51 protein-coding genes (2 of these 51 cut by a window edge) are annotated in these 57,671 nt (G+C 63.5%); 15 read left to right on the top strand and 36 right to left on the bottom strand.

All coding sequences use genetic code 11. The features are described from left to right. Positions 1-40, top strand: the 3' portion of a protein-coding gene (locus HF916_RS30375) for a helix-turn-helix transcriptional regulator (RefSeq protein WP_168792592.1). Its footprint begins 701 nt before the window's first position; the window shows 40 of its 741 coding nt (coding positions 702-741); the start codon falls outside the window, past its left edge; its stop codon occupies positions 38-40. 115 nt (positions 41-155) lie between these two features. Here the strand turns inward: HF916_RS30375 and HF916_RS30370 are convergent, their stop codons facing one another. Genes HF916_RS30370 through HF916_RS30360 form a run of 3 tightly spaced genes read right to left on the bottom strand, consistent with a single transcriptional unit; the run spans position 156 to position 3,097 of the window. After that, entirely contained in the window at positions 156-1,610 is a 1,455-nt protein-coding gene (locus HF916_RS30370; RefSeq protein WP_168792591.1) for an NAD(P)(+) transhydrogenase (Re/Si-specific) subunit beta, read from the bottom strand. Continuing rightward, the gene (locus tag HF916_RS30365) at positions 1,610-1,942 is read right to left on the bottom strand and encodes an NAD(P) transhydrogenase subunit alpha (RefSeq protein WP_074763055.1); all 333 of its coding nucleotides are present in this window, start codon (positions 1,940-1,942) and stop codon (positions 1,610-1,612) included. The genes HF916_RS30370 and HF916_RS30365 overlap by 1 nt, the downstream gene beginning before the upstream one ends. 12 nt (positions 1,943-1,954) lie before the next feature. After that, on the bottom strand, positions 1,955-3,097 hold the full coding sequence (locus HF916_RS30360) for a Re/Si-specific NAD(P)(+) transhydrogenase subunit alpha (RefSeq protein WP_168792590.1): 1,143 nt from the start codon (positions 3,095-3,097) through the stop codon (positions 1,955-1,957). Positions 3,098-3,441: 344 nt separating this feature from the next. Here HF916_RS30360 and HF916_RS30355 point away from each other — a divergent pair, with 344 nt between their 5' ends. The 8 genes from HF916_RS30355 to HF916_RS30320 all read left to right on the top strand — a co-directional run bounded on the left by HF916_RS30355 (position 3,442) and on the right by HF916_RS30320 (position 12,605). Then, positions 3,442-3,921 carry an NUDIX hydrolase gene (locus HF916_RS30355; protein ID WP_168792589.1) on the top strand — a complete coding sequence of 160 codons (480 nt, stop codon included), beginning with the start codon at positions 3,442-3,444 and terminating at the stop codon, positions 3,919-3,921. Between the two features lie 58 nt (positions 3,922-3,979). Next, the gene (mnmA, locus tag HF916_RS30350) at positions 3,980-5,125 is read left to right on the top strand and encodes a tRNA 2-thiouridine(34) synthase MnmA (protein ID WP_168792588.1); all 1,146 of its coding nucleotides are present in this window, start codon (positions 3,980-3,982) and stop codon (positions 5,123-5,125) included. Between the two features lie 218 nt (positions 5,126-5,343). Next, entirely contained in the window at positions 5,344-6,954 is a 1,611-nt protein-coding gene (locus HF916_RS30345) for an FMN-binding glutamate synthase family protein (protein WP_168792587.1), read from the top strand. A gap of 217 nt (positions 6,955-7,171) precedes the next feature. After that, a complete protein-coding gene (glyQ, locus tag HF916_RS30340) occupies positions 7,172-8,179 on the top strand; it encodes a glycine--tRNA ligase subunit alpha (protein WP_168795697.1) in 1,008 nt (335 codons plus the stop codon). A 15-nt stretch (positions 8,180-8,194) separates the two neighbouring features. After that, on the top strand, positions 8,195-10,294 hold the full coding sequence (gene glyS, locus HF916_RS30335; RefSeq protein WP_168792586.1) for a glycine--tRNA ligase subunit beta: 2,100 nt from the start codon (positions 8,195-8,197) through the stop codon (positions 10,292-10,294). Positions 10,295-10,304: 10 nt separating this feature from the next. Continuing rightward, the gene (gene gmhB, locus HF916_RS30330) at positions 10,305-10,859 is read left to right on the top strand and encodes a D-glycero-beta-D-manno-heptose 1,7-bisphosphate 7-phosphatase (RefSeq protein WP_168792585.1); all 555 of its coding nucleotides are present in this window, start codon (positions 10,305-10,307) and stop codon (positions 10,857-10,859) included. Positions 10,860-10,899: 40 nt separating this feature from the next. Beyond that, positions 10,900-11,658 carry a lysophospholipid acyltransferase family protein gene (locus HF916_RS30325; RefSeq protein WP_168792584.1) on the top strand — a complete coding sequence of 253 codons (759 nt, stop codon included), beginning with the start codon at positions 10,900-10,902 and terminating at the stop codon, positions 11,656-11,658. A 44-nt stretch (positions 11,659-11,702) separates the two neighbouring features. Then, positions 11,703-12,605 carry a M48 family metallopeptidase gene (locus HF916_RS30320; protein ID WP_168792583.1) on the top strand — a complete coding sequence of 301 codons (903 nt, stop codon included), beginning with the start codon at positions 11,703-11,705 and terminating at the stop codon, positions 12,603-12,605. A gap of 70 nt (positions 12,606-12,675) precedes the next feature. On the opposite strand, the gene HF916_RS30315 is transcribed toward HF916_RS30320, so the two are convergent. From HF916_RS30315 to HF916_RS30305, 3 genes are all read right to left on the bottom strand, one after another. Continuing rightward, entirely contained in the window at positions 12,676-13,074 is a 399-nt protein-coding gene (locus HF916_RS30315) for a hypothetical protein (protein ID WP_168792582.1), read from the bottom strand. Between the two features lie 26 nt (positions 13,075-13,100). Further along, the gene (gene gloA, locus HF916_RS30310; protein WP_168792581.1) at positions 13,101-13,487 is read right to left on the bottom strand and encodes a lactoylglutathione lyase; all 387 of its coding nucleotides are present in this window, start codon (positions 13,485-13,487) and stop codon (positions 13,101-13,103) included. An 87-nt stretch (positions 13,488-13,574) separates the two neighbouring features. Beyond that, positions 13,575-14,696, bottom strand: coding sequence for a porin (locus HF916_RS30305; RefSeq protein WP_168792580.1), 1,122 nt, complete (start codon positions 14,694-14,696; stop codon positions 13,575-13,577). Positions 14,697-14,954: 258 nt separating this feature from the next. On the opposite strand from HF916_RS30305, the gene HF916_RS30300 reads away from it, so the two are divergent. Next, positions 14,955-15,890, top strand: a complete 936-nt coding sequence (locus HF916_RS30300) for a DMT family transporter (protein WP_168792579.1) — start codon at positions 14,955-14,957, stop codon at positions 15,888-15,890. A 34-nt stretch (positions 15,891-15,924) separates the two neighbouring features. Here HF916_RS30300 and rsmA read toward each other — a convergent pair whose 3' ends face one another. The 4 genes from rsmA to HF916_RS30280 all read right to left on the bottom strand — a co-directional run bounded on the left by rsmA (position 15,925) and on the right by HF916_RS30280 (position 21,705). Further along, positions 15,925-16,755 carry a 16S rRNA (adenine(1518)-N(6)/adenine(1519)-N(6))-dimethyltransferase RsmA gene (rsmA, locus tag HF916_RS30295; protein WP_168792578.1) on the bottom strand — a complete coding sequence of 277 codons (831 nt, stop codon included), beginning with the start codon at positions 16,753-16,755 and terminating at the stop codon, positions 15,925-15,927. 138 nt (positions 16,756-16,893) lie between these two features. Continuing rightward, complete coding sequence (pdxA, locus tag HF916_RS30290; RefSeq protein ID WP_168792577.1) at positions 16,894-17,904, bottom strand: 4-hydroxythreonine-4-phosphate dehydrogenase PdxA; 1,011 nt, start codon at positions 17,902-17,904, stop codon at positions 16,894-16,896. A gap of 5 nt (positions 17,905-17,909) precedes the next feature. After that, positions 17,910-19,271: a peptidylprolyl isomerase gene (locus HF916_RS30285; RefSeq protein WP_168792576.1), complete on the bottom strand. Its 1,362-nt coding sequence runs from the start codon at positions 19,269-19,271 to the stop codon at positions 17,910-17,912. 67 nt (positions 19,272-19,338) lie between these two features. Next, complete coding sequence (locus HF916_RS30280; RefSeq protein ID WP_168792575.1) at positions 19,339-21,705, bottom strand: LPS-assembly protein LptD; 2,367 nt, start codon at positions 21,703-21,705, stop codon at positions 19,339-19,341. Between the two features lie 223 nt (positions 21,706-21,928). Here HF916_RS30280 and HF916_RS30275 point away from each other — a divergent pair, with 223 nt between their 5' ends. Together HF916_RS30275 and murU are read left to right on the top strand one after the other, a co-directional pair. Continuing rightward, positions 21,929-23,008 (top strand): aminoglycoside phosphotransferase family protein, encoded by a 1,080-nt coding sequence (locus HF916_RS30275; RefSeq protein ID WP_168792574.1) that lies wholly within the window; start codon positions 21,929-21,931, stop codon positions 23,006-23,008. Between the two features lie 3 nt (positions 23,009-23,011). Next, the gene (gene murU / locus HF916_RS30270) at positions 23,012-23,740 is read left to right on the top strand and encodes an N-acetylmuramate alpha-1-phosphate uridylyltransferase MurU (RefSeq protein WP_168792573.1); all 729 of its coding nucleotides are present in this window, start codon (positions 23,012-23,014) and stop codon (positions 23,738-23,740) included. Positions 23,741-23,853: 113 nt separating this feature from the next. Here murU and HF916_RS30265 read toward each other — a convergent pair whose 3' ends face one another. Next, complete coding sequence (locus HF916_RS30265) at positions 23,854-25,743, bottom strand: ABCB family ABC transporter ATP-binding protein/permease (RefSeq protein WP_168792572.1); 1,890 nt, start codon at positions 25,741-25,743, stop codon at positions 23,854-23,856. 284 nt (positions 25,744-26,027) lie between these two features. On the opposite strand from HF916_RS30265, the gene HF916_RS30260 reads away from it, so the two are divergent. Then, a complete protein-coding gene (locus HF916_RS30260; RefSeq protein WP_116118972.1) occupies positions 26,028-26,423 on the top strand; it encodes an acyl-CoA thioesterase in 396 nt (131 codons plus the stop codon). Positions 26,424-26,492: 69 nt separating this feature from the next. Here HF916_RS30260 and HF916_RS30255 read toward each other — a convergent pair whose 3' ends face one another. Together HF916_RS30255 and HF916_RS30250 are read right to left on the bottom strand one after the other, a co-directional pair. After that, positions 26,493-26,828, bottom strand: coding sequence for a DUF4148 domain-containing protein (locus HF916_RS30255; protein ID WP_168792571.1), 336 nt, complete (start codon positions 26,826-26,828; stop codon positions 26,493-26,495). A 196-nt stretch (positions 26,829-27,024) separates the two neighbouring features. Continuing rightward, positions 27,025-27,957 carry a LysR substrate-binding domain-containing protein gene (locus tag HF916_RS30250; protein WP_168792570.1) on the bottom strand — a complete coding sequence of 311 codons (933 nt, stop codon included), beginning with the start codon at positions 27,955-27,957 and terminating at the stop codon, positions 27,025-27,027. A gap of 160 nt (positions 27,958-28,117) precedes the next feature. On the opposite strand from HF916_RS30250, the gene HF916_RS30245 reads away from it, so the two are divergent. Further along, positions 28,118-28,729, top strand: coding sequence for a glutathione S-transferase N-terminal domain-containing protein (locus HF916_RS30245; RefSeq protein ID WP_168792569.1), 612 nt, complete (start codon positions 28,118-28,120; stop codon positions 28,727-28,729). Between the two features lie 18 nt (positions 28,730-28,747). Here HF916_RS30245 and HF916_RS30240 read toward each other — a convergent pair whose 3' ends face one another. Further along, positions 28,748-31,864, bottom strand: coding sequence for a sensor domain-containing protein (locus tag HF916_RS30240; protein ID WP_168792568.1), 3,117 nt, complete (start codon positions 31,862-31,864; stop codon positions 28,748-28,750). Positions 31,865-32,050: 186 nt separating this feature from the next. Further along, the gene (locus HF916_RS30235) at positions 32,051-32,527 is read right to left on the bottom strand and encodes a nitrate reductase associated protein (RefSeq protein ID WP_168792567.1); all 477 of its coding nucleotides are present in this window, start codon (positions 32,525-32,527) and stop codon (positions 32,051-32,053) included. Between the two features lie 149 nt (positions 32,528-32,676). On the opposite strand from HF916_RS30235, the gene fdhD reads away from it, so the two are divergent. Then, positions 32,677-33,516 (top strand): formate dehydrogenase accessory sulfurtransferase FdhD, encoded by an 840-nt coding sequence (gene fdhD / locus HF916_RS30230; protein ID WP_168792566.1) that lies wholly within the window; start codon positions 32,677-32,679, stop codon positions 33,514-33,516. Between the two features lie 131 nt (positions 33,517-33,647). Here the strand turns inward: fdhD and HF916_RS30225 are convergent, their stop codons facing one another. From HF916_RS30225 to HF916_RS30135, 21 genes are all read right to left on the bottom strand, one after another. Next, entirely contained in the window at positions 33,648-34,418 is a 771-nt protein-coding gene (locus HF916_RS30225) for an enoyl-CoA hydratase (protein ID WP_168792565.1), read from the bottom strand. A 142-nt stretch (positions 34,419-34,560) separates the two neighbouring features. Next, complete coding sequence (locus tag HF916_RS30220) at positions 34,561-35,760, bottom strand: acetyl-CoA C-acyltransferase (RefSeq protein WP_168792564.1); 1,200 nt, start codon at positions 35,758-35,760, stop codon at positions 34,561-34,563. Between the two features lie 134 nt (positions 35,761-35,894). Then, on the bottom strand, positions 35,895-38,330 hold the full coding sequence (locus HF916_RS30215; RefSeq protein ID WP_168792563.1) for a 3-hydroxyacyl-CoA dehydrogenase/enoyl-CoA hydratase family protein: 2,436 nt from the start codon (positions 38,328-38,330) through the stop codon (positions 35,895-35,897). A gap of 124 nt (positions 38,331-38,454) precedes the next feature. Then, on the bottom strand, positions 38,455-40,242 hold the full coding sequence (locus HF916_RS30210) for an acyl-CoA dehydrogenase C-terminal domain-containing protein (RefSeq protein ID WP_168792562.1): 1,788 nt from the start codon (positions 40,240-40,242) through the stop codon (positions 38,455-38,457). A 99-nt stretch (positions 40,243-40,341) separates the two neighbouring features. Beyond that, positions 40,342-40,941 (bottom strand): TetR/AcrR family transcriptional regulator, encoded by a 600-nt coding sequence (locus HF916_RS30205; RefSeq protein WP_012431721.1) that lies wholly within the window; start codon positions 40,939-40,941, stop codon positions 40,342-40,344. Positions 40,942-41,331: 390 nt separating this feature from the next. Then, a complete protein-coding gene (locus tag HF916_RS51075) occupies positions 41,332-41,685 on the bottom strand; it encodes a hypothetical protein (protein WP_240975754.1) in 354 nt (117 codons plus the stop codon). Positions 41,686-41,741: 56 nt separating this feature from the next. Then, a complete protein-coding gene (locus HF916_RS51070; RefSeq protein WP_240975880.1) occupies positions 41,742-42,026 on the bottom strand; it encodes a tetratricopeptide repeat protein in 285 nt (94 codons plus the stop codon). Continuing rightward, positions 41,920-42,420: a hypothetical protein gene (locus HF916_RS51065; RefSeq protein WP_240975753.1), complete on the bottom strand. Its 501-nt coding sequence runs from the start codon at positions 42,418-42,420 to the stop codon at positions 41,920-41,922. The genes HF916_RS51070 and HF916_RS51065 overlap by 107 nt, the downstream gene beginning before the upstream one ends. A 286-nt stretch (positions 42,421-42,706) precedes the next feature. Continuing rightward, positions 42,707-43,966, bottom strand: a complete 1,260-nt coding sequence (clsB, locus tag HF916_RS30195; protein WP_168792561.1) for a cardiolipin synthase ClsB — start codon at positions 43,964-43,966, stop codon at positions 42,707-42,709. After that, on the bottom strand, positions 43,963-44,466 hold the full coding sequence (gene nudB / locus HF916_RS30190) for a dihydroneopterin triphosphate diphosphatase (protein WP_168795696.1): 504 nt from the start codon (positions 44,464-44,466) through the stop codon (positions 43,963-43,965). Before nudB ends, clsB begins: the two co-directional genes overlap by 4 nt. Positions 44,467-44,648: 182 nt before the next feature. Further along, the gene (aspS, locus tag HF916_RS30185; RefSeq protein WP_168792560.1) at positions 44,649-46,448 is read right to left on the bottom strand and encodes an aspartate--tRNA ligase; all 1,800 of its coding nucleotides are present in this window, start codon (positions 46,446-46,448) and stop codon (positions 44,649-44,651) included. 67 nt (positions 46,449-46,515) lie between these two features. Next, positions 46,516-47,169, bottom strand: coding sequence for a DUF502 domain-containing protein (locus HF916_RS30180; RefSeq protein ID WP_012431717.1), 654 nt, complete (start codon positions 47,167-47,169; stop codon positions 46,516-46,518). A gap of 75 nt (positions 47,170-47,244) precedes the next feature. Then, positions 47,245-47,610: an FmdB family zinc ribbon protein gene (locus tag HF916_RS30175; RefSeq protein WP_168792559.1), complete on the bottom strand. Its 366-nt coding sequence runs from the start codon at positions 47,608-47,610 to the stop codon at positions 47,245-47,247. Positions 47,611-47,791: 181 nt separating this feature from the next. Continuing rightward, on the bottom strand, positions 47,792-48,415 hold the full coding sequence (locus HF916_RS30170) for a methyltransferase domain-containing protein (protein WP_168792558.1): 624 nt from the start codon (positions 48,413-48,415) through the stop codon (positions 47,792-47,794). Positions 48,416-48,438: 23 nt separating this feature from the next. Continuing rightward, on the bottom strand, positions 48,439-50,016 hold the full coding sequence (ubiB, locus tag HF916_RS30165; protein ID WP_168792557.1) for a ubiquinone biosynthesis regulatory protein kinase UbiB: 1,578 nt from the start codon (positions 50,014-50,016) through the stop codon (positions 48,439-48,441). A gap of 15 nt (positions 50,017-50,031) precedes the next feature. Further along, entirely contained in the window at positions 50,032-50,676 is a 645-nt protein-coding gene (locus HF916_RS30160; protein ID WP_168792556.1) for a ubiquinone biosynthesis accessory factor UbiJ, read from the bottom strand. Positions 50,677-50,830: 154 nt separating this feature from the next. After that, positions 50,831-51,823, bottom strand: a complete 993-nt coding sequence (locus HF916_RS30155; protein WP_168792555.1) for a Tim44 domain-containing protein — start codon at positions 51,821-51,823, stop codon at positions 50,831-50,833. 38 nt (positions 51,824-51,861) lie between these two features. Continuing rightward, a complete protein-coding gene (ubiE, locus tag HF916_RS30150; protein WP_168792554.1) occupies positions 51,862-52,593 on the bottom strand; it encodes a bifunctional demethylmenaquinone methyltransferase/2-methoxy-6-polyprenyl-1,4-benzoquinol methylase UbiE in 732 nt (243 codons plus the stop codon). A gap of 67 nt (positions 52,594-52,660) precedes the next feature. Next, on the bottom strand, positions 52,661-53,074 hold the full coding sequence (locus tag HF916_RS30145) for a gamma-butyrobetaine hydroxylase-like domain-containing protein (RefSeq protein WP_168792553.1): 414 nt from the start codon (positions 53,072-53,074) through the stop codon (positions 52,661-52,663). Positions 53,075-53,153: 79 nt separating this feature from the next. Continuing rightward, complete coding sequence (locus HF916_RS30140; protein WP_168792552.1) at positions 53,154-53,582, bottom strand: HIT family protein; 429 nt, start codon at positions 53,580-53,582, stop codon at positions 53,154-53,156. Between the two features lie 34 nt (positions 53,583-53,616). Continuing rightward, on the bottom strand, positions 53,617-57,671 hold the 3' portion of the coding sequence (locus tag HF916_RS30135) for a DUF3683 domain-containing protein (protein ID WP_168792551.1). Its footprint extends 40 nt past the window's final position; only the last 4,055 of its 4,095 coding nucleotides appear in the window; the start codon falls outside the window, past its right edge; its stop codon occupies positions 53,617-53,619.

The following is a 57,671-nucleotide window of genomic DNA, read 5'->3' as shown; positions in this document are numbered from 1 at the left end:
CGCGGATTTGTTGCGGCATGTGAATGCGAAGCCGCGATAGAGCCACTACGCGAAAACGGCGGCGGCGGAAGACATCCTTTTCGCGCAGATTGATGGCAGACGACGGAGCCGTTCGCGGCCCGCTTCGAAGCGGGCCGCGAACGCCGGGCATGCGTCTATTCCACCGCCTTCACCATATCTTCGATCACCTTCTTCGCATCGCCGAACACCATCATCGTCTTGTCCATGTAGAACAGATCGTTGTCGAGCCCCGCGTAACCTGCGGCCATCGAGCGCTTGTTCACGATCACCGTGCGCGCCTTATAAGCCTCGATGATCGGCATGCCCGCGATCGGCGACTTCGGGTCGGTCTTCGCCGCCGGGTTCACCACGTCGTTCGCGCCGAGCACCAGCACCACGTCGACCTGACCGAACTCGCCATTGATGTCGTCCATTTCGTAGACCATTTCGTACGGCACCTCGGCTTCCGCGAGCAGCACGTTCATGTGCCCCGGCATCCGTCCAGCGACAGGGTGAATCGCGTACTTCACCTCGATGCCCTTCTCGACCAGCTTGTCGGTCAACTCCTTCAACGCATGCTGCGCACGCGCGACGGCCAGACCATAACCCGGCACGATCACCACGGTTTCAGCATTGCCGAGCATGAACGACGCATCATCGGCCGAACCCGATTTCACCGGACGCTGCTCCGCCGACCCGCCCGCCGCAGCCACGCCCGGCTCATTGCCAAAGCCGCCCAGAATCACGTTGAAGAACGAGCGGTTCATTGCCCGGCACATGATGTACGACAGGATCGCACCGGACGACCCGACCAGCGAGCCCGCGATGATCAGCATCGGATTGTTCAGCGAGAAGCCGATGCCCGCCGCCGCCCAGCCCGAGTACGAGTTCAGCATCGACACCACCACCGGCATGTCCGCGCCGCCGATCGGGATGATGATCAGCACGCCGAGCACGAACGCAATCAGCGTCATGATGATGAACGGCAGCCACGCCTGCGTGAGGAAGAAGATCACGCCGAAGCCGAGCATCGCGAGCGCAAGCAGCAGGTTGATCAGATGCTGCCCGGCATAGACGACCGGCGCGCCCTGGAAGAGCCGGAACTTGTACTTACCCGACAGCTTGCCGAACGCGATCACCGAACCCGAGAACGTGATTGCGCCAACGAACGTGCCGATGAACAGCTCGACGCGATTGCCATAAGGCAGGAAACCCGGTGCCGTGTTCTCGGGGTCGACGAGACCGAACGCAGCCGGCTCCGACACCACCGCATACGCGATACACACGGCGGCGAGACCGATCAGCGAGTGCATGGCCGCGACGAGTTCCGGCATCTTGGTCATCTCGACGCGCGCGGCGACGAACGCCCCAACGGCGCCGCCGATCACCAGCGCGACCAGCAGCAGACCGAGCCCCAACCCAAGATTCGAACCGAGCCCGTTAGCCTGCTTGACGATCAGCGCGAGGGTCGTGAGGATCGCAATCGCCATCCCGGCCATGCCGAAGGTATTGCCGATGCGCGCCGTCTTCGGATTCGACAGCCCTTTAAGCGCCTGGATGAAGCAGACCGACGCGACCAGATAAAGCAGCGTGACGACGTTCAGACTCATTACGCGTTCTCCTTGGCCGTCTTGTCAGCGATGAGCTTTTTCGGCTCTTTCTTGCGGAACATCTCCAGCATTCGTCGCGTGACGAGAAAGCCGCCGAACACGTTGACCGCCGCGAGTGCAACCGCGAGCGTGCCGAAGAACTTGCCCGGCGTGCCTAAAGTGAGACCCGCGGCGAGCATCGCGCCGACGATCACGATCGCTGAAATCGCGTTGGTCACCGCCATCAGCGGCGTGTGCAGCGCGGGCGTGACGTTCCAGACCACGTGGTAGCCGACGTAGATCGCCAGCACGAAGATGATCAGGTTGATGACGGTGTGGTTGATGACTTCCATCGCCGCTCTCCTTTATGACTTGCGCGTGACTTCACCATCACGGGCCAACAGCGTGGCCGCGACGATATCGTCCGTGAGATCGATGTTCAGGGTGGCTTCCTTCGTGATGATCAGCTTGAGGAAGTCGAGCAGGTTGCGTGCGTAAAGCGAGGACGCATCGGCGGGCACCATCGAGGCCAGATTCGTATAGCCGACGAGGGTCACGCCGTATTTGATGACCACCTTGTCCGCCTCGGTGAGCGGACAGTTGCCGCCGCGCTGGCCTTCATACTCCGCGCCCCGGCCGGCAGCGAGGTCGATCAGCACGGAGCCGGGTTTCATCGCCTGAACGGTTTCGACGGAGATCAGCGTTGGCGCCGCCCGGCCGGGAATCAACGCGGTGGAGATGACGATATCCGCCTGTTTCGCCCGCTCGTGGACCAGCCCGGACTGGCGCGTGAGCCACGAAGGCGGCATCGGCCGCGCGTAGCCGCCGACGCCCTGCGCGGCTTCGCGCTCCTCGTCGGTTTCGTAGGGCACGTCGAGAAACTTCGCGCCGAGTGATTCGATCTGCTCTTTTACCGCCGGCCGCACGTCGGACGCTTCGATCACCGCGCCCAGGCGCTTGGCGGTCGCAATCGCCTGCAAGCCGGCGACGCCCGCGCCGAGAATCAGCACGCGGGCCGCTTTGACGGTACCGGCGGCGGTCATCAGCATCGGCATGAAGCGCGGATAGAGCGTGGCGGCCAGCAGCACCGCTTTGTACCCGGCGATATTCGCCTGCGAGCTCAAAACGTCGAGACTCTGCGCGCGCGTGGTTCTTGGCGCCGCTTCGAGCGCGAACGCCGTCACGCCCGCAGTCGCCAGCTTTGATGAGTTTTCGGTATTAAAGGGATCGAGCATGCCGACGAGCGTCGCGCCGCGCTTCAGAAGCGGCAACTCGGCGTCGGTCGGCGACTGGACCTTCAGGACGAGATCGGCGCCGAACGCGGTCGCCGCGTCGACGATCTCCGCGCCGGCGGCCGTAAAGGCATCGTCAGGAAAGCTGGCGCCGGTCCCGGCGCCGCTCTGGATCGTGACCCGGTGGCCCTGGGTCACATACTTCTTGACCGTTTCGGGCGTCGCGGCGACGCGGGTTTCGTGCGCGCGCGTCTCGGCTGGCACTCCGATGTGCATCTTGTTCTCCTCCTCGACTTCCTGTTTTACGACAGATCGGCCGACGAGGCACGCCGGCTTGCAGTGCAACGGCTAACGCCTCACTTTAACCGAAACCGGGGGGTGCGCAAAAATCGGGGACAATCCGGGGGTGCCCAACGGGCGCGGTCGACTTGCCGGTCGTGCAGCGCGGGCCGCAACCCGGGCCGATTCAAAGGGCATCATTCCGCGGCCGCACGCTCGCCCCGGTCACTCCACTGCGGGCGGCGCGCCGCCGCCTGGCCGCAGCTCGCCGCCCGCCCGTCGCCCCGGCCCGCCGCCCGCTTCCCGGCAGGCGAGGCCCATAACCGGTAAAATGCGCACCCATGAAACCGGAAACCTGGCTGCCGCACGTCACCGTCGCGGCCATCGTCGAGCGTGACGGGCGCTTTCTCGTGGTCGAGGAACATACCGCCGACGGGCTGCGCCTGAACCAGCCCGCAGGCCATCTGGAGGCGGGCGAGACGCTGTTGGAAGCGGTGATCCGCGAAACGCTCGAGGAAACCGCCCATCCGTTCGCGCCCGAGGCGCTGGTGGGCATGTACATGACCCATTTCGAGCGGCCCGGCAGTGAGGGCGTCACCTACCTGCGCTTCACCTATTGCGGCGCGGGCGGCGAAGCCGATCCGCAGCGCGCCCTCGACCCCGACATCGTCCGCACGTTGTGGATGAGCGCCGACGAATTGCGCGCCTGTCCCGAACGGCACCGCACGCCGCTCGTCATGCAATGTCTCGACGATTACCTCGCGGGCCGGCGTTTCCCGCTCGACTTCGTGCACACGCATTCGGTCGGGCAAAAAAGATAGCCGCAACCAGCGGCCCACCCACGATCCATGAAGTCACGCAGCACCCAGTGAGCATCTTATGAGCAAGCAGAAAGTCGTAGTAGGCATGTCGGGCGGCGTCGATTCGTCGGTTACCGCATGGCTGCTGAAGGAACAGGGCTACGACGTGGTCGGCCTGTTCATGAAAAACTGGGAAGACGACGACGACAGCGAATACTGCTCGACGCGACAGGACTGGATCGACGTGGTTTCGGTGGCGGACCTGATCGGCATCGACGTCGAAGCGGTCAACTTCGCCTCGGAATACAAGGACCGCGTGTTCGCCGAATTCCTGCGCGAATACTCGGCCGGCCGCACGCCGAATCCGGACGTGCTCTGCAACGCCGAAATCAAGTTCAAGGCTTTCCTCGACCACGCCATGTCGCTCGGCGCGGAAACCATCGCGACCGGCCACTATGCGCGCGTGCGCGAGAACAACGGCCGCTTCGAACTGCTGAAGGCGTTCGACCATACGAAAGACCAGTCGTACTTTCTGCATCGGTTGAATCAGGCGCAATTGTCGAAGACACTGTTTCCGCTCGGCGAGATTCCGAAAACCAAGGTACGTGAAATCGCCGAGCAGATCGCGCTGCCCAATGCGAAGAAGAAAGACTCGACCGGCATCTGCTTTATCGGCGAACGGCCGTTCCGCGACTTCCTGAACCGCTATCTGCCGACCCAACCGGGCCCGATGAAAACCACCGACGGCAAAGTGGTCGGCGAACACATCGGCCTCGCGTTCTACACGTTCGGCCAGCGCAAGGGCATCGGCCTCGGCGGCAGCAAGGACGGCAGCGGCGAGCCGTGGTTCGTCGCCGGCAAGGACATTCCGTCGAACACGCTGTACGTCGCGCAGGGCCACGATCACGCATGGCTGCTCAGCCATACGCTGTCCGCCGGCAATACGAGCTGGGTGGCCGGCGAGCCGCCGGCGGACGGCTTTGCGTGCGGCGCGAAGACCCGTTACCGGCAAGCGGATGCGCCGTGCACGTTCAGTGCGGCGGGCGGCGGCGAAGGCCTTTTCGAACTGAATTTCGACGCGGCGCAATGGGCTGTCACACCGGGGCAATCTGCGGTGCTCTACGATGGCGACGTGTGCCTCGGCGGCGGCATCATCGAACACGCGGTCACCGGACAGCCGGTCGCGCGCGAGCCGCAAAAAGCGGCGCTGCTGAGCGCCCGTTGATCCACGCGTCTGATCGTGCGGCAACACGGCCTATCGCCGCACGCGCTTCACTTTCACGCTTCAACCTGCGCTGCGCGTGGCATCCATGCGCTCGCTCTTCAAGCCGCAGCTAGCTTCACCATAACAAGCAGCCGTTCGTTTTCCTTCGCGGCGGATTCCGTCTGTGCCGGCAGCGCTGGCGATCCCGCCGTGACGATCCTCACTGCACTGGAGTCCCCATGTTTTCTCGACGTTATCTGGCCATGTGGTGCGCAGCCGCGCTGTTCGCCGTCTGCGCGGCGTTGGCCGACACGCATCACATTGCCTGGTTCTGGATCATCGTGCCGCTCGCGCTGGTCGCGCTCGGCCTGTTCGACCTGACGCAGCAGCGCCACGCGATCCTGCGCAACTATCCACTGTGGGGCCATTTCCGTTTCCTGTTCGAATTCATCCGTCCGGAAATCCGCCAGTATTTCGTCGAAGGCGACACGGACGAAAAGCCGTTCTCGCGCGTCCAGCGCAGCATCGTCTATCAGCGCGCGAAGAACGACGTCGACAGCCGCCCGTACGGGACCGAACTCGACGTCAAAGCGGTGGCACATGAATGGATCAGCCACTCGCTCGCGCCGACCACGCTCGAGAATCACGACTTCCGCATCGTCGTCGGACCGGATCGCGCGCAGCCTTATTCGATGTCGATCTTCAACGTCTCGGCGATGAGCTTCGGCTCGCTCTCGGCGAACGCGATCATGGCGCTGAACCTCGGCGCGAAGAAAGGCAACTTCGCGCACGACACCGGCGAAGGCTCGATGTCGAAATATCACCGTGAGCATGGCGGCGACATCATCTGGGAAATCGCTTCGGGCTACTTCGGCTGCCGCAACGACGACGGCACGTTCAGCGCGGAGAAGTTTGCGAAGCAGGCCGCCGAGCCGCAAGTGAAGATGATCGAGGTGAAGCTCTCGCAAGGCGCGAAGCCGGGTCACGGCGGCGTGCTGCCGGCCGCCAAGATCACACCGGAAATCGCGGAGACACGCGGCGTGCCGATGGGCCGCGACTGCATCTCGCCGGCTACGCACTCCGAGTTCTCGACGCCGCGCGGCCTGCTCGAATTCGTCGACCGTCTGCGCACGCTGTCAGGTGGCAAGCCGACCGGCTTCAAGCTGTGCATTGGACATCCGTGGGAATTCTTCGGCATTGCCAAGGCGATGCTGGAAACCGGCATCCTGCCGGACTTCATCGTCGTGGACGGCGCGGAAGGCGGCACGGGCGCGGCGCCGCTCGAATTCACCGATCACGTCGGTGTGCCGTTGCAAGAGGGCCTGCTGCTGGTGCACAACACGCTGGTCGGCATCGGCTTGCGGCAACGTATTCGCATCGGCGCGAGCGGCAAGATGATCACCGCGTTCGACATCACCAAGACCCTCGCGATCGGCGCGGATTGGGTCAACGCTGCGCGCGGCTTCATGTTCGCGGTGGGCTGCATTCAGGCCCAGACCTGCCACACGGGGCGCTGCCCGACCGGCGTCGCGACGCAAGACCCCGTGCGCCAGCGCGCTTTGGTGGTTCCGGACAAGGCCGACCGCGTGTTCAATTTCCATCACAACACGCTGCATGCGCTGAAGGAAATCATTCAGGCCGCGGGGCTGAAGCATCCGGCGGAACTGCGCGCGCATCACATCGTGCGGCGCGTGTCGTCGCATGAGGTGCGGTTGATGTCGGAACTGCTGAAGTATCTCGAACCGAACGATCTGCTCAACGACAACTATCGCTACTCGCTGTTCGAGAAGTATTGGCCGGTGGCGCAGAGCGATTCGTTCTCGCCGAAGATGGAACTGGCGGCGACCTGAGCCAGTGGCCGACGTAGTCGGCACGACGCATGACCAACGACGCAGGGCCGCCACACGCGGCCCTTTGTCGTCTAAAGAACACTCAATCTCCCGTCCGACCCCGCAAAACGGACACCCCCCTCCCTTTCCGTTAAAATCTACGGTTTAGCACTTCGCTCCACGGCCACCCGGCGCGCTTCGGCGCTCACGGCGCGGCCTCATGCCCGAAAGGCACTTCATGCTCACGTTTCAGCAAATCATCCTGACCTTGCAGTCCTACTGGGACAAGCAGGGTTGCGCGTTGCTCCAGCCGATCGACATGGAAGTCGGCGCGGGCACGTCCCACGTCCATACCTTCCTGCGCGCGGTCGGCCCCGAGCCGTGGCGCGCGGCGTACGTGCAACCGTCGCGCCGCCCGAAAGACGGCCGCTACGGTGAGAACCCGAACCGTCTGCAGCACTACTACCAGTACCAGGTGGTGCTCAAGCCGGCGCCGGAAAATATCCTCGATCTGTACCTCGGCTCGCTCGAAGCCCTCGGCTTCGACCTGAAGCAGAACGACGTGCGCTTCGTCGAAGACGACTGGGAAAACCCCACGCTCGGCGCCTGGGGTCTGGGCTGGGAAGTGTGGCTGAACGGCATGGAAGTGACCCAGTTCACGTACTTCCAACAGGTGGGCGGCCTGGATTGCAAACCCGTGCTCGGCGAAATCACGTACGGGCTCGAACGCCTCGCCATGTATCTGCAGAAGGTCGAAAACGTCTACGACCTCGTCTGGACCGAGTGGGAAGAGCAAGGCCCGAACGGCCCGGAACTGCGTCGCCTGACTTATGGCGACGTGTACCACCAGAACGAAGTCGAACAGTCCACCTACAACTTCGAGCACGCAAACGTCGAGTTGCTGTTCTCGATCTTCAACAGCTACGAAGCCGAAGCCAGGCGCATGATCGAAGCGCAGCTCGCGCTGCCCTCCTATGAGCTGGTACTGAAGGCCGGCCACACGTTCAACCTGCTCGACGCACGCGGCGCCATTTCGGTCACGGAACGCGCGGCGTATATCGGCCGCATCCGTGCGCTGTCGAAGCTGGTCGCGCAGGCCTACTACGATTCGCGCGAAAAGCTCGGCTTCCCGATGCTCGGCAATCCGGTGCACGGCGTGCCCGGCCTCACGACCGACGAACAGGATGCCGCGATGCCCGCGTGGGCGCCGCCGCTGAAAGTCGAACGCAAGATCGACCAGGACTGACGAGAACATCAACACATGACTCAACCCCATCAAGCTACCCTGCTCGTCGAGCTGCTGACCGAAGAACTGCCGCCGAAAGCGCTCGCGCGTCTCGGCGACGCCTTCGCGGAAGGCATTGCGCAGCGCCTCGCGGCGCGCGATCTGGTCGAAGGCGAACTGTCGTTCGAACGTTATGCCACGCCGCGCCGCCTCGCCGTCATGATCAAGAACGTGCGCGCCGTTGCGCCGGAAAAACACGTGCGCGAAAAACTGCTGCCGGTTTCCGTCGCGCTGGATAAAGACGGCCAGCCCACCGCGCCGCTCACCAAGAAACTCGCCGCGCTCGGCTTCCCCGATTTTTCGGTGAACGACCTGGAGCGCGCGCAGGACGGCAAGGCCGAAGCCTTCTTCCTGCGCTATGCCGCGCCCGGCGCCACGCTCGCCGACGGCCTGCAAAGCGCGCTCGACGAAACGCTCGCCAAACTGCCGATCCCGAAAGTCATGACGTATCAGCGCCCGGACGGCACCAACGTGCAGTTCGTGCGTCCGGCGCATCGGCTGACCGCGCTGCATGGCGAACAGATCGTGCCGGTGAGCGCGCTCGGCATCGACGCCGACGACACCACGCTCGGCCATCGCTTCCTCTCCGAAGGTTTCGTGCAGATCCAGCACGCGGATACTTACGCCGAGACGCTGCTGCATAAAGGGCACGTGGTCGCGAGTTTCGTCGATCGCAAGGAAACCATCCGCACGCATCTGCTCGCGCAAGCCGACGGCGACCAGGTGGTGATGCCGGAATCGCTGCTGGACGAAGTCACGTCGCTGGTCGAATGGCCGGTGGTCTACGCGTGCCGTTTCGAGGACGAATTTCTGCAAGTGCCGCAGGAATGCCTGATCCTCACCATGCAGACCAACCAGAAATACTTCGCGCTAACCGATGCGAACGGCAAGCTGCGTTCGCGCTTCCTGATCGTGTCGAATATCGAGACGTCCACGCCGGGCGATATCGTCGAAGGCAATGAACGTGTGGTGCGTCCGCGTCTCGCTGACGCGAAGTTCTTCTTCGAGCAGGACAAGAAGAAGCCGCTCGCCGATCGCGTGCCGCTGCTCGCGAACGTCGTGTATCACAACAAGCTGGGCTCGGCGCTGCAACGCGTGGAGCGCGTCGAAGCGCTGGCCGGCGCGATCGCCGGATTGATCGGCGCGGACGTGACGCTCGCGAAGCGCGCCGCGCGTCTGGCCAAGGCCGACCTGATCACCGACATGGTGGGCGAATTCCCCGAGCTGCAAGGCACGATGGGCACCTACTACGCGCGCCACGACGGCGAGCCGGAAGAAGTCGCGCTCGCGTGCTCGGAACATTATCAGCCGCGTTTCTCCGGCGATGCATTGCCCACCACTGCAACCGGTACTGTCGTCGCGCTGGCCGACAAGCTCGAAACGCTGGTCGGCATCTGGGGCATCGGCCTGCAACCCACCGGCGAGAAAGACCCGTTCGCGTTGCGCCGTCACGCGCTCGGCGTGCTGCGCATTCTCGTCGAGAAGCAATTGCCGATCGACCTGGTCGAACTGCTGCGCACGGCTCACGCGCAATTCGCCGCCGTGCCGAACGTCGCCGATTCGACGCAAGCCATTTACGAATTCAGCATGGACCGTCTGCGCGGCCTGCTGCGCGAACGAGGCTACGCGCCGGGCGAAATCGACGCGGTGCTGGCGCTGAACCCCACGCGTCTCGACGACATCGTTGCGCGTCTGGATGCCGTGCGGGAATTCGCGGCGTTGCCAGAAGCGGCATCGCTCGCGGCGGCCAACAAGCGCATCTCGAACATTTTGAAGAAGTCGGAAGGCGCGGCGACCGGCGGCGTGCAGGTCACCCTGCTCATCGAAGCGGCGGAAAAAGCCTTGCATGCGCAACTCGAACAGGTCGCGCCGCGCGTGCAATCGCAACTGGCCGCACGCGACTACACGGGCGCGCTAACCGCGCTCGCCGCGTTGCGCGAACCGGTCGACACGTTCTTCAACGACGTGATGGTCAACGCCGAAGATCCGGCGTTGCGCGCCAACCGTTTGGCCTTGCTCGGCGCACTGCATCAGCAGATGAACTGCGTCGCCGACATTTCCCGACTCGCCGCCTGAGCCCCGCGCCATGCCGACCAAAAAAGTGGTGATTCTCGACCGCGACGGCGTGATCAACGTCGACTCCGACGCGTTCATCAAGTCGCCGGACGAGTGGGTGGCACTGCCCGGTTCGCTCGAAGCCATCGCGCGTCTGAATCAGGCCGGCTATCGCGTGGCGATCGCCACCAACCAGTCGGGCATCGGCCGCGGCCTGTTCGATATGAACGCGCTCAACGCGATGCATCTGAAGATGCATCGCATGGCGGCAACGGTGGGCGGGCGCATCGACGCGGTGTTCTTTTGCCCGCACACGGCGGAAGATCATTGCGAGTGCCGCAAGCCGAAGCCCGGCATGCTGAAGATGATCGCCGAGCGCTTCGAGGTCGACCCGGAACATACGCCGGTGGTCGGCGACTCTCTGCGTGATCTGCAAGCAGGTGCGTCGCTCGGCCATCCGGCTCATCTGGTGCTGACCGGCAAGGGCCGCAAAACGCTCGATGCCGGCGGCTTGCCCGAAGGCACGATCGTCCACGACGATCTGCGCGCCTTCGCACTCGACTTCCTCGCCGACGCTCAAGAGTGACGCGCGCCACGCGCGTCCCCAACCCTCACTGACCACGCCGATGCGCTTCATTCGTTCTTTGCTTCTGCTGATCTACTTCGTTCTGTTCACCGTGCCGTACGCGACTGCATGCTTCATTGCATTTCCGTTCATGCGCGCCGACAACCGCTACTGGATGGCTGCCGGCTGGTGCCGCGCGACGCTGCATACGGTGCGCTGGCTCAACGGTATCCGCTACAACATCGAAGGCTTCGAGAACCTGCCTGACGGTCCCGCGGTGCTGCTCTCCAAACATCAATCGGCATGGGAAACGCTGGCGTTTCCGGCGCTGATGCCGCGACCGCTGTGCTACGTGTTCAAGCGCGAACTGCTGTACGTGCCGTTCTTCGGCTGGGCGCTCGGCATGCTGAAGATGGTTCATATCGATCGCAAGGAAGGCAAGTACGCGTTCGAATCGGTCATCAAGCAAGGCAAGGCACGCATGGCGGAAGGCGCCTGGATCATCATGTTTCCAGAAGGCACACGCACGCCGACCGGCAGGCAAGGCAAGTACAAAACCGGTGGTGCGCGTTTCGCGGCGGCCACCGGCGCGCCGGTCGTGCCGATCGCGCACAACGCAGGACGTGTGTGGCCTCGCAACTCGTTTCTCAAATATGCGGGTATAGTCACAGTGTCGATCGGCAAGCCGATCGACACGACGGGGCTCACGCCCGATGAAGTTAACACGCGCGTCGAACAGTGGATCGAAGCTGAAATGCGTCGCATCGATCCTACCGCGTACCGCGCGGCGGAAAGCAGTTCCGCCGCCGCACCAATCTGACGCGCCCACGCCCTCGAAGGCGTATTTGCGCGAAGCCGAATCCGATGCAGAAGTCTCCTACGCCACAGCCCGCTGCGGCGCTCGATAACCGGCAACTCGATCTCCCGCTCTTCGCCGAGCCGGGGTCGACGTCGTCGTCCCCTTCACCTTCCGCACCAACGCCAGGCGCTTCGCAGAGCTCGCCAGGCGGCCAGCAGCCGGCCGTGCTGCTCGCGCCGGATGGCAGCAAGTTGCGCAGCCTCGCGATCGGCTCACGCACGCTCCACTACGTGCTCAAGCGTTCGGCGCGCCGCTCGATCGGCTTCGCGATCGACAGCACGGGTCTGACGATCACCGCGCCGCGCTGGGTCACGCTCGCCGATATCGAAACCGCGATCACCGAAAAGCAGCGCTGGATTTTCACGAAGCTGATCGAGTGGCAAACGCGTGTCGAGCAGCGCGCGTTGCCGAAGGTCGACTGGAAAGATGGCGCCGAAGTGCCGTATCTCGGTCAGCCCGTGCGCGTGAAACTCGGCGCGCCGCAAGGCATGCTCGCGTTCAGCGCGGAAGATGCGGCGCTGCAAGTGCCGCTGCCATTGCAAGCGGATCCGCAGCAGATCAAGGATCGCGTGCAAGGCTGGCTGCAGGGTGAAGCGAAGCGTCTGTTCGGCGAGCGCCTTGCGATCTACTCGGAGAAACTGGGCGTGAACTATCGCGCGTATGCGCTCTCTTCAGCGGCGACGCGTTGGGGCAGTTGTTCGAGTGACGGCAAGATTCGCCTGAACTGGCGGCTGATTCACTTCCCGCTTTCCATCATCGATTACGTCGTCGCGCACGAACTCGCGCATCTGCGTGAAATGAATCACAGCCCGCGTTTCTGGCAAACAGTCGAATCGATTTTTCCGGAATTCCGCGAGGCGCGGCAGACACTGAAGTCGCATCCGCCGGAATTGCTGCCGACGCTTTAGCGCCTTTTTCGTGCCTTGAAACCGGCGCTTCGATTTCAATCTGAAGCGCCGGTTTGTCACACACTGCCGCTCATTCCGAGCACAAGGTTTCCTGCAAATGACGCCACGTCACCTTGCCGTGCGCGTCGAGATCCATCACCGCCGTGGAGCGCCGCACGTTCGCGTTGCCGGCGTTGTCGCGCTGATACTCGCGATATTTCACCACCGCCCCTGACGGATAGTCGGCGACGATCTCCTTGTCGCGGATCGTGATTTGCGAGCCCGGACGCGCGCCGTGCAGCTTCGAGAAAATCTCGCGCACACCGGCGTGATCCAGTGCGATGCCCGATGTCATGACCAGCGTGAATTGCGGTGCGAAGCGCGCCATGATTCGCTGCAGCGCGCCCGCGTCAGCGGAACCGTCGAACAGGGCCGCGATTTCGACGTGGATCTCGTCGAGTTCTTTGAAGTAGGGATTGATGTTATTCATTGATTGACCTCGCCCTGCCGCCAGCCTTATTTCTTCTTCTGGATGAACTCGATCTTGTAGCCGTCCGGGTCCGTGACGAAAGCGATCACGGTCGTGCCGTGTTTCATCGGACCGGCTTCGCGCACCACCGTCCCGCCCTGTGCCTTGATCTTGTCACACGAGGCGTAGGCGTCTTCCACTTCGACGGCGAGGTGGCCGAAGCCGGTGCCGAGGTCGTACGAAGGCGTGTCCCAGTTGTGGGTCAGTTCGAGCACGGTGCCGTCGCGTTCATCTTCGTAACCGACGAATGCCAGCGTGAATTTGCCGTCCGGATAGTCGTCGCGGCGCAGCAGTTTCATGCCGAGCAGTTCAGTGTAGAAGGCGATCGAACGGTCCAGGTCGCCGACCCGGAGCATAGTGTGAAGCAGGCGCATGATGCACTCCCTGTTGCGTGGTAACGAGACCGCCAATGTACCCGGAATCGCGCGGCGCTGCAGAGCGTGCCACCTGTGAATCAGTACTCAGAACTGATGTCGCACGCCGGCCATCAAACCGATCTGCGAGCCCTTCTGCGCGAGCCCCACGCTGTTGACGCCCTGCAACTGCGCGCCGATCAGGTCGCCGCGATACAGCGAATAATCGCCTTCCAGATAGACGTCCGTGCGCCGGGACAGGTTGTAGTCGGCGACCAGTTGGTACTGCCACGCCGAGCCGTCCTGCGCGGCGGTCTTGCCGTCCTGCAACGTGCGCCAGACGTTCGCGGCGAAGTGCCACTTATTGCTGACCTGTTGCGTGATGCCGCCCATGATCATGCGACGCCGCGCGAAGTCCGTGTATTTGAGCGCTGCCAGCACGGGCGCGGTGAACGGCCCGTTGGCGAAATTCGAAAAGCCCGCGTCGTTCTGATTGACGATGTAGCCGGCGGAAAAACGCGTCAGATTCCACGTGTACGAGCCGCCGAACGTCCATGTCTTCGCGGCCGCGCCGTTGACCGAATCTTTCGACACTTCATACGCGCCGCCGACGCTCAACGGACCGCCTTCGGGTTTATAAGCCGCGGCCGCGCCGATCTGGCTGCCATAGGCATTGCCCGCATTGCCGCCGAATGCGTAGCCGGCCGCGAACGTGAAGCCGTTATATCTCGCCTGATATTGCACCTGGTTGCTGGTCCAGATGCCGCCCGTCATGGTGATTTCAGGTTGAAAACTGAAGTCGTACGGGATCCACGAATTGCTGCCGTAGCCGGCCACCGTCACACCTTCGATCACGACGTTGTACTGACGCCCGAGGATGATCTGGCCGTACGAATCCGATCGCACGCCGACCTGCGCTTCGTTGAAGAACGGCAGCGTGGGATCGCTTTGGCCGCTGTTGATGTAAATGCGGTTTTCGAGTTTGAAGAAGGTAGACCAGCCGCCGCCGAGATCCTCGACGCCCTTCAGCCCCCAGCGGCTTTGCGTCATGCCGCCTGTGCCGAGTCCGATCGACGAATCGCCTGCCTTGTTGACGTGAGTCAGGTAGCGCACGCTTTCGTCGACCACGCCGTACAGCGTCACGCTGGATTGCGCGTGCGCCATCTGACACCCCAACGACGCCAATGCCGCGGGAACCGCGGCCGCTGCCCACCTGCCTACGTTCTTCATATCTTCTCCTCGTACAGGCTCCGCGTCGCGCGGATGGAGTTCGTCTGCTTTGAATGTCCTGACAAAACCTTAGTGGCAGAACCTTAGCGCGAAACGGCACCCGCGCGAAATTAGTCTGAAGCAGGTGTTGTTAAGTCGGCAAAAACGCTTGCGGCGTTGCTTGCGGCCTATAAGAAGCACGCGTAGGCGGTGGGGTCATCGGCGGGCGGCTTGGGCAGGTTTGCTATCGTACGAGCTATTTCCGACTCGACACCGCCCATGAGCACCTCCGCCCTGCCCGTACGCCGCGCCCCGGATAGCTTCGCCATCCTGTTGATGATCGGCCTGTGCGCGATCTGGGGTCTCCAGCAAGTCGCGATCAAAAGCACCAATGCGGCGGTGCCGCCGGTCTTCCAGGCGGGCCTGCGTTCGGCGATTGCGTCGGTGTTGGTGTGGGGTTGGGCGCGCTCACGCGGCACGCCGCTCTTTCGCGACGACGGCACCCTGGGCGCCGGCCTGCTCGCGGGTGTGCTATTCGCGGGCGAGTTCGTGTGCATTTTTCTCGGCCTGACGCTGACCAGCGCGTCGCGCATGGCGGTCTTTCTGTACACCGCGCCGTGCTTCACGGCGCTCGGCCTGCACTGGTTCGTCGACGGCGAGCGCATGCGGCGGATTCAGTGGGTCGGTATCGTCGTGGCCTTCGCGGGCATATCGCTCGCCTTCGCGGACGGCTTCCTGCACGGCCACACCGCCGGCGGTTCGTTGCTCGCGGGTGTTGCGGGCGACGCGCTCGGTGTGCTGGGCGGCATCGCGTGGGCCGCTACAACCGTGGTGGTGCGCGCCACGCGACTCGCTCAATCGAGTGCCAGCAAGACGCTGTTTTATCAACTGATGGTGTCGGCGGTGGTGCTGCTCGCGCTTGCGCTCGGACTCGGCCAGGCGCACGTGGAAACCGTCACGCCGCTGGCCGTGGTGAGCCTCGCGTATCAGGCGGTGATCGTGGCGTTCGTCAGCTATCTGGTGTGGTTCTGGTTGCTGACGCGCTATATCGCGTCGCGCCTGTCGGTGTTCTCGTTCCTCACGCCGCTGTTTGGCGTGACCTTCGGCGTGCTGCTGCTCGGCGAGTCGTTCAGTCTGCGCTTTCTGATGGCCGCGGTGCTGGTGTTGACCGGCATCGCGCTGGTCAACGCACCGGCGAAGCGGGTGACGACCTAGAGCCTCGGGCCGTCAAGGCCAAAGGCCCAAAGGCTTAGGCTTTGCCCGCCACGATCTGCGCCACGCGCACGTATTCCGCCACCGACACGTCTTCAGCGCGGCGTTGCAGGTCGAAGCCGAGCGCCTCGAAATCCACCGAATCGCGATACGCAGCGAGCGTATTGCGCAACATCTTGCGACGCTGCGAGAACGCGGCCGTCACCACTTCGCCGAGCACGCGCTCGTCCACCGGCGCCAGTTCATGCAGTTCGTACGGGATCATCCGCACGATCGCCGAATCGACTTTCGGCGGCGGGTTGAACGATTCGGGCGGCACGTCGAGTTGCTTGTCGATCACGTAGCGGTATTGCAGCATCACCGAGAGACGGCTGAACGCCTTGGTGCCCGGCTCCGCCACCATCCGCTCGACCACTTCGTTCTGCAACATGAAGTGCTGATCGATCACGCGATGCGCAAACGACGTCAGATGAAACAGCAGCGGGCTCGAAATGTTGTACGGCAAATTGCCGACAATGCGCAGCGACGCTTTCTCGCCGGGCGCGGCCAGCGAACCGAAGTCGAACGCGAGCGCGTCGCCGGCGTGCAGTTCGAGCAGGCCGCCGAATTTCGTCTTCAGACGGCCGATCAGATCGCGATCCAGTTCCACGGCGTGCAAGGGCGCTTCCGGCGTCGCCAGACGCTCGATCAGCGGTTCGGTGAGCGCGCCCAAGCCCGGCCCGATCTCGACCATACGCTCGCCGCGTTGCGGCCGGATGACATCGACGATCGAATCGATCACGCCCATGTCGACCAGAAAGTTCTGACCGAAACGCTTGCGCGCGATATGACCTTGGTGCCGGCCCTGTTGCTGTCTGCTGGTGGACATCGAAGAAACGCTAAGAAAGAGAACTGCTTAAGAAAAGGAACTGGCTGATCGGCGCGTGTTTGCTCGGCGCGCTCGCCATGCTGCCTACGCTGCTGCTAGCGGCAGGATACACGCGAGACGCCGCGCGGCGGCGCCGAATCAGCCCGCGCGGCGGTGCTGCGCCATCGACACCGCCGTCTCGATCGCGGCGATCAGGCTGCCCGCATCGGCGCGGCCGGTGCCGGCCAGATCGAGCGCGGTGCCGTGATCGACCGAGGTGCGGATGATCGGCAAACCAAGCGTGACATTGATGCCTTCGCCGAACGTGGCGTACTTCAACACCGGCAGGCCCTGGTCGTGGAACATGGCCAGCACGCAGTCGGCCTCGTCCAGATAACGCGGCTGGAACAGCGTGTCGGCCGGATACGGACCGCGCGCGTCGATGCCTTGAGCGTCCGCGAGCTCCAGCGCCGGCGTGATGACCTCGATTTCCTCGCGGCCCAGATAACCGTTTTCGCCCGCGTGCGGGTTCAGCCCCGTCACGAGAATACGCGGCGCCGGCAAACCGAAATGGTGCCGCAAATCGTGATCGATGATGCGCAGCGTCTCGACAATGCCTTCGATGGACAGCGCAGCGGAGACATCCTTGAGCGGCAGATGCGTGGTCGCCAGTGCGACGCGCAACGGGCGCTTGCCAGTGCCGGCCAGCATCATCACCACGCGCGGCGTGTGCGTGCGCTCGGCCAGATATTCGGTGTGGCCGGTGAACGGCACGCCGGCATCGTTGATGGTGCTCTTTTGCAGCGGCGCGGTGACGATCGCGTCGAACGTGCCGGCTACCGCGCCGTCGATCGCGCTGTCGAGCAGGTCGAGCACGTAGCGGCCGTTGGCCGCGTTGAGCTTGCCCGCGACGGCAGGCGCTCCGAGCGGCCGGTGCTGCAGGCGCACGCGCTTGCCGTCCGCCACCAGCGCGCTCCAGTCGACACCCACGGCGCGCGCGCGTTCAGCGAGCAGGTCCGCGTCGCCCAGCACGGTGAACTGCGCGTGGGGCCAATGCGCCGCCGCGCCCGCCAGTGCCTGCACCGTCAATTCGGGACCGACGCCGGCGGGCTCGCCGGTCGTGATCGCGATCTGCAACGGTGGGCGGGCAGACTGGGCGGTGCTTGTCATGACGGTTATTGCGTGCTCGACAGAGTGGGCTTCACTTCCACATACGCGGTATCGCGCAGTTCGCGCAACCAGTCGGCGTAAGCCTGTTCCGCCTTGCGCTGACCGATGGCCTGGCGCGCCAGATCCATTTGCTGCGAGACCGAACCTTCGGATTCGCGGCGGCCCAGCACCTGAATCAGGTGGTAGCCGTATTCGCTGCGAACCGGATCGCTGATCTGGCCGTCCTGCAGGTTGTTCATGGCGCGCTCGAATTCCGGCACCGTCTCGCCCGGACTAATCCAGCCGAGGTCGCCGCCTTGCGACGACGAACCGTCTTGCGAATAAGTATGCGCGAATTTCGAGAAGTCGCCGCCCGTGGCGATTTCGTTCTTGATTTCGAGCAGTTTCTGACGCGCTTGCGGTTCCGACATGCCGTCGCCGACGCGCAGCAGAATGTGGCGCACGTGCGTTTGCACGAGCTTCGGCGCATCCGAGCTGGCGCCCTGACCCGCACGGCGATCGACCAGACGTACGATTTCGAAACCGTCGGTGGTGCGGATCAGATCCGGATTGACTTCGCCGGGACGCATCGTCGAGACAGCCTTGACGACTTCAGGCGGCAGCTTGGACGGCGAAACGAAGCCGATATCGCCGCCTTTCGATGCATCCGGCGCCTGCGAACTGGACTTCGCCAGCTTGTCGAAATTGGCGCCGCCCTTGGCTTCGGCGAGCAACGCCTGGGCCTTCTGCTGCGCCGCTTCGATATCCGTCTCCGACGCGTTCAGCGGCGCCTTCAGGAAAATGTGCTGCAGATGCAGGTCGCTCGTCGCGCCGGCGTTCGGGCCACGCTGACTGGCGATGTAGTTCGCGACTTCGGCGTCCGACACCGTGACCTTGCTGTCCACTTCCTTCTCGCGCAGACGCGAGAGCGTCAGTTCGGTACGCGCGTCGCCGGTGAACGTGCTCCAGGGCACGCCTTGCGCCTCGATGCGCGAGCGGTACACGTCGAGCGACAGGTTGTTCGCCGCGGCCAGCCGTTCGAGCGTTTTCTGCACGGTGGCGTCGTCGATGTTGATGTTGTCTTCTTTTGCCTTCTGCAACTGGATGCGTTCCAGCACCATCTGGTTGAGCACCTGCTGACGCAACTGGTCCATCGGCGGGACCGGCGCGTTCTGCTGGTTCAGGCGGCGGGTGATCAGGCCCATGCGTTCGTCGAGCTCGCGCCGCGTGATGACACCGTTGTTGACCACTGCGGCAATGGTGTCGACCGTCTGGCCGCTATTGCCGCCCAGCGCCTGCGCCTGCACCGGCGCGACCGACAGGAAAGACGCCGCGGCGGCCAGACCGGCCGCAAGCGTTGCCAAGCGAAGCTTTTTCATGATTGCCACAGATACTCCAATGATGTCGGGCGCGCCTGGCCCGTCTTTTCGCACTTTATAAATGATCGGGCGAGCGTCATTCGTAATTGGTGAAACGCGATTCCGGCGGCGGCGGTGGCGGTAACGGCGTATAGCCCGCCACGCTGGCGCGGAATGCGCTCATCAGCCCGTTGTCGACGCTCGACAAGCCCTTGAACGTCAACTGCGCGAGAAACCGCGTGCTCGACTGATTCTGCCCCGAGGTGTTCAGACCGTTCGCGTAGCGCTGGATCCCCGCGCCGAGCGTCCAGCAATCGGCGTCGTACTGCAGGCCGACCAGACCGTCGACGATCCGATGGCCGCCCAGGTCGTAATTAAAACGGCCCACGCCAAACACCCGATGCGTGAGCGGCCATTGCCCCGAAATCAGCACCTGATTGATCGGCTGGTTGTCCAGCGTGGTGTTCGCGCGGGTGTAACGGTACCCGACGTTGATCACCTTGCCGGTGGCCGGGCTGAACCCGAAGCCGACGCTCGTCTTCACCAACTGGTTGTTGTCGGCATTATATTGGAACGCCGTTTCCGAAGCGAAACCGGCGCCGAGCTTGAACGACGCACCCGCGATCAGGTCCGAATGGGTGGCCTGCGCGCTGGTCTGGGTCGGCTGCAGCGTGACGCGCTGGTCCTGGAAGTAATACTGCTGCGCGATCACGAAACGCGCCCGTTCGTCACCCGTGGCCGCGTCGATGAAGCGCGTGGTGAGGGCGGCCGTGAGGCGGTTCGCGTCGGCGATCCGGTCGTTGCCGACGAAGGTGTTCGGCGTGAAGATTTCCGCCAGCCCGAAGTCGGAGTCGGCGGTGTCGAACAGCGGCGCGGATTCCTGATTGCGATACGGCGTGTACACGTAGTACAGGCGCGGCTCGAGCGTCTGGATGTAATCCTGGCCGAAGATTCGTACCGAACGGTCGAAGATCAAACCCGTATCGAAGGTGAACGTCGGGATCGATTCGGTGAAGTTCTTCGGCGTGCCGACCGGCACGTCGCCGCTGATATTGCGCAGGTTGTACGACGCAAAGTGCCATTGCACCTTCGGCGTGACGAAGTAACCCGGCCCGACCACCGAATACGCAAGGTACGGATTGAACATCACCCGCTGACCTTCGGTCTGGTCCGCGGTGGTGATGCTGAAATTCGTGTAATCGGCTTCCGCGCCGTAGTCGAAGCCGCCGACGTTGTACTTCGCGTACTTCACGTTCAACTGCGGCTCGCGGCCATACGGCGCCGTTGAAGGCGCCAGCGTCTGCCAGTGCTGTTCACGCGCGAGCACCGACCACGGTCCGTTGCTGTAGGTCAACCCGGCTTCCTGTTGATACAGGAGCTGGGTACCGTTCATGAACTGACTGACCGACGACGACAGGTCTTCCGGATACGTGTTGTCCGAAACCTTGTTGTAGTAAATGTAGCCGCCGAACCCGTTGCCGAAGTTCTGGTTGTGCTGGATGTACAGCGCGTAGCGGTTGGTCTTGGTCAGGTGATCGTCCGGCAGGAACTCGCCGGTGATCGAACCGGAATACGTGGGCGACAGATAACGGAACGTGGACTGCAACTGCACACCGCGCTTGGAGATCAGACGCGGTGTGACCGTCAGATCGCGATTCGGCGCGATGTTGAAGTAATACGGCACCGACAGTTCGAAGCCGTTCGACGAACTCAGCGAGAACGTGGGCGGCAGAACCCCGCTGCGCCGCTCGCCTGAAAGCGGAAACGACAGCCAGGGCGAGGCGAATATCGGCACGCCCTGGAAGAACAGCACGCCGTTGTGGGCGACGCCTTCGTCCGCGCCGGTGTCGAAATCGAACTCGCTGCCCCTGATGTACCAGGCCGGATCGTCCGCGCACGCACAGGCCGTGTAGGTGCCCTTCGTGAAGACCGAGCGCTCGTTGTCGAGCAGGTCGACGCGCTCCGCGCTGCCCGAGCCGCCCGTCACGTTGAAGTGGTACTTCGGCGCGGTCATGAAACCTTCGCTCGAATCCACGCGCATGTGCGCTTCCGGGCCGACGAACGAATTGCCGCTGTTGACCACGTGGACCTGGCCGTACGCGTCGGCCATGTCCGTGTCCTGGTCGTAATGCAGCGCGTCGGCCTTGATCACGACCGTATTGCGCCGCACCTCGGCCGAGCCCTTGGCGGCCATGTCCTGGTCGCTGGTGCCGGTGGTCGTGTCGCCGAGCACGAACGTGGCCGGCTTCTGGCCCGTCTGCAGCGGACGGTCTTCGAGCTGCGGGGCGAGCTGCATGCCCCAGGGCGCGTCGATAGGTTGCGGCTGCGCGGCTTCCCCCACCAGCTGGGCGTGCGCAAGCGCGGGCATCAGGCCCGGAACGGCGATCAACGCCGCGACGAGCCGCCTTTTGCGCGGCACAACAGCACAAGAGGGAGTCGTTTGGGAAAGCTGTCTAGGCGGCATGTATCGTTTGGCGAATCGGCTCGTCCGTCAGCATCTGCAGTCACGGTCCACCGCCTGCACACCCCGACCGTGACAGTCGGCTGCACATCAATATTTACAATCTGTTGAACGATGAGGCGGGCGGTAAAGCGGAATACGCGAAAAGCTGGCGTGAGCCGCGTCAAAAAAGTCGTGGGGTATTATATGGCAAGACGTTGCCCCTCTGAATTTGCCGCCGGTTTTCATGACGCTGCCCTCATCCCAAGACTCCACCGATACCCGTCTCGACCTGCTCAAAGTCTGGCTGAAAGGCCACGCGGCGCGCTATGCGCTCGAGCTCGACACACTTGCCCCGGCTTCGTCCGACGCCAGTTTTCGCCGCTATTTCCGGCTCGCCGGTAAGGCGGCGGAAGGCAAAAGCAACGGCACGCTGATCGCGGTCGATGCCCCGCCGCCCGAAAAGTGCCGCGAATTCGCGCAGGTCGCGCAGTTGCTCGAGGCCGCCGAGGTGCACGTGCCGCGTGTGCTGGAGGTCGATTTCGAGGCCGGCTTCATGCTCGTCACCGATCTGGGCACGGCTTCGTACCTCGGCGCGCTGAGCGAAGCGCAAAACGCGGACGACCCGCGCCGCGCCCGTGCGCTGATGCGCGACGCGCTCGACGCGCTGATCCGCTGGCAACTCACGTCGCGTGAAGACGTGCTGCCGCCGTTCGACGAAGCCTTCCTGCGCCGCGAGATGGAGTTGATGCCGGAGTGGTTCCTCGGCCGGCATCTTGACCGCGAGGCGGACGAAAAAATCCGTGGCGTGCTCGATCGCACGTTCGCTCTGCTGATCGCGAGCGCCCGCGCGCAGCCGCAGGTGTTCATGCTGCGTGACTTCATGCCGCGCAATCTGATGATCGCCGCCGAACCGAATCCCGTGAACCCCGGCGTGCTGGACTTCCAGGACGCGGTGTACGGCCCGATCACCTACGACGTCGCCTCGCTGTTGCGCGACGCGTTCCTGAGCTGGGACGAAGAGTTCGAGCTGGATTGCTTCGTGTACTACTGGGAGCGGGCGAAAAAAGCCGGCCTGCCGGTCGATCCCGATTTCGGCGAGTTCTACCGCCAGATCGAGTGGATGGGCCTGCAACGGCACATCAAGGTGCTGGGCCTCTTTTGCCGGATCAATTATCGCGACGGCAAGCCGCACTACATGAAGGACCTGCCGCGTTTCATCGGCTACGCGCGCAAGGTCGCCGAGCGCTATGCCCCGCTGCGTCCGTTCGCGAAGCTCCTCGACGATCTCGAAGGCCGCGCGAATGAAGTCGGCTACACCTTCTGACCGATGACGATGTCCCTGAAGAAAGCGATGATTTTCGCCGCCGGACGCGGCGAGCGCATGCGTCCGTTGACCGACACATGCCCGAAGCCTTTGCTCGACGTGGGCGGCAAGCCGCTGATCGTGTGGCAGATCGAACGGCTCGCGCAAGCGGGCTTTCGAACCATTGTGATCAACCACGCGTGGCTCGGCGAGCAGATCGAAGCCACGCTCGGCGACGGTTCGCGCTGGCAAGTCCAGTTGCGCTATTCGGCCGAGCGCGAGGCGTTGGAGACCGCAGGCGGCATCGTGCAGGCGTTGCCGCTGCTCGAGGATGACGGCGCGAGCGAAGTGTTCGTCGCGGTCAGCGGCGACGTGTACGCCGACTTCGATTACGCGACGCTGAATGCGCACGCCGAAAAATTGCAGGCCTTGCCCGAGCCGGGCATGCATCTGGTGATGGTGCCGAACCCGGCGTTTCATCCGAACGGCGACTTTGGTTTGGTGGACGGCGGCGCGCTCTCGCTCGACGCCCAGTCGCGCTTCACGTTCGGCAATATCGGTCTTTACGACACGCGCATGTTCCGCGATCTGCCGAGCGGCACGCGACGCGCGCTCACGCCGTACTATCGCGACACGATTGCTCGCGGTCTCGCGAGCGGCGAGTTGTACGAGGGTTTGTGGGAGAACGTCGGCACGCCGGCTCAGTTGGGCGAACTGGATCAGCGTTTGCGCGTGCCAGACGGCAGGCGCTAGGCGTTCGGCGTTCGGCGTTCGGCGTTCGGCGTTCGGCGTTCGGCGTTCGGCGTTCGGCGCTAGAGTTTCGTGTCGCATTGCAGGGCGACAACGCGAAAAATCGCCGCGCAAATTTATCGCCCGCCGTCTCCTGCGCTCACCGTTTCCACCGACTCTGGCGCTTCTGCCGCGCGCTGCTGCTGCAACGCCCACATCTGCGCGAACAGGCCGTTCGCGCGCAGCAGTTCCGCATGCGTGCCGCGCTCGACGATCCGTCCTTTGTCCATCACGATGATCTGCTGCGCGTGCACCACGGTCGAAAGCCTATGCGCGATGATCAGCGTGGTGCGCTCGCGGGCGATCTGATCGAGCTCGTGCTGAATGGCGCGCTCGGAACGTGAATCGAGCGCCGAGGTCGCTTCGTCGAACAACAGGATCGGCGGATTCTTGAGGATGGTCCGCGCGATCGCCACGCGCTGCTTTTCGCCGCCGGACAACTTCAGGCCACGTTCGCCGACCGGCGTGTCATAGCCCTTCGGCAAGCCTTCGATGAACTCGTGAATATGCGCCGCGCGCGCCGCCGCGACCACTTCCTCGCGTGTCGCCGACGGCCGGCCGTACGCGATGTTGTAGTAGATCGAATCGTTGAACAACACCGTATCCTGCGGCACGATGCCGATCGACGCGCGCAGCGAATCCTGCGTGACGTCGCGAATATCCTGACCGTCGATGGTGATCGCGCCGCCCGTCGCGCGGTCCAGATCGTAGAAGCGGAACATCAGCCGCGCGAGAGTCGATTTACCCGAGCCGCTATGGCCGACCACCGCGGTCGTGGTGCCCGCCGGAATCGTGAAGCTCACGTCGTGCAGAATCTGGCGCGCCGGTTCGTACGCGAAGTTCACCCGCTCGAAGCGCACTTGCGCACCGCTCACGCGCAACGCGAGCGCACTCTCCAGGTCGGGCACTTCCTGCGCGGCGCCGAGCAGCGTGAACATCCGGTCCATATCGGTGAGGCTTTGCTTCAATTCGCGATACACCACACCGAGAAAATTCAGCGGAATATAAAGCTGCAGCATGAAGGTGTTGATCAGCACCAGATCGCCGAGCGTGAGGCGCCCGGCCATCACGCCTTGCGTCGCGCGCCACAGAATGAACACGAGCCCCGTACCGATGATCGCCTGCTGCCCAAAGTTCAGCGCCGACAGCGAGCGCTGCGACTTGATCGCCGCCGTGCGATAGCGCTTGAGGTTTTCGTCGTAACGGCTCGCTTCCCACTCTTCGTTGCCGAAGTACTTGACCGTCTCGTAGTTCAGCAACGAATCGATCGCGCGTGAATTCGCCTTCGAATCGAGATCGTTCATGGTGCGGCGAAAATGCGTGCGCCACTCCGTGACCTTCACCGTGAAGACGATGTACACGGTAAGCGCGATGAACGTGACCACCGCGTAATACGCCTCGTATTTGACGACGAAAAAGCCGAGCACGAGCCCGACTTCGACGAGCGTCGGCAGAATGCTGTACAGCGAATACGAGATCAGTTGCGTGATGCCGCGCGTACCGCGCTCGATATCGCGCGACATGCCGCCCGTCTGCCGTTCGAGGTGAAAGCGCAGCGACAGCGCATGCAGATGGCGGAACACTTTCAGCGCGAGCTGGCGCACCGCGCTTTCGGTCACCTTCGAAAACAGAATCTCGCGCAGTTCGGTGAACAGCGACGTGGACAGCCGCACCACCGCATACGCGACCACCAGCAGGCCGACGCCGCCCAGCAGCACGATGCCCGGCGAATCGTGCGCGCGGCCGAGCGCGGTGAGATGCTGCACCGAGACGAGGCCGTCGACGATCCGCTTCATCACGATCGGCACGCCGAGATTGGCGACCTTCGCGCCGATCAGGCAGCTCAGCGCGAAGCCGACCCGCCATTTATAGGTGGCGAGATACGGCAGCAGCGACAGGATCGTCTGCCAGTCGTTGCGCGGCTGGGTGGAGATCGGGGAGGGTTCGGACGAGGGCGTGCGGCGCATGGGGATCGGCTGGGGAGAGTGTGGAAATGCCGGAGTTCGCAGCGGCGCGCCGACCGCGGCATGCCTGCCCGGCACACTGCTTTTTGTCGCGCGACCTCGCTGGGCGCTTTCCCGTACAATTCCTGATCTTTCTATTGTCGCAGAAGCCGGCTGGCGCCGCTTTTCATGGGTCGGCCCGCCGTAGGTGGCACGTTGGCCGCGCGGTGCGTGCCGTACCGTTGTCGTGAAATCCCCCGCCTGCCGGTCGAGCCGACCGAGCCAACACGTTTCTCAAGGGTGCCCCGATGACCGATATTCTTCAACTTCCGCAAAAGCACTGCGCGCTGCGCGTCGTGCCGCAGCCCTCGGACGCGAACGTCCACGGCGACGTGTTCGGCGGCTGGATCATGGCGCAAGTGGACATTGCCGGCTCGATTCCGGCGAGCCGCCGCGCCAACGGGCGAGTGGCGACCATCGCGGTCAACTCGTTCGTGTTCAAGCAGCCGGTGTTCGTCGGCGATCTGCTGAGTTTCTACGCGGACATCGTCAAGACGGGGAACACGTCGGTTACCGTGGCGGTCGAGGTCTACGCGCAGCGCATGAGCCTGACCGAAGATCTCGTGAAAGTTACCGAAGCCACGTTGACGTACGTCGCCACCGATAGCGACCGGCGCCCGCGCGCGCTGCCGGTGCTGGATTGAGCGCCTTTACGACGCACAATAAAAAACGAGGCGCCGCGGCGCCTCGTTTTATTTAGGCTTCGTACCGGCTCACTGGCTCGCTGCCGCGCCAATTCCCGCCTTCTTCTGCGCCTTCTGAATGTCGTTCGGATAGTTCGGATCGGTGCTCGACGGCTGATAGCCGTTGGCCTCCAACTTCTTCAACTCGGCGTTTTTCTTCGCCCGCGCCTGCTTGCGCGCGGCCTTGCGCTGAGCTTTGGTAGACGGCGCCGCTTTTGATGCGGCCGACGGGACGGCCGCGTCAGAATCGTTCCCCGCCGGACCACCACCGCCGCCGCTTTGCGCGAACGCCGGCGCGGCGCAAGCCACGCTCAGTACAACCGATGCCAGCAACACAGACAGTTTCTTTGCAGGTGAAGACGTCATTGTTCTCTCCAGTCGGATCAGTCGGATTGGCGGATAGTCGACGGCGAAACGCCCATCACCCAGTGCAAGCAGCGAAAAATCGGGCGCAACGCCACGTGAATCGGTGCTTCGTGGTTCCCAGCGCAGTCTGAGATGGGAATCACGAATATATCCGACCGAAACGCCTGCGGAAACCGAATACGCCCACAACTACGGGCTAACCCGCACGAATCGCCGCCGCTGGCGCGCCACTGCTGCGCAGATAGGTGTCGACCTGCCCTTCGATCCACTGCGCGAAATGCGCCTGCGAGGCATTGAGCATTTCGCGTTGCTGCCAGACCAGCCAATAGGGATAACGGTACGGCACGCGGATGTCGGTGATCTGCACCAACTCGCCCCGCGCCAGCGCATACGCGACCAGGCTGCGCCGTTCGAGGGCGACGCCCTGGCCTTGCAGCACGGCGCCGATCACGATATTCGAGTCGTTCGCCGACAGCACCACCGCGCCCTCGGCCGGTTCCGCGACCTGCGCTGCCTGACACCAGTCGTGCCACGGCGTATCGGGGCTCGAGATCAGCGGACAGGCCATCACGTCCTCAGCGGTGACGGGCAAGCGGCCATGCGGTGCGAGCGCGAAATGCGGTGCGGCGACCACCACCATGTCGTCATCGAACAGCTTCTGTTGCGCGACGTCGGGCCAATGCCCCTGTCCCATGCGGATGCCGATGTCGCTCGCGCCCTGGCGGAAATCCTCGACCTGCAAACTCGTCTGCAAGCGAATCCGGTAGTACGGATGCGCGTCGCGAAAGCTGGCGAGGCGCGGCACGAGCCAATGCTGCGCGAACGACGGCAAGGTCGTGATCACCAATTCGCTTTCGTGCGGGCGCGCCTGCGCGCGGCGCGTCGCATGGGTGATGTCGCGCAGCGCCATGCGGATGTCGAGCGCGTAAAGCCGTCCTTCCTCGGTCAGCCGCAACCCGCGCGCCTCGCGCATGAAGAGCGCGAGGCCCATCGAATCTTCCAGCACCTTGATCTGCTGGCTCACCGCCGAGTGCGTGACATGCAATTCACGCGCGGCCTGAGTCACGCCGCCCAAACGGGCAACAGCCTCGAAGCAGCGCAGCGCGGTCAAAGGCGGAATCGGTTTCATGTAAGAAATTCTGACGTAAATCGTCGTTAATTGTCGCTTTTTTTGCGGTGCGGAGATGCTTAATCTATCGGTTCGATGCGCCTCGACGTAGGCCGGAAGCGGAACCGCGCGGCCACGAAGAGCTCGGGCGCGCCATGATAGATGTTCTAACGGGAATGAGATGAAACTGATCGGAATGCTGGATTCGCCCTACGTACGCCGGGTCGCTATCTGCCTCAAATTGCTGAAGCTCGAATTCGAGCACGAGCCGATCTCGGTGTTCAGCACCTACGACCAGTTCGCGCGAATCAACCCTGTCGTCAAGGCGCCCACACTGATCGCCGACAACGGCCAGACCGTGATGGACTCGACGGTGATTCTGCAGTACCTCGCCATGCTGGCCGGCCCGAACCAGCGGCTTTTCCCGACGCGTCCCGACGCTGCCTTGCGCGCCGCCCGCCTCACGGGACTCGCGCTCGCCGCGTGCGAGAAGACTGTGCAGATCGTCTACGAACGCAATCTGCGTCCGGTGGAAAAGCAGCACGAGCCGTGGGTCGATCGCGTGAGCACGCAGTTGTTCGCCGCTTACGCCGAACTCGAGCGCGAGCTCGCGGCGGCGCTGCCGATCGAAACCGACCAGTTCGACGCGGCCGACGTCACCGTGGCGGTCGCCTGGCACTTCACGCAGATGATGCTGCCGGGGACGGTCAGCAAGACGGCGCATCCGTTCCTGCAGTCGTTTTCCGAACTGGCGGAAGACCTGCCGGTTTTCCTGAGCACGCCGGCGGAGTGAGCGCTGCGGCGCGAGCGCTCAGACCGTCGCCAGCTCGCGCCCTATGCCACCTTGCAGCAGTTCGGAAATCGCGTCCATCGACATCGGCTTCGCGAAGTAGAACCCCTGCATCTCGTCGCACGCGCGCTCTCTCAGGAACTCGAGTTGCGCGGACGTCTCCACGCCTTCGGCGATCACCTGCAACTTCAGCGAATGCGCGAGCGCGATGATCGCCGAGGTGATCGTCTCGTCGTCGCCCGACACGCCGATGTCGGAGACGAACGAGCGGTCGATCTTCAGGCGATCCACCGGGAAGCGCTTCAGATAGCTGAGACTCGAATAGCCGGTGCCGAAGTCGTCGATGGCGAGACCGATGCCGAGCGCGTGCAGTTCGTTGAGCATCGACACCGCTTCTTCGGCATTGCGCATGATGGTGCTTTCGGTCAGTTCGAGTTCGAGGTATTGCGGCTCGAGACCGGTCTCGGCCAGCACCTGCATGACCAGCTTGGCGATGTCGCGCTGCTGGAACACCCGCGCCGACAGATTCACCGACACTCGCGCCGGCGGCAAGCCTTCGTCCTGCCAGGCCTTGTTCTGGCGGCACGCTTCGCGCAGCACCCATTCCGACAGCGGCCCGATCAACCCGCTTTCCTCCGCCACCGGAATGAACGACGACGGCGGTATCAGCCCGACTTCGGGATCGCGCCAGCGCACCAGCGCCTCGGTGCCGACGATCTGTCCGCTCTCGATATCCACCTGCGGCTGGTAGTGCAGCAGGAATTCGTTGTCGCGTAACGCGCGGCGCAGACGCCGTTCGAGATTCAGGCGCGCGCCCGCGCTCGCGTTCATCTCCGGCTGATAGAACTGGAACGTATTGCGGCCCATGTCCTTCGCTCGGTACATCGCGAGGTCGGCCTTCTTCATCAGCGTTTCGGCGTCCTCGCCGTCTTGTGGGAACAGGCTCGCGCCCATGCTGCAGCCCACGTACAACTCGGTGCCGTCGAGCCAGACCGGCTCGGAGATGGCCGCGCGCACGCGCTCCATCCACGCGATCAGCGACTGTTCGTCGACGGTATCGGTCATCACGATCACGAACTCGTCGCCGCCGTGGCGCGCCACCGTGTCGCTCGTGCGCGTGCAGCGCGCGAGGCGCTCGGCTACCACGCTGAGCAGCCGGTCGCCGACGCTGTGGCCGAGGCTGTCGTTGACGTTCTTGAAGCCATCCAGATCCATGAACACGACCGCGACGCCCTTGTGATGCCGTTGCGCGACGATCAGCGCATGCTGCAAGCGGTCGCGCAGCAGATTTCGGTTCGGCAGGCGCGTCAGGCTGTCGTAGTTGGCCTGGTATTCGAGCTGTTCCTGATAGCGCATCAGATCGGTCACGTCGTTGATCACGCCGATGTGATGCGTGATCATGCCGTCCTGATTCGGCACCGGTGCGATGAAGAGTTGATTCCAGAACAGCGCGCCGTCCTTGCGATAGTTGCGCACCACCGCGCTGACTTCGCGGTTCGCCGCGAGCGCCTGGCGGATCAACGCGACACCTTCCTGGTCGCGGTCGTCGCGCTGCAATACACGGCAATCGTGGCCGATCACCTCGGCGGGATCATAGCCAGTGATGCGCATGAACGCCGGGTTCACGTATTCGATCAGATTGCCGGTCGGCGACGGCGCGGTAATCAGAATCGCGTTGACACTGGCATCGAGCGCGCGGCTTTGCAGGCGCAACGCAAGGTCGGCGCGCTTGCGCTCGGTGATGTCCGTGTAGGAACCGAGCACGCCGATCACGCGGCCGTCGCCGTCGGTGAACGGCAGCTTGCTCGTGACCGTGGTGCGATGCACGCCGTCGATCACCAGATCGACTTCGAAGTTCATCTTCGGCACGCCGGTGCTCACCACTTCCTTGTCGTGGTCGTTCAGCAGCGTCGAGAAGTCGCGCCACGGCATGTCGGCGTCGCTCTTGCCCACCACCTGCTCCGGATACGCGAGTCCGGCATCGCGCGCGAACGCCATGTTGCAGCCGAGATAGCGCGACTCCATGTCCTTCCAGAAAATGCGCTGCGGAATATTGTCGATCACCGCTTCGAGCATCTGGTTCGAACGGTGCGCTTCGGCTTCGGCGTTGATCTGGTCGGTAACGTCGTCGGCGAGCACGAAGAACGCGGCGCGGCCCATGAAGTTCAGCGCGTGATATGAAATGTCAGCGCTGATCGTCGAGCCGTCCTTGCGCCGGTGATGCCAGATACCCGCCATGGTCCGGCCGTGCTGGCCCGCGTCGCTGCGCTGCATATGCGATTCGAGACGCGAGATTTCGCCGTTCGGCCGGATCGCGCGAATCGTCATGCCGAGAAATTCGCTTTCGGTGTAGCCGTATTGCTGGATCGCAGCCGCGTTGACGGCGAGAAAGCGCAGCGTCTCGCGATCGAAGATGTACATCGGCACGGGATGCTCGTCGAACAGGCCGCGAAAGCGTTCGTCGTGGCGGCCGAGCGCGCGCACGCTGCGCAGCTTCTCGCGCGCGCTGTTTTCGCGCGCGCCGAACGTGAAGATCAGCAGCACGCTGCCGCCCAGCATGGTCACGATCAGCAGGAACATCGCCCGCTGCGTTTCGCTCGCCGACGCCGCGAGCGACGCCTGCAAGGCGCGGTTCTCCGCACCGCGCAGTGCCGCGAGGCCGGCTTCGACGCGATCGAGGCCGAGCCCGAGATGGGTGTAGGTCGAGGCCGCCCATGCGCGCGAGGCGTCCGGCCCGGCAATGGCGCTCCTGAGCAGCGCATCGTCGATGTCGTGTTGCAATGCGTGGCTGTCCGCGCTCAGCTTCGCGAGCGCGCCGAGCATGGCGGGTTCGCCGGCCAGTTCATTGCGCAGGTCGTGCTCCAGACCGGCGAGCGTCGTGGCCATGGCCATGGCGGTGGCCGCGCTGGCCGGCGCCGACTCGCCCGACGCCTCGAAGCGGCCGAGCGCGGCCAGGCCGCCGTCGAGCGCCGTATGGTAGGCGTCGAGGTTCTGGCGCACGCTCGTCGAACGCAGCATGCGCGCGTCAGCGTCGCGTTGGCCGCAGATCTGCGCATAGGCGACGAACGCGTTCGCGCCGATCGCCGCGGCAACGACCGCCAGGTTGATCAGCAGCCGCTTCGATAAAAAAGGAGTCATGGGTTCCGAACGTCGATCGTTCTGCGGGCGGGAGCGCGCGGTCGCTGTCGATGCGTCGGGCCGCATCGACACGAGTCTCTTTACGCGCCAACCCATGGATAACGGCAGGGTTCGGAACAGATTGAGGGTAGTGAGTGAAAAAAACTGGGCGGGTGCGCCTGGCGGGCGCCGCCTAACCGACCGCACCTAGCCGGCCGCACCGAATTCCTTCATGGCCGGGACGAAGTCGTGATTGGCCTCCGGTTTGCGCGACAGCTTGGCGAGCACGTAGCGCTTGAACGGCTCCAGTTCGGCCCACTGGGCGACGCCCGGCGCGGCGAGACCGGCCAGTTGCGCCTGATGCGAGATGCCGTCCGGCACGCTGTCCGTGCGGCGCCAGGCCGGCGCGTCCTCGGGCGTGAACCACTCCGGCTCGATATTCGCGTGGGTGCGCAGCATTTCGAACAGGGCATGATCGAAATTGGGCTCGATTTCCGCGTCTTCCTCGACCGGGAAACGCGCCAGCAGCTTGCGGTCTTCGACCGGCAGCAATTGCCATTGATCGAGCGTGATGCGCAGCCCGAACCGGTCGAGATTGAAGCGCACCGACATCGGGATGTAGGTGAAATTCTCCGAAGACTCGACCTCGAAGTTGAACAGAAGCGGTGCTTCGTTGAGTCCCATGACAATATCCCTCTTGGATGGCGGGCAACACGCAAGCCCAGCTTGGGGTATTTTAGAACCTTATTCGCGCGACGGCGGCATGGCTGGCGGCAACCTGCCGGGCCGCCAACCGCTCACGCGCGCGCAGTATGGCAAAGGAGTGAACTAGCTTGAACGAACTGGAAACAGCCGGGCAGCCGGGCGCGGTGGAGCGCCAGGTGCGCCGGCATCGCGGCGCGGCGGTCGAAACCGTCATCGACCATGTCGGTCAGGAATGGCCGGTCGCGCTCGTCTTCAACGGCATTTCGCATGCGGTAATGATGTGCACGCCGCGCGATCTGGAAGCGTTCGCGGTCGGATTCGCGATTTCGGAAGGGATCGTGGCGCGTGGCAGCGACATTCAGGACATCGAGGTCGAGCTGCATGACGACGGCGAATTGCCGCATGCCGAAGTGCAGTTACACGTGGTGCAGCAGGCGTTCGTCGCGCTGAAGGAGAAGCGCCGCGCGCTCGCCGGACGCACCGGCTGCGGCGTTTGCGGCATCGAAAGCATCGATCTGCTGGATCTGCAGCCGGAGCGTGTGCCGGACACCGGCTTTCTGCAGCGGCTCGCGCCCGACGCGATCGCGCGCGCCGCCCGCGATTTGCCCGAGCATCAGGCGTTGACGCGGCTGACCGGCGGCCTTCACGCCGCCGCGTGGTGCGACGCCGCGGGCGCGATCCGCCACGCGTTCGAGGACGTCGGCCGCCATAATGCGCTCGATAAGCTGATCGGCCAGCTGGTGCTCGATCGCGCGGATACCAAAGAGGGTTTTGTGTTTCTGTCGAGCCGCGCCAGCTACGAGCTGGTGCGCAAGGCCGCACGTGTCGACGTGCCGATGGTCGCCACGATCTCGGCGCCGTCGTCGCTGGCGATTACGATTGCGCGCAAGGCGGGCGTGCGGCTGGTGAGCTTCTGCCGCGAGAAAAGCTACGTCGACTACGATACCTTGCAGCCGGCGCAGCCTTGAGCAGCTAACGCGCCTGAACATTCAGACGGGCGAACGTCCTAACGCGCCAAAGCTTGAAGTCGCGAGCGGAACTCCCTTCAACGCCAAAGCGCTGGCACGCCTGAAGTGCCTGGAGCACGCAGACACACCGCTTAATCGAACTGCCGGAAGTCCGGCTTGCGCTTCTCGAAGAACGCTTTGAACGCCTCGCGTGCTTCGGGCGCGAGCAGCATTTTGCCGAAATGCACGGCTTCTTCAGACATCTGCGTTTGCAGTTCCTGGTGGCTCGCGCGCTTCATCAAGCTCTTCGTCACGCGCAGCGACGAAGCCGGCAGCGCGGCCAGCTTCGCGACTTGCGAAGCGGCAAACGCATCGACTTCGGCGGCGGGCAGCAGGCGATTCACGAAGCCCATGCGTTGCGCCTCGGCGGCGTCGAACGCTTCGCCGAGCAGCAGTTTCTCCGCCGCCGCCTGATAGCCGGCCACGCGCTGCAACAGCAGGCTCGACGCCGCTTCCGGACACAAACCGAGTTGCGTGAACGGCAGCGAGAAGCTCGCGGTATCGGCCGCGTACACCAGGTCGCAATGCAGCAGCAGGGTCGTGCCGATGCCGACCGCCGGACCCGCCACCGACGCCACCACCGGCTTCTCCGCCGAACTGATCGCGCGCAGGAACTGGAACACCGGCGCGTGTTCGCCCATTGGCGGCGTCTTCATGAAATCGTCGAGATCGTTGCCGGCGCTGAAAATGCCCGCGCTGCCGCGAATCAGGATCGCGCGCACGGCGGCATCGCCTTGCGCTTCGACCAGCGCATCGGCCATCGTCTGATACATGGCGGCCGTAATCGCGTTTTTCTTGTCGGGCCGGTTGAAGGCAATCGTCAGCACGCCGTCGGCGCGCTCGACCAGAATATCCATCGTCATCTCCTCGTACTCCTGCTGAGAATGTAAAAACGGTTCGCAAGCCGGATGGCCTGCGAACCGTTCTGTGGTCCTTAGAGGGTCACCCTTGGGCTTCCCTCTGGAACCGAAGCGAACACCGGAGCGGACGCCAGGGTGAACATGCTTACAGGCGCTCGATGATGCCCGCCGCGCCCATGCCCGTGCCGACGCACATCGTCACCATGCCGTACTTGTAGTTACGGCGGCGCAAGCCATGCACCACGGTCGACGCGCGAATCGCGCCCGTCGCGCCCAGCGGGTGGCCGAGGGCGATCGCGCCGCCGAGCGGGTTGATCTTCGCCGGATCGAGACCGAGGTCCTGAATCACCGCTAGCGATTGCGCGGCGAACGCTTCGTTCAGCTCGATCCAGTCGAGGTCGTCGATCTTCAGGCCGGCGGCCTTCAGCGCGGCCGGAATGGCTTCCTTCGGACCGATGCCCATGATTTCCGGCGGCACGCCGCGCACGGCGAAGCTGACGAAACGCGCGAGCGGCGTGAGGTTGAATTCCTTCAGCATCTTTTCCGACACTACGATCAACGCGCCCGCGCCGTCCGAGGTTTGCGAGCTGTTGCCCGCCGTCACCGAACCCTTGTTCGCGAACACCGCGCGCAGCTTGGCCAGACCTTCGAGCGACGTTTCTGCGCGCGGACCTTCGTCGAGCGAGATTTCGCGGGTCTTCACGCGGACTTCGCCGGTGGCGAGATCGGGGAAGCGCTCTGTGATCGTGTACGCGGCGATTTCGTCGTTGAACTCGCCGGCTTGCTGCGCGGCGATGGCACGGCGGTGCGATTCGACCGAGAACGCGTCTTGCGCTTCGCGGCTGATCTTCCAGCGCTCGGCGACTTTCTCCGCAGTCAGGCCCATGCCGTAGGCGATGCCGATGTCTTCATTGCGATCGAAGATATGCGGCGACATGGACGGCTTGTTGCCCATCATCGGCACCATACTCATCGACTCGCAGCCGCCCGCGATCATCGCGTCCGACTCGCCGACGCGGATGCGGTCGGCGGCCATCGCGAGCGCCGTCAGGCCCGACGCGCAGAAACGATTCACCGTCACACCGCCGACGCTATTCGGCAGGCCGGCCAGCAGCGCGCCCATGCGCGCGACGTTCAGCCCTTGTTCCGCTTCCGGAATCGCGCAGCCGATGATCGCGTCTTCGATCACCTTGGTGTCGAGGCCGGGCACTTGCGCCACGGCCGACTTGATCGCGTGCACCAGCAGTTCGTCCGGGCGCGTGTTCTTGAACATCCCGCGCGGCGCCTTGCCGATCGGCGTGCGGCTCGCGGCGACGATGTATGCGTCTTGCAATTGCTTTGCCATTTAAAGCTCCTTTGTCGACGGCAGTTAGCGCTTTAGCGCTTACTGCCGTCCCATGCAGTCTCATCGCGGTCGATCGGAGTTAGCGCTTTGGCGCTTACTCCGATCCCATGCACGTAGTGCGGTTCGCTCGTCGCTTAGTTGCGCACCGGCTTGCCGGTTTGCAGCATGCCCATGATCCGTTCCTGCGTCTTTTGCGTGCCGAGCAGATCGACGAACGCACGACGCTCGAGTTGCAGCAGCCATTCTTCATCGACGAGACTGCCTGCTTCCACGTCGCCGCCGCACACCGCTTCCGCGATACGGCTCGCGATCAGGAAATCGTGCTCGCTGATGAAACGGCCATCGCGCATGTTGACGAGCGACGCCTTGATAGTCGCAATCGCCGAACGCCCGGCCACCGGCACTTGCGTCACACGCAGCGGCGGACGATAACCCGCCGCCGACAACGCGCGCGCTTCCTTCTTCGCGACGTCGAGCAGTTCGAACACGTTGAAGACGATCGTGTCGGACGGCTTCAGGTAGCCCATGGCGCGAGCGTCGAGCGCGGAGGCCGAGACCTTCGCCATCGCCGCGTTTTCGAACGACTTCTGCACGAACTTCAGCAGGTCGTTGGTCGCGCCTACTTGCGTCGCCGCTTCCGCCGCGCGCAACGCCGCTTCCTTCAGGCCGCCGCCAGCCGGCACGAGACCCACGCCGACTTCCACCAGACCGAAATAGCTTTCGATGTGCGCAACCCGCTTCGCGCTATGCAGCGCCAGCTCGCAGCCACCGCCAAGCGCAATGCCCGACACGGCCGAGATGACCGGCACGCTCGCGTACTTAACGCGCAGCATGCCTTGCTGGAATTTCTTCACGAACGGCTCAATACCCTTCGCGCCGCCCATCATGAACGCCGGCATCGCTTCTTCGAGGTTGGCGCCCGCGGAGAACGGGCCGCCCGGCGTGCCGAGTTTCAGCGACGTCGGCTGCCACACCACCAAACCCTTGTAGTCCTTTTCGGCCAGGTCGATCGCCTGCGTCAGACCGTCGATCACCGACGGTCCGATCGTGTTCATCTTGCTCTTGAACGACACGATCAGCACGTCGCTCTCGCCGGCACGGTCGTCGACCCATGCGCGCACGGCATCCGTTTCGAACAGCGTCTTGCCATAGGTCTTCGGATCAGTCTTGGTTTCGCCGACCAGCGGTGCACGGAACACCTGCTTGTCGTAGACCGACAGCGTCGAGCGCGGCACGAACGTCTTCGAAGCCGGCGACCACGAACCTTCGTTCGTATGCACGCCGCCCTGCTCGGCCACCGGACCTTCCAGCACCCACGACGGCAGCGGCACGTTCGAGAGCGCCTTGCCGGCGGCGATATCTTCCTGCACCCATTCGGCGACCTGTTTCCAGCCGGCCGTCTGCCAGCCTTCGAACGGGCCTTCGTTCCAGCCGAAGCCCCAGCGGATCGCCAGATCGACGTCGCGCGCGTTGTCGGCGATCGATTCGAGATGCACGCCGATGTAGTGATACACGTCGCGGAAGATCGCCCACAGGAACTGAGCCTGCGGATGCTGCGATTCGCGCAGCAGCTTCAGACGCTCCGCCGGTGGCCGCTTCAGAATGCGGCCGACCAGTTCGTCCGCCTTCGCGCCGCCCTCGACGTACTCGCCCGTCTTCGGGTCGAGCACCTTGATCGCCTTGCCTTCCTTCTTGTAGAAGCCGCCGCCGGTCTTCTGACCCAGCGCGCCCTTCTTCACGAGTTCGGCCAGCACAGCCGGCGTTTCGTAGACCGGGAAGAACGGATCGTCCTTCAGCGTGTCCTGCATCGTCTTGATGACGTGCGCCATCGTGTCCAGACCGACCACGTCGGCGGTACGGAACGTGGCCGACTTCGCGCGACCAAGACGCGCGCCGGTCAGGTCGTCCACTTCGTCGAAACGCAGGCCGAATTTCGCGGCTTCGGTCACGACGGCCAAGATCGAGAAAATCCCGACGCGATTGGCGATGAAGTTCGGCGTGTCTTTCGCGCGCACGACGCCCTTGCCGACCACGCTCGTCAGGAACGACTCGAGTTGATCGAGGATTTCCGGGCGCGTGGTCACGGTCGGGATCAGCTCGACCAGGTGCATGTAGCGCGGCGGATTGAAGAAGTGCACGCCGCAGAAGCGCGCCTTCAGTTCATCCGAGAAACCTTCCGACAGCGCGGTGATCGACAGACCCGACGTGTTGGTCGCGAAAATCGCGTTCGGTGCGAGATGCGGCGCGACCTTCTTGTACAGGTCGTGCTTCCAGTCCATGCGTTCGGCAATGGCTTCGATCACCAGATCGCATTCGGCGAGCTTTTCGATGTCGTCGTCGTAGTTGGCCGGCTGGATGTATTGCGCGTCGTCCTTCACGCCGAACGGCGCGGGCGACAGCTTCTTCAGGTTCTCGATCGCCTTCAGCGCGATCGCGTTCTTCGGGCCTTCCTTGGCGGGCAGGTCGAACAGCAGCACGGGCACCTTGGCATTGATCAGGTGCGCGGCGATCTGCGCGCCCATCACGCCGGCGCCGAGCACGGCTACCTTGCGAATGATCAGATTGCTCACGTCGTTCCTCCGGGGAATTATGCGATGTCGCGAAGCTTCATGGGACGCTTCGCGATGTGTGGCTGACGGCAGGCGCCGCGGGTTCGACACGCGCGGCACCTGCCTTGATGTGTTTGCGTGAGGCTTAGAACAGCGCTTCTTCGAGGTCCATCATCGACTTCGAACCGGCGCGTGCCTGACGGATCGTCATCGCCGTTTCTGGCAGCAGCTTGGCAAAGTAGAAGCGAGCGGTGGCGAGCTTCGCCTTGTAGAACGGATCGCCCGAGGCTTCCTTGTCGAGCGCGACGCGTGCCATGCGGGCCCAGAAGTACGAGAACACCAGGTGGCCGACGGTGCGCAGATACGGCACGGCGGCGGCGCCGACTTCGTCCGGGTTCTGCATGGCCTTCATGCCGATTTCCATCGTGAGCTTCTGCACCTTTTCGCCGATGTCGGCGAGCGGGTTGATGAACTCCTGCATTTCCGGCTTCACGCCTTCGGCTTCGACGAAATCGGACACCAGCTTGCCGAACTTCTTCATCTTCGCGCCCATGTCGCCGAGGATCTTGCGGCCGAGCAGGTCGAGCGCCTGAATCGCGTTGGTGCCTTCGTAGATCATGTTGATGCGTGCATCACGCACGTACTGCTCCATGCCCCACTCGGCGATGAAGCCGTGGCCGCCGTAGATCTGCATGGCGTGGTTGGTGCTCTCGAACGCGTTGTCCGACAGGAACGCCTTCAGGATCGGCGTGAGCAGCGCGACGAGATCAGCGGCTTCCTTGCGCACCGATTCATCGGCGTGCGACAGTTCCTTGTCGATATGCAGCGCGGACCAGTACGAGAACGCGCGCGCCGCTTCGGCGTAGGCCTTCTGCGTGAGCAGCATGCGGCGCACGTCCGGATGCACGATGATCGGGTCGGCCGCCTTTTCCGGCGCCTTCGGGCCGGTCAGCGAACGCATCTGCAGACGCTCTTTCGCGTACGTCAGCGAGTTCTGGTAACCGATTTCGGTCAGGCCCAGGCTCTGCATGCCGACGCCCAAACGCGCTGCGTTCATCATCACGAACATCGCATTCAAGCCCTTGTTCGGCTCGCCGACGAGCCAGCCACGGGCGTTGTCGAGATTGATCACGCAGGTCGCGTTGCCGTGAATGCCCATCTTGTGTTCGATGGAGCCGCACTTCACGCCGTTGCGCTCGCCCGGTTCGCCTGCTTCGTTCGGTACGAACTTCGGCACGATGAAGACCGAAATGCCCTTGGTGCCGTTCGGTGCGCCCGGCAGACGCGCGAGCACCAGGTGAACGATATTCTCCGCGAGATCGTGTTCGCCGCTGGAGATGAAAATTTTCGTGCCGCTGATCGCGTACGAGCCGTCGCTGTTCGGCTCGGCCTTGGTGCGCAGAATGCCGAGGTCGGTGCCGCAATGCGGTTCAGTCAGACACATCGTGCCGGTCCAGACGCCGGCCACCAGCTTCGGCAGATAGCGCTGCTGCAACTCCGGCGTGCCATGCGCGTGCAGACATTCGTACGCGCCGTGCGAGAGGCCGGGGTACATGGTCCACGCCTGATTCGCCGAGTTCAGCATTTCATACAGCGCGTTGTTGACGAACGCGGGCAGGCCCTGGCCGCCGTATTCCGGATCGCAGCCCAAAGCGGGCCAGCCGGCTTCGACGTATTGCGCGTAGGCTTCCTTGAAGCCCTTCGGCGTGGTCACGACGCCGTCGCCGGCGTACGTGCAGCCTTCCTGATCGCCGCTGTGGTTGAGCGGGAACAATACTTCCGAGCAGAACTTGCCGGCTTCCTCGAGCACCGCATTGATCGTGTCGGCATCGAGATCCGCGTGCTTCGGCATCTGCTTGATTTCGGCTTCGACGTTAAGCAGTTCGTGCAATACGAATTGCATGTCGCGCAGCGGCGCGGCGTACTGTCCCATGACTCTCTCCCAAGTTTGACAAGAAGCCAGGCCGTCAGCTGAGTCCGTGGATCGGAACTTTCTGCGCCGCTGAATCCGCCAAATTAGGCGGCGACGCTGCTAACGGCTTTCGCTTTGATACGAAACAATCAATTTTTCCAGCGCGGCCCACGTGAGACGCACCGCATCCGGCAAGTGCAGGAAGCGCGCGTCGTGATGCAGACCGAGTGTGAAGCTGTACAGTTCGAACAGCATCAGTTGCGGATCGGTGTCGGCACGCAGATGCCCTTCTTCCATTGCCTGCGAAATCGCGCGCGTGAGCGCCGCGCGCCAGACCGTCACGCTCGACACCAGTTGCTCACGCACCGGGTTATCCGCGCGGTCGTCGTATTCGACGGCGCCGCTGATGTAGATGCAGCCGGTGGTGACTTCCTGAATGCGTTTCTCGATCCAGCGGGAAATCATCGCGCGCAAGCGCGGCAATCCACGAGGCTCGCGCAAACTCGGGAAAAACACCTCGTCTTCGAAACGACGGTGATATTCGCGCACGACTTCGACCTGCAAATCCTCGCGCGACCCGAAATGCGCGAACACCCCGCTTTTGCTCATCTGCATGCGCTCGGCCAGCAGCCCGATCGTCAGACCTTCCAGTCCGTCGCGGCTTGCCAGGTCAAGTGCTGCTTCGAGAATTGCGGCTCGCGTCTGTTCGCCTTTTCGCATAGCTTTTTACCGTTCTAATGTGACCGAAAGAAAATCGAACGGCCGTACTATTATTGAGTGCTGCCGTCCGCGAAACAAGGACTTTATTAGAAACCGGTTTCTAACCTGGTTTCAATTCTGCGGCATCCGTCAATCGGAGGAATGAGATTTTTTAGAGGCGTTTGCCTTCAGTTTGCCTTGAGACAGGGGTTGCCCGCTCAAGTGCACGCTTTCTCTGATTGGCGCAGCGCGCCGACATGATGCAGCAAGTCGGTGCGAATGCAGAAGCGTTTGGCGTATCGCGAGTATTGGAAAGCGCCCGCGACGGTGTGGATTGCTGGTTGGAACGGGCGCCGATCGTTCCTTGAGACGCAGGCCTGACGGGGCGTTGCTGCCGTGGCGGCAGCCCGCTCAGGCTTGTTCGATCGGGACAGGTAGGAAGAAAGAGGATCGCGTCAGGACGCGTTGTCGAGCGCCGGGAAAGTTTGCGTAAGCGCCGTGGCAACCCGCGCCAGCACGTCGTTCCAATCGCCACGCCGCGTCTGGGTGAAAAGACGCAATCCGGGGATACCACGGGCTGTCGTTTCGGCCATACAGCCAGCGCCAGCATCCCGCGAAACGGTTGAGCAGGCAGACCGGCTTGCCCATCGACGCGGCAAGATGAAGATGCTTGAGCGCCAGCGGCAGGTAGCGCACGAACTGCAAGCTGTCGCCGAGGCCTTGCTCATCGAGCACGAGAAGAGATTCCGCCGATACGCGTGTCACGTGCGCGCCTGAGCCTGAATTCAGCGACACGTCCGCGCCCGGCCAACGCGGTAGCATCACTTCCACTGGCGCGGGCGCGCGCCGGCCCCATCGGCCAGCTTGAAACTGACCCAGCGATCCTCGAAATATGGCCACCCTTCCGCATAGCGGCCGGTCGCAAGCAGAGTCATGGCCAGGTTGTTACGCGCGACGAGGTTGGCCGGCGCCAGTTCGATCGCGCGGCGATAGTGGCGCTCAGCCTCCTCCATGGCACCGAGGTCCGCGCAAACGCGGCCGAGATTGTTGCGCGCCGCCGAGTTGTCCGGATCGAGTTCGAGTGTGGCGCCGGTAACCGATGGCAGCGTCCTCGATCTGGCCGAGGTGTTGCACTGTCAACGCGAGGTTGTAGTGGAGCGCTATGAAGTCCGGCTGGATCGCAAGCCCCTGCCGGATACTCTGCACGGCGCCGGCAAAGTCTTCCAGCTTCAGGCGAATGGCGTAGAGCGTGGCGTACAGAATCGGCTCTGGCCGGATCTCGATTGCGCGTTCGACCGAGCGCAGCGCGTCTTGCGCCTGGCCGGACGCAAGCGCGAGCAAGCCCCGCAAGTGGATGGCGCCGACATGCTCCGCGTCCTCGGCGAGGATTTGATCGGCGAGCGCACGCACCACGTCATGGCGACCGGCTTGATAGGTCTGCACGGCTTCGTCGTGAAGGAGCGCATGGTCGACAGATTGGGTGGAAGGGGAATCGGACATGATTGGCGAATGCGCATCCATGACGCAGCCGATCCGGTTGCCGTGAGCGCGCAGTCGAAAACGGCAGCGAGGCTTGAGGAGGGAAACGGTTCGAGTGGCGCTTGTATTGCGCCGGACCGCTCGATTTATAAAGAGCGCAGATTATCTTTGCCGAGGTGTGCGCAGTTTCTAGGACCACTCCGAAACGCGGCCTGCTAACCTTTTCCTACAAAGCAAAGCGGCCCAGGCATTGCGCTTGAGCCGCTTCATGTCCCACCGGCATTGTTCACCAACGCATTGTCGCGAGTCAGTCGTACCCGCCCACCGTCAGCAACTTCATCACGGCCCGATAGGTCGTATAGGCGAGCCAGTTGAGCGCGCGTTCACCAGCCGGCCGGGCGTCGTAGCGCGCTTCGTCGATACGGCGCGAGTCCTTGAAGGCGACGAGCATCGCTTCGCGCAGCGCGTCGATCGACGGGTCGTTCACCAGCACCACATTGGCTTCGTTGTTGAGCATCAGGCTCAGCGCGTCGAGATTCGACGAGCCGACCGTCGCCCAGTTCGAATCCACCACCGCGACCTTGCCGTGCAGCAGCGTTTTCTCGTACTCGGCGATCTGCACGCCGGCCCTGAGCAACGCGCGATACAGAAACGGCACCGCGTAATCAAGCGCCTTGAATTCCTTGCGCCCGATAATCAGCTTCACCACAACGCCGCGTCGCGCCGCGAACACCAGCGCGCGCCGCAGCCTGCGCCCCGGCATGAAATACGGATTGGCGAGCAGCACCTCATTGCGCGACTGGCCGATCGCCGCCAGATACGCCTTCTCGATAGCGCGCCGGTTGATCAGGTTGTCGCGCGCGACGAACGCCACGCAGGGCTGGCCGCCCGCCCACAATTCCTCGTTACGACGCCGACGGCGACGGCGCAGGCTGCCGAGCGAGGCCGTGGTCTTTGGCCCAAGATCCGGCTCCAAAGACTCGATCGGCCGATGCCCGAGTCGAATCCGCCGCCATTGCACCTCGAACGCCTGGCGGATATCGGAGACCACCGGTCCGTGCAATTCGACCGCGAAGTCCCAGCGCCGGTATGGCAGCTTCTCGCCATTGTTCTCGTAGTCGTCGACGATGTTGATCCCGCCGCAGTACGCGAACTGATCGTCGATCACCGCCAGTTTGCGGTGCGTGCGCGAAAAGCCGAAGCGGCCGAACAAATGCGGGTTGTAGATGCGATGGTCAATGCCGGCGGCGGGCCACTCGTTGAACAGCGGCAAACGCGCGGTGCCGATGCCGTCGGTGATCGCCCGCACCTTCACGCCGCGCGCGGCCGCGCGCAACAGCGCCGCGCTCACCGCCTTCCCGGCGTTGTCATGGCAGAAGATATAAGTTTCGAGCACGACGTCGCTCTGCGCGGCATCGACACGCGCGATCAGCGCGCTGAAGAACTCATCGCCGGAACGCAGCAGCTTGACGTCGTTGCCGCTGGTGAAGCGGTAACGCTGCCAATAGCGGCGGCCGAGAAGCGATTGCCGCAGTCGGGCGAAGCGGCGCGCGCCGCCGACGCTCACCGGCCACGCTCCGTCGGATGCCCAACGACAGCACGTCCACTGAGCCGCTTAGGCAACTGCAGGATCGCATCGGCATTCGACGACGAAAAGCAGCGCGACGCCGCCTCTTCATACGGCAGCCACAGAAACGCGGTGTGCTCGCGCGGCGCCAGCGTGACCTCGAGTTGCCCGGGCACCTGCAAGCTGAACCAGTGCTCGGTGTTGTGGATCACGCCTTCTGCATAGCGATAGCGGAACTCCGGGTAGATCTCGTATTCGATCGAGTATTGCCAGTCGAACAATGCGCTGTGCGGCACTTGCGCGCCGCCCACCACAATGCCGGTCTCTTCGGCGACTTCGCGCGTCGCCGTCTCGACGAGCGGCTCATCGAGATGGTCTTTGGAGCCCGTGACCGACTGCCAGAACCCGGCGTGATCGGCGCGCTCGATCAGCAGCACGTCGAGCGCGGGCGTATGGATGATGACGAGTACGGATTGCGGAATCTTCGGCGGTTTCGGCATGGCGTAAAAACTGGGCGCAACGCTTGCGCGGTACATGTCGGAGATGGGTCCAATGAGCGGTCGAACGCCGTTGCATCGACTGTAACGCAAAAAACGAAAAAGGCGCATCACACAAAGTGACCACGCCTTTTTCGGTTGCTCCTGCTGTCGTTTTTCAGACAGCACTGACTGGCATCAAGCCATTACACCTTCGGTTCCGGCTGACGCAGACGGATGTGCAATTCGCGCAACTGGCGCTCGTCCACTTCGCTCGGCGCCTGCGTGAGCAGACACTGCGCGCGCTGCGTCTTCGGGAACGCGATCACGTCGCGGATCGAATCGGCGCCGGCCATCATCGTGACGATGCGGTCCAAGCCGAACGCGATACCGCCGTGCGGCGGTGCGCCGTATTGCAGCGCGTCGAGCAGGAAGCCGAACTTGGCTTGCGCTTCTTCCGCGTTGATCTTCAGCGCGCGGAACACCTTGCTCTGCACTTCTTCACGGTGAATCCGCACCGAACCGCCGCCGATTTCCCAACCGTTCAGCACCATGTCATAGGCTTTCGCGAGGCAGCGCGCCGGATCCGTTTCCAGATACTCGAGGTGCTCGTCCTTCGGGCTCGTGAACGGGTGATGCGCGGCGACGTAGCGGTTGTCTTCCTCGTCGTATTCGAACATCGGGAAGTCGACCACCCACAGCGGCTTCCAGCCGGTCTCGACGAGACCATTGGCCTTGCCGAATTCCGAATGACCGATCTTCAGACGCAGTGCGCCGAGGCTGTCGTTCACCACCTTCGCGCGATCCGCCGCGAAGAAGATGATGTCGCCGTCTTGCGCGCCGGTGCGCTCGATGATCGCCTTGACCGCTTCGTCGTGCAGGTTCTTGACGATCGGGCTTTGCAGACCGTCACGACCCTTCGCGACTTCGTTGACCTTGATCCATGCCAAGCCCTTCGCGCCGTAAATGCGCACGAATTCCGTGTAGCTGTCGATGTCGCCACGCGAGAGCTCGCCGCCCTTCGGCACGCGAATGGCCGCGACACGGCCGTCTTTCGTGTTGGCCGGCGTGCTGAACACCTTGAAGTCGACGTCGCGGACCGCATCCGTGAGGTCCGTGAATTCGAGCTTCACGCGCAGGTCCGGCTTGTCCGAACCGAAGCGGCGCATCGCTTCGGAATACAGCATGACCGGGAATTTCTCGGCCAGCGAAACGCCGATCGTTTCCTTGAACACGTGACGGATCATGTCTTCGAACAGATCGCGAATTTCCTGTTCCGACAGGAACGAGGTTTCGCAGTCGATCTGCGTGAATTCCGGCTGACGGTCAGCGCGCAGGTCTTCGTCGCGGAAACACTTGACGATCTGGTAGTAGCGATCGAAGTTCGCCACCATCAGCAACTGCTTGAACAGCTGCGGCGATTGCGGCAGCGCGAAGAACTGGCCCGGGTTCGTACGCGACGGCACGAGGTAGTCGCGCGCGCCTTCCGGCGTGCTCTTGGTGAGCATTGGCGTTTCGATGTCGATGAAGCCCAGCGAGTCGAGGTACTTGCGCGCCTCGATCGCGACGCGGTAACGCAGACGCAGGTTGTGCTGCATCTGTGGGCGACGCAGGTCCAGCACGCGATGCGTGAGACGCGTGGTTTCCGACAGGTTGTCGTCGTCGAGCTGGAACGGCGGCGTGATCGACGGGTTCAGCACGATCAGCTCGTGGCACAGCACTTCGATCTTGCCGCTCTTGAGCGCGGCGTTCGTGGTGCCTTCCGGACGGGCACGAACCACGCCCTTGATCTGCAGGCAGAACTCGTTGCGCACGCCTTCGGCAGTCTTGAACATCTCCGCGCGGTCCGGATCGCAGACGACCTGGACGAGGCCTTCGCGATCGCGCAGGTCGATGAAGATGACGCCGCCATGGTCGCGGCGGCGGCTCACCCAGCCGCACAGCGAGACGGATTGGCCCAGCAGTTCTTCGGTCACCAGACCGCAGTATTCAGATCTCATCGACATGATGTTTGTCTTTCGTTTTGCATTGGTTGAACGGCGCGCCGCAGTGAATCACGGCAGCGCACCGGCATTACAGCGGAGGCTCGACTGTCGTGCGGCGCACCGGCGCCGGCGGCGCGGACGGCGCCACGACGCCCATCGAGACGATGTACTTGAGCGCAGCGTCGACCGTCATGTCGAGCTCGATCACTTCGCTCTTGGGCACCATCAGGAAGAAGCCGGACGTTGGATTCGGCGTAGTCGGCACATACACGCTGACGTGATCTTCTTTCAGGTGGTTGATGACGTCACCGCCCGGAATGCCGGTCAGAAACGCAATCGTGTAGGAGCCGCGGCGCGGGTACTCGATCAGGAGCGCCTTGCGAAACGCGTTGCCGCTGCTCGACAGCAGGGTATCGGACACCTGCTTGACGCTGGTGTAGATCGGGCCGACCACCGGAATGTGGGCGACCACGACTTCCCACCACTTCACGAGCTTCTGCCCAATGAAGTTCTGCGTCAACAGGCCAACGACAAAGATGAAGGCGAGCGTGAGTACTGCGCCGAGGCCGGGCAGGCGAAAGCCGAACAGGCGCTCCGGCTGCCACGCGCGCGGCAGCAGAAGCAGCGTCTGGTCCATCGTGCCGATGATCAGTCCGAGCACCCACAGTGTGATGGCCAGAGGCACCAGCACCAGCAGGCCAGTCAGGAACACCGATTTGAGCGTCGTTTTTTTCGTCGTCATGTGTACCGCCAGAAAGCCGCGCGGGCCGAAGCCCCAGGCGCGGCGTGTGCGCCGCCCCGGAGGGCGGCAGTCCTACTAAGTGCTGCCGGAACCGCTCGAACTCGCCGAAGCGGCCGGTGCGGCAGCAGGCGCGGACGGGGTTGCAGCCGTGCTGCTGGCCGGCGCCGCGTCGGATTGCGTGGCGCCATTATTGGCGCCCGCGTTCTCGCCGGAGGCGCCGTTGGCGTCGGGCTTAGCAGGCGCGCTCGCGCCGCTATTGCCGCCGCGAAAATCGGTCACGTACCAGCCGGAACCCTTCAACTGGAAGCCGGCAGCCGTGACCTGCTTGCGGAAAGTGTCTTTCCCGCACTCGGGACACTGTGTCAACTGGGGGTCGCTGATCTTCTGAAGCACATCCTTCCCGAAGTCGCACGATTCGCAACGATAAGCGTAGATCGGCATGATCTTTTTCCCTACTGAAATCTAGTAAACGCTTGCAAAGCCTTGAATTATAGCCGCAAACGATACCCCTCCCCGGATTTCGGGGACGAGCGCCCGACGCAGCCGCCGTTCGCCTAGGTGGGGGCGGCCGCGGTCGAATCAAGTGCGGCCCGCGTCACCGTGGAGCGCCGCAGCGGCATCGTCAGGCGCGGCGACGCCAGGTTAGCCAGCGCTCACGTCCCGCGAAGACGGCAATTGAATCGTGCACGGCTTCGTCTTCGATCAGCTCGAAGTACGGCGTGAGCAGCGCGTCGAGTTCCGCGCGCTCGATGCCGAACGGCGGCCCTTTCGGCGTCGCGCCGATAAAAAAGAAGCCCGCGAGCAACGCGCCACCGGGTAACAGATCGGCCATCCGTCGTGCATAGTCCGCGCGGCGCGCGAGCGGCAGCGCGCAGAGGAACGCGCGCTCGTAAATCCAGGCGGTTCTGAAAGGCGGTTCATACGTGAAGAAATCCGCCTGCGCCACCAGATGCGCATGCTGTGCGCCCAATTGCTCATGCGCCGCCGCGACCGCAGCCGGCGAAAAGTCGATCGCCCGGACCGGGTTGCCCTGCCTGGCCAGCCAAACCGCTTCGTACGCGCTGCCGCAACCTGGAATCAGCACGGCGGCGCCGGCATGGCGCGCGGCGAACGACTGAAACGCGGACGGCACGCCCGCCTGATCCCACGGCATGAAACGGCGCTCGAAACGCTCGTCCCAGAACTCGGGCGAGTTGGGATCGCGGCTCTCGAAATCAGGCGCGGAAGGTTGGGTCGGGTCGCTCATCAATTACCTCGCAGGGATCGCAATCAACCGCCGTAAGCAAGCGCCAGAAAAGCCCGCGCCAGCACCGCGCCGACGCCGACCGCCACGCCGAACAGCAGCAAGCCTTGCAACAGCCGATTGGTGCGTTTCTGCTCGAGCAGAATCTGGCGAATCATGTCGTCGTTCGCGCCGCGCTTGTTGTCGTGACGCTCGGCCAGCACGTGATGAATCAGGCGCGGCAACTGCGGCAGCGTCTTGCTCCACTGCGGCGCCTCGATCTTCAGACGCTCGTACCAGCCGCGCACGCCGATCTGTTCGTTCATCCAGCGTTCGAGGTAAGGCTTGGCCGTCTTCCACAGATCCAGTTCGGGATCGAGCGAGCGGCCGAGCCCTTCCACGTTCAGCATGGTCTTTTGCAGCAGCACCAGTTGCGGCTGGATCTCGACGTTGAAGCGGCGCGAGGTCGAGAACAGGCGCATCAGAACCTGGCCGAGCGAAATATCCTTCAGCGCGCGGTCGAAGTATGGCTCGCAGACCGCGCGGATCGCGCTCTCCAGTTCTTCGACGCGGGTAGTCGGCGGCACCCAGCCCGACTCCAGATGCAGCGTGGCGACGCGATGGTAGTCGCGCTTGAAGAACGCGAGAAAGTTCTGCGCGAGGTAGTTCTTATCGAAGTCCGACAGCGCGCCGATGATCCCGAAGTCGAGCGCGATATAGCGGCCAAAGTGCGCCGGATCGAGGCTCACCTGAATGTTGCCCGGGTGCATGTCGGCGTGGAAAAAGCCGTCGCGAAAAACCTGGGTGAAGAAGATTTCGACGCCTTCGCGCGCCAGCTTCGGAATGTCCACACCCGCCGCGCGCAGCGTCTCCACCTGGCTGATCGGCACGCCGACCATGCGCTCCATGACCAGCACCGTGGGCGTGCAAAACTCCCAGTACATCTCCGGCACCAGCAGCAGATCGAGCCCGGCGAAGTTGCGCCGCAACTGGCTGCCGTTGGCCGCCTCGCGCATCAGGTCGAGTTCGTCGTGCAGGTATTTATCGAATTCGGCGACCACTTCGCGCGGCTTCAGACGCTTGCCGTCGGCCCACAGGCGCTCGGCCCACACGGCGATGTCGCGCAGCAACGCGAGGTCGGAATCGATCACCGGCAGCATGTTCGGGCGCAGCACCTTCACGGCGACGGCCTTGCCGGCGTGCTGCCCCGCCTTGACCGTGGCGAAGTGCACCTGCGCGATCGAGGCGCTCGCCACCGGCACCCGTTCGAAATCGTCGAACAGCACGTCGACCGGTGCGCCGAGCGCATTCTCCACCAGCCCGATCGCCACCGCCGAATCGAACGGCGGCACCTGATCCTGGAGCTTTGCCAGTTCGTTGGCGATATCGACCGGCAACAGATCGCGCCGCGTGGACAACACCTGCCCGAACTTGACGAAGATCGGCCCGAGGCTTTCCAGCGCGAGCCGCAGACGCACGCCCGGCGGCGCATCGAACTTCCGGCCGATGGTGGTGATACGCAGCAGCAAACGCACGCGCCGGTCGTTGACGCGGCTGAGCATCATCTCATCGAGACCGAAGCGGATGACCGTAAAAAAAATCTTGAGGAAACGCAGAAAACGCATAGTTGTGCCCGGTGACTAGCGCGTGCCGCGCGACGTGGCGGCGCCGCCCGGCGCATTGGCGCCGCGGGCTTCGACCTTCTGTTCAAGACGCTCGAGGCGTTTTTCCACACGCGCCAATGCGTCGCGCGCGCGAGCCAGTTCGACGTTGAAGTCCTCCAGCGCGGCGCGGCGCACTAGTTGCGGATTCTCGTCGAGCAAATATTCGGCGGCGGTGTCGAGCAGATTGCGCCCGGTGCGCTGCACATGTTCGCCGACCGTGCGCACGACCGACGCCACCCGCCACGCCGGGCCGTCGCCGATGAGCTTGGCCAGGTCTTCTTCCGGCTCCCAGCGCAGATGTTCGGCGAGCTTGGCGATCACGGTGGCGAATTCGGCGTCGCCTTCGATCTTCACATGCTTCATCACCGCCGCCTGGCCGCCTTGCACAAACGCGGGCAGCGCGTCGGACGGCACAGAGATGGTCACGTCGAACTGCTGTGCCTCGGTGGCGGCGACCGCGCTCAGATAGCCGTCCGGTTGCACCAGCAGCATCAACACGACCGGCGGACAGGACAGTCTCGCGGTCTTGCCCGCGTAGGGGGCGAGGCGCTCACGAGCCCACGATTCGCGGGCGAGCAGATGATTGACAGCAGCAGCGAAGGGCTTGGCGGCGAGGGTCATTGAAAGTGGCAAGAAAAAACCCGCGCGAGCGAGGTGCCCGCGCGGGTTCCTATTGTAACGTCCGTTCGCTTCGCGGCCTGCTATGCCGAACGGCCAACGTTTGACGCAAAGTCAGGCCAAAGGGTCCTTGCCTCGGCGCCGTCGCGCTGTTGTCTCAGTGCTGCGTCACTTGCTGGATGCCGGCCAGCAGCCAGCCTTCGCCGGGACGGTTCGCCTTCGACAGGTTCCAGACCTCGACGAACGGCTCCGCCGGCGCGCCCGGTGCTTCGCGAATCAGGCCCGAGAAGCGCACGCTCGCAAAGTATTCGTTCGCGCGCTCTTCCACGCCGAGCAGCTCGGCGTTCAGTTGCACCACGTCCGTCTGATTCGTCTCCGCACCGCGCGACGACAGATCAACCTTCACCTCGGCGAACATTTCCGGCGTGGTGAATTCTCGGATGTCTTCCGTGTTGCCGACGTCCCACGCGGCCTGCAGGCGCACGAAATAGACCTTGGCGTTGCGCAGGAACGCTTCCGAGTCGAAGCCGGCCGGCACCACAGGCGCGGCGTTGACGGTCGGCGTGCTCTGCGGATTGCCTTGCGGTTCGCCATACGAGCCGGTGGGCGGCGCGCTATAACGCGGTTCCTGCGAGTAGCCCGTGCCGCCCGAGTTGAGCGACGGCGAACTGCCCGCGTACGCCGGTTGCGCCGAGTCACGCTTGCGGCCCATGAAGCGGCGGATCAGCCAGATGCCGATCATCGCGATAATCGCAATCACGATGATATTGGCCATGGCGCCGGCGAACGCGCCGCCCAAGCCGAAGTGCGACAGCAACGCGGCGATGCCGAGGCCCGCCGCCAGACCGGCGATCGGCCCGAGCCAGCGCGAACGGTTAGGCTGCGCGGCGGGCGTCGGCGCGGGCGCTGGTGCCGGCTGCGCGCGCTGCTGTATGGCCTGATTGCTTTGGGAAGGTTGCGACGGCGCGGACTGCTGCGTCACGCTATTCGACTGACGGCCGAGACTGCGGCCACCGCCCATGCGGCGAGCTTCCGCATCGAGCGAAGCGAGGGAGCCGGCCATGATCAGACCGACCATCGCGATCAGTCCGATTCTTCTCACCAGCGATCGCCCAACCTTACGGGGAGATAACACACCTGAATCGGACATTTTCGTACTTTCCTTTAAAAATCGATGGGTTAGGAACCCTAGTATTTGGTCCCCACATGTAAAGCTACCACGCCAGCTGACAAATTGTAATATTTGACGCCGTCCAGGCCTGCTTGTTCCATCATTGTTTTCAAAGTTTCCTGGTCCGGATGCATCCGGATCGATTCCGCGAGGTATTGGTAGCTCTCGGCATCTTTCGCAAAGCGTTCGCCCAACCACGGCAACACCTTAAAAGAATAGACGTCGTAGACCTTCTTGAGCGGATCCCACACCTTCGAAAACTCCAGCACCAGCAGGCGCCCTGCCGGTTTCAGCACGCGCCGCATTTCCGCCAGCGCCACGTCCTTGTGCGTCATGTTGCGCAAGCCGAATGCCACCGTGACCACGTCGAAGTAATTGTCCGGAAAGGGGATTTTCTCGGCGTCGCAAAGCAGCGCCGGCGTGATCACACCCTTGTCCAGCAGACGGTCGCGGCCCACGCGCAGCATCGATTCATTGATGTCGGTGTGCCAGACTTCGCCGGTTTCACCCGCCTGCTTCGCGAACGCCTTCGACAGATCGCCCGTGCCGCCCGCGATGTCGAGCACCTTGTAGCCCGGCCGCACGTTGGCCTGGGCGATCGTGAACATCTTCCACGCCCGGTGCAACCCGCCCGACATCAGGTCGTTCATCAAGTCGTAGTTGGCGGCAACCGAGTGGAACACGCCCGCCACCTTCTCCGCCTTGTCCTGTTCGTCGACCGATTGAAAGCCGAAGTGGGTTTTGCTCATCGCGCTCGTCCTTTCGCGTATTCTGAAATGTTGCGCCGCATCAGTGCGGCGTTCGGGGCGAATCGTATCAGTGACAGTGGCCGTGCGCAGCGCCGGCTTGAACCATCGGCGTATCGCGGTCGACGCCGGCCGCCTGAAGTTTGGCGAGATAGCCGCGCCAGAGTTCATCCTGACGCACGGCCATGTCGTACAGCAGGTCCCAGGAATAGATGCCGGTGGCGTGTCCATCGGAGAAAGTCGGCTGCAGCGCATAGTTGCCGACGCCTTCGATCATCGTGATCGTCACCTCGCGCTTGCCGGTCTGCAAAGTTTCCTGGCCGGGCCCGTGGCCCATCACTTCCGCCGACGGCGAATACACGCGCAGCAGTTCGAACGGCAGCCGATACGATTCGCCGTTTGCGTACTGCAATTCGAGCACACGCGATTTGGAATGCACGACCACGCCGGTCGGCACCGGAGTATCGGGAGTCAGTCCACTCATATTGACCTCATAGAAAACGCCGTCTCAAGTTTTCCTGCTCCCTCGCACGGCTCACGCGACGCGCCAGGTGCGCAGGCGCTCAACCCAGCGCCTGTTCGATTTCCTGCCGCACCGCTTCGCGCAGCAAGGTAGCTTGCGCGCGGCGCGACGACAGCATGGCTTCGGACACCGTGCGCTGGCGCGGTGCCCAGATGGGCAGCGGAAAATGAGCGTCGTTCGAAAAACGCGGAATCACATGCCAGTGCACGTGCGGCACCTGGTTGCCAAGGCTCGCCAGGTTCACCTTGACCGGGACAAGGATGCGCCGGATCGCGCGCTCGACCGCGTACACGGCCTTCATCACGCGATCGCGGTCGTTTCCGTCGAGGTCGGAAAACTCGGCCACATGCTTGTTCCAGATGACCCGGCAAAAGCCCGGATAATCGTGTTCATCGGCGAGGACGACACGCAAGGTGTCGTCGTGCCACAGCACATCGCCGCCATCTTCACGGCAAAAAACGCAATCCATCGTCGTCCTCAGGCAAAAATCGTCAGTCGTGCCATTAAACCAGCACGCGCTCGATTCCGCCATTGTTCGCACGTTGTACGTAGTCGACCATCCAGTCTTCACCGAGCACGTGACGTGCCATCTCGACGACGATGTAATCCGCCTCGATGCCCGCATCTTCGTTGTAGCGCGACAGACCCTGCAGGCAGGACGGGCAGCTCGTGAGGATCTTCACGTCGGTGGCGCCCTTCGGCTGCGGGCCGTCGCCAGCCTTGAGCACGGAGCCGTTCGGCGCACCCGCCGAGCCGGCCGATGCGTTGGCCGGATTGATCCCGTTCGCGCCTGCTTCGGCGGCGACCGGAATGCCGCGCAGTTTCGCCGCGCCCTTGCGGATCTCCTCTTCCTTGCGGAAGCGGACCTGCGTCGAAATATCCGGACGCGTGACCGCGAGTGTGCCGGATTCGCCACAGCAGCGATCGTTCTTCTCGATCTTGTAGCCGTCCTTCTCCGAGCCCATCAACTGATTGACGAGCTTGACCGGGTCCATCGTCTTGATCGGCGTGTGGCACGGGTCGTGGTACATGTAGCGCACGCCGTTCACGCCGTCGAGCTTGATGCCTTTCTCAAGCAGAAACTCGTGAATGTCGATGATCCGGCAGCCCGGGAAGATCTTCTCGAATTCGTAACCGGCGAGCTGGTCGTAGCACGTGCCGCACGACACCACCACCGTCTTGATGTCGAGGTAGTTCAGCGTATTGGCGACGCGGTGGAACAGCACGCGATTATCCGTGACGATCTGCTCGGCCTTGTCGTACTGGCCCGAACCGCGTTGCGGATAGCCGCAGCACAGATAGCCCGGCGGCAGCACGGTTTGCACGCCTGCTTCCCACAGCATGGCCTGGGTGGCGAGACCGACCTGCGAGAACAACCGCTCGGAGCCGCAACCCGGGAAGTAGAACACCGCTTCCGTGTCGGCGGTGGTCGTCTTCGGATTGCGGATGATCGGGACGATCTTGTTGTCCTCGATATCGAGCAACGCGCGCGCGGTCTTCTTCGGCAGATTGCCCGGCATCTTCTTGTTCATGAAGTGGATCACCTGCTGCGTGACCGGCGGCTTGCCGACCGTTGCCGGCGGGTGCGCCGTCTGCTTCTTCGTGAACTTCTTCAGCACTTCGTTGCCGAGGCGCTGCGCCTTGTAGCCGACGCCCATCATCGCGGTGCGCGCGAGGTTGATGGTCTGCGGGTTGGTCGCGTTGAGGAAGAACATGCCGGCCGCGTTGCCCGGATTGAACTTCTTCTTGCCCATCTTGCGCAGCAGGTTGCGCATGTTCATGGTCACGTCGCCGAAGTCGATCTTCACCGGACACGGCGTCACGCATTTGTGGCAGACGGTGCAGTGATCCGCGACGTCGTTGAACTCGTCCCAGTGCTTGATCGACACGCCGCGGCGGGTCTGTTCCTCGTACAGGAACGCCTCGACCAGCAGCGAGGTGGCGAGAATCTTGTTGCGCGGGCTGTACAGCAGGTTCGCGCGCGGCACGTGGGTCGCGCACACCGGCTTGCACTTGCCGCAGCGCAAGCAGTCCTTGATCGACTCGGAAATCGCGCCGATGTCGGACTGCTGCATGATCAGCGATTCATAGCCCATCAGGCCGAAGCTCGGCGTATAGGCGTTGCGCAGGTCGGCGCCTTCGAGCAGCTTGCCCGCGTTGAAGCGGCCATGCGGATCGACGCGCTGCTTGTACTGGCGGAATTCGCTGATCTCGTCTTCTGTCAGGAATTCGAGCTTGGTGATGCCGATGCCGTGCTCGCCGGAAATCACGCCGTCGAGCGAACGCGCCAGCTTCATGATGCGCGCGACCGCCTTGTGGGCGTCCTGCAACATCTCGTAGTTGTCGGAGTTGACCGGCAGGTTCGTGTGGACGTTGCCGTCGCCCGCGTGCATGTGCAGCGCGACGAACACGCGGCCACGCAACACCTGCTTGTGGACCGCCTGGGCTTCGTCGAGGATCGGCTTGAACTCGCCGCCGTTGAAGATCTGCCGCAGTTCAGCGCGAATTTCCTGCTTCCACGACACGCGAATCGTACGGTCCTGCGTGACATGGAACACGGTCGCGTCGGGCTGCGCGTCGGCGCGGTCGGCGAACTTCTCCGCCAGCGCTTCGTAGCCGAGACCGACCAGATAGTGTTGCGCCTCGCGCAGCGACAGGTCGAGCTTGTCGCGCAGGAATTCCCAGCGCGTGCGCACGCGCTTGAGCAGATCGAGCGCCTGCTGCACGCGATCTTCGAGCAGCTCGGCGCTCGGAATTTCGTTGGCGTCGTCGCTCTTGCCGAGCGGCAGCTTGCCGCCCTGGAAGAACGCTTCGAGCGCATCCACCAGTTGCAGCTTGTTCTTGATCGACAGCTCGATGTTGATGCGCTCAATTCCGTCCGTGTACTCGCCCATGCGGTCGAGCGGGATCACCACGTCTTCGTTGATCTTGAAGGCGTTGGTGTGTTTCGCGATCGCCGCCGTGCGGCTGCGGTCGAGCCAGAAGCGCTTGCGCGCCTCGGCGTTGACCGCGACGAAGCCTTCGCCGCTCTTGCCGTTGGCCATGCGCACGACTTCCGAGGTGGCCTGCGCGACCGCATCCGCATCGTTGCCGACGATGTCGCCGATCAGCACCATCTTCGGAAACGCGTTGCGTTTGCTCTTGGTCGCATAGCCGACCGCGCGCAGATAGCGCTCGTCCAGATGCTCCAGGCCGGCGAGAATCGCGCCGCCCTGCTTCGACGTCTCGAACAGGTAATCCTTGATTTCGACGATGCTCGGAATCGCGTCGCGCGCCTGGCCGAAGAATTCGAGGCAGACGGTGCGCGTGTGCGCCGGCATCTTGTGCAGCACCCAGCGCGCGGACGTGATGAGCCCGTCGCAACCTTCTTTCTGAACGCCCGGCAAACCGGCGAGGAATTTGTCCGTGACGTCCTTGCCGAGACCTTCCTTACGGAACACGCGGCCCTTGATGTCGAGCGCTTCCGTGCGCAGCAGCTTCTCGCCCGGCGCGTAGTTGCCGTCGAACCATTTGAGCTCGAAACGCGCGACTTCGATGTCGTGAATCTTGCCCATGTTGTGCTCGAGGCGCGTGACTTCGAGCCAGTTCCCTTCCGGGTCGACCATGCGCCACCAGGCGAGATTGTCGAGCGCCGTGCCCCACAACACCGCTTTCTTGCCGCCCGCGTTCATCGCGACGTTGCCGCCCACGCACGATGCATCCAGCGACGTCGGGTCGACGGCGAACACGAAGCCGGCCTGTTCGGCCGCTTCGGTCACGCGACGCGTGACCACGCCCGCGCCGGAGAAAATCGTCGCGACTTTACGGTCGACGCCCGGCAGTTCGGTCATTTCGACCGCGCCGAGCTGTTCGAGCTTTTCAGTGTTGATGACGGCCGAGAACGGCGTGAGCGGCACCGCGCCGCCCGTGTAGCCCGTGCCGCCTCCGCGCGGAATCACGGTCAGACCGAGTTCGAAACACGCCTTGATCATGCCGGCGATCTCGGCTTCGGTATCCGGCGTGAGCACGACGAACGGGTATTCGACCCGCCAGTCGGTCGCGTCGGTCACGTGCGAGACGCGGGACAGGCCGTCGAACTTGATGTTGTCCTTTTCCGTGACCTTGCCCAGCACCTTGGTCGCACGCTTGCGCAGATCGTAGGTCTTCTGGAATTCGCTGGCGAATTGGTCGACGGCGCGGCGCGCGGCCTGAACCAGCGTTTCGACACGCGCGGCGCGGTCCACGCCCGCTTCATCGCCGTGTTCGGTCAGATCGGCGCGGCGGCGCTTCTCGATCTCGCTCAAACGGTGATGCAGCGCCTCGATCAGCATTGCGCGGCGCTTCGGGTTGTCGAGCAGGTCGTCTTGCAGGTAAGGATTGCGGCGCACCACCCAGATGTCGCCGAGCACTTCATACAACATCCGTGCCGAGCGGCCGGTGCGGCGTTCCGCGCGCAATTCGGCCAACACGGCCCACGCTTCGTCGCCGAGCAGGCGGATAACGATTTCGCGATCGGAAAACGACGTGTAGTTGTAGGGAATTTCGCGCAGACGCGCTTCTGGATCGGCAGCCACCGTGG

It is taken from the genome of Paraburkholderia aromaticivorans (assembly GCF_012689525.1).
Classification (GTDB): Bacteria; Pseudomonadota; Gammaproteobacteria; order Burkholderiales; family Burkholderiaceae; genus Paraburkholderia; species Paraburkholderia aromaticivorans_A.
The sequence above is the reverse complement of the archived record's forward strand: the minus strand, read 5'-3'. Positions and strand labels throughout refer to the sequence as shown.

Coding starts and splice junctions, on each gene's coding strand:
- HF916_RS30370 (WP_168792591.1), bottom strand. CDS start 1,610: ATGAGTCTGAACGTCGTCACGCTGCTTTATCTGGTCGCGTCGGTCTGC.
- HF916_RS30365 (WP_074763055.1), bottom strand. CDS start 1,942: ATGGAAGTCATCAACCACACCGTCATCAACCTGATCATCTTCGTGCTG.
- HF916_RS30360 (WP_168792590.1), bottom strand. CDS start 3,097: ATGCACATCGGAGTGCCAGCCGAGACGCGCGCGCACGAAACCCGCGTC.
- HF916_RS30355 (WP_168792589.1), top strand. CDS start 3,442: ATGAAACCGGAAACCTGGCTGCCGCACGTCACCGTCGCGGCCATCGTC.
- mnmA (WP_168792588.1), top strand. CDS start 3,980: ATGAGCAAGCAGAAAGTCGTAGTAGGCATGTCGGGCGGCGTCGATTCG.
- HF916_RS30345 (WP_168792587.1), top strand. CDS start 5,344: ATGTTTTCTCGACGTTATCTGGCCATGTGGTGCGCAGCCGCGCTGTTC.
- glyQ (WP_168795697.1), top strand. CDS start 7,172: ATGCTCACGTTTCAGCAAATCATCCTGACCTTGCAGTCCTACTGGGAC.
- glyS (WP_168792586.1), top strand. CDS start 8,195: ATGACTCAACCCCATCAAGCTACCCTGCTCGTCGAGCTGCTGACCGAA.
- gmhB (WP_168792585.1), top strand. CDS start 10,305: ATGCCGACCAAAAAAGTGGTGATTCTCGACCGCGACGGCGTGATCAAC.
- HF916_RS30325 (WP_168792584.1), top strand. CDS start 10,900: ATGCGCTTCATTCGTTCTTTGCTTCTGCTGATCTACTTCGTTCTGTTC.
- HF916_RS30320 (WP_168792583.1), top strand. CDS start 11,703: ATGCAGAAGTCTCCTACGCCACAGCCCGCTGCGGCGCTCGATAACCGG.
- HF916_RS30315 (WP_168792582.1), bottom strand. CDS start 13,074: ATGAATAACATCAATCCCTACTTCAAAGAACTCGACGAGATCCACGTC.
- gloA (WP_168792581.1), bottom strand. CDS start 13,487: ATGCGCCTGCTTCACACTATGCTCCGGGTCGGCGACCTGGACCGTTCG.
- HF916_RS30305 (WP_168792580.1), bottom strand. CDS start 14,696: ATGAAGAACGTAGGCAGGTGGGCAGCGGCCGCGGTTCCCGCGGCATTG.
- HF916_RS30300 (WP_168792579.1), top strand. CDS start 14,955: ATGAGCACCTCCGCCCTGCCCGTACGCCGCGCCCCGGATAGCTTCGCC.
- rsmA (WP_168792578.1), bottom strand. CDS start 16,755: ATGTCCACCAGCAGACAGCAACAGGGCCGGCACCAAGGTCATATCGCG.
- pdxA (WP_168792577.1), bottom strand. CDS start 17,904: ATGACAAGCACCGCCCAGTCTGCCCGCCCACCGTTGCAGATCGCGATC.
- HF916_RS30280 (WP_168792575.1), bottom strand. CDS start 21,705: ATGCCGCCTAGACAGCTTTCCCAAACGACTCCCTCTTGTGCTGTTGTG.
- HF916_RS30275 (WP_168792574.1), top strand. CDS start 21,929: ATGACGCTGCCCTCATCCCAAGACTCCACCGATACCCGTCTCGACCTG.
- murU (WP_168792573.1), top strand. CDS start 23,012: ATGACGATGTCCCTGAAGAAAGCGATGATTTTCGCCGCCGGACGCGGC.
- HF916_RS30265 (WP_168792572.1), bottom strand. CDS start 25,743: ATGCGCCGCACGCCCTCGTCCGAACCCTCCCCGATCTCCACCCAGCCG.
- HF916_RS30260 (WP_116118972.1), top strand. CDS start 26,028: ATGACCGATATTCTTCAACTTCCGCAAAAGCACTGCGCGCTGCGCGTC.
- HF916_RS30255 (WP_168792571.1), bottom strand. CDS start 26,828: ATGACGTCTTCACCTGCAAAGAAACTGTCTGTGTTGCTGGCATCGGTT.
- HF916_RS30250 (WP_168792570.1), bottom strand. CDS start 27,957: ATGAAACCGATTCCGCCTTTGACCGCGCTGCGCTGCTTCGAGGCTGTT.
- HF916_RS30245 (WP_168792569.1), top strand. CDS start 28,118: ATGAAACTGATCGGAATGCTGGATTCGCCCTACGTACGCCGGGTCGCT.
- HF916_RS30240 (WP_168792568.1), bottom strand. CDS start 31,864: ATGACTCCTTTTTTATCGAAGCGGCTGCTGATCAACCTGGCGGTCGTT.
- HF916_RS30235 (WP_168792567.1), bottom strand. CDS start 32,527: ATGGGACTCAACGAAGCACCGCTTCTGTTCAACTTCGAGGTCGAGTCT.
- HF916_RS30225 (WP_168792565.1), bottom strand. CDS start 34,418: ATGACGATGGATATTCTGGTCGAGCGCGCCGACGGCGTGCTGACGATT.
- HF916_RS30220 (WP_168792564.1), bottom strand. CDS start 35,760: ATGGCAAAGCAATTGCAAGACGCATACATCGTCGCCGCGAGCCGCACG.
- HF916_RS30210 (WP_168792562.1), bottom strand. CDS start 40,242: ATGGGACAGTACGCCGCGCCGCTGCGCGACATGCAATTCGTATTGCAC.
- HF916_RS30205 (WP_012431721.1), bottom strand. CDS start 40,941: ATGCGAAAAGGCGAACAGACGCGAGCCGCAATTCTCGAAGCAGCACTT.
- HF916_RS51065 (WP_240975753.1), bottom strand. CDS start 42,420: ATGTCCGATTCCCCTTCCACCCAATCTGTCGACCATGCGCTCCTTCAC.
- nudB (WP_168795696.1), bottom strand. CDS start 44,466: ATGCCGAAACCGCCGAAGATTCCGCAATCCGTACTCGTCATCATCCAT.
- aspS (WP_168792560.1), bottom strand. CDS start 46,448: ATGTCGATGAGATCTGAATACTGCGGTCTGGTGACCGAAGAACTGCTG.
- HF916_RS30180 (WP_012431717.1), bottom strand. CDS start 47,169: ATGACGACGAAAAAAACGACGCTCAAATCGGTGTTCCTGACTGGCCTG.
- HF916_RS30175 (WP_168792559.1), bottom strand. CDS start 47,610: ATGCCGATCTACGCTTATCGTTGCGAATCGTGCGACTTCGGGAAGGAT.
- HF916_RS30170 (WP_168792558.1), bottom strand. CDS start 48,415: ATGAGCGACCCGACCCAACCTTCCGCGCCTGATTTCGAGAGCCGCGAT.
- ubiB (WP_168792557.1), bottom strand. CDS start 50,016: ATGCGTTTTCTGCGTTTCCTCAAGATTTTTTTTACGGTCATCCGCTTC.
- HF916_RS30160 (WP_168792556.1), bottom strand. CDS start 50,676: ATGACCCTCGCCGCCAAGCCCTTCGCTGCTGCTGTCAATCATCTGCTC.
- HF916_RS30155 (WP_168792555.1), bottom strand. CDS start 51,823: ATGTCCGATTCAGGTGTGTTATCTCCCCGTAAGGTTGGGCGATCGCTG.
- ubiE (WP_168792554.1), bottom strand. CDS start 52,593: ATGAGCAAAACCCACTTCGGCTTTCAATCGGTCGACGAACAGGACAAG.
- HF916_RS30145 (WP_168792553.1), bottom strand. CDS start 53,074: ATGAGTGGACTGACTCCCGATACTCCGGTGCCGACCGGCGTGGTCGTG.
- HF916_RS30140 (WP_168792552.1), bottom strand. CDS start 53,582: ATGGATTGCGTTTTTTGCCGTGAAGATGGCGGCGATGTGCTGTGGCAC.